We start from the raw sequence: 51,249 nt of genomic DNA, 5'->3' as shown, positions 1-51,249 counted from the left end.
TTGTTAAGCACTTTTCCAATCAGTCAGGTGTATCCGAAGATACTGCATCCGAAGATGCTTTTCTCTGCCTGAATCCGGTAAGTGCCCACACAGTTTGCTTGGCTTGATATATTGTTAAAGAACGTTCGCTTCTTTCTGAAGCGGGATGCGTATTTTACGTCATCCTTTGCCAGCGTCAAGATCCTTTTCGATCTTTTTTTTCAGGCGCTAAGCGCCGCTGGCCGTTATCTCTGGGGCTCTGCCCTCGGTGACAACGGCGGCGAATTATAAGGATCGTTGCAGCCGGCGCAAGATCTTTTTTCGAAAAAACATTTGATCGCGTTTTTTTTGAGCAATTTGAACGATCTTTAGCTACCTATTGTCTATAAAGACTGCTAATGTTCTGTAAATCGTTAATTAGAAAAAGAACAAGGTAACGAGCAAATGGGGGGTGCGCAACGAATGAAAGCGACAGTAGCACTAACAATCTTATTGGCATTTAGCGCCTCGCAGACTTCTCATGCGTTGGCGATAGGTGATGAAATAGCCCATTACGAGGCCGAAAGCTATCAGCTTACCGAAGAAAATAAACGTCTGGTAAATACCTATTTAAGAATGTTCCGCTATTATACCAAGCGGAATTTTTCCGCAACACGAACGGTACGGGTACTAATGAGCAATTACCCGCAGCATGTCGAACCCATCCTTCATGCTGCCTTCGAACGCTATCCTAAGAGTTACGAACATATTATAAAAGCAGCAATTAACGCCGAGCCCGCCTTTACCAAAGACATTATGGCTGTCGCGCTGCATACCGGTGTGGCCAAACCTGCGGAGTTGGTACGCATTGCGGTAGAAGCTGAGCCAGCCTACGCGGATGAAATTGTCACTGAGGTTGGTCGGGTGAATCCCGAAGAGGTTGAAGAACTCGTTCGCGTCGCTGTCCGGGTCGAACCCGAAATGGCTGACAGTATTATGCAGTCGGCAAGCGCGTCGCAACCAGAGAAGGTCGAAGGAATTGTTCATGCGACTTTAAGTGTACTCCCGGACTTTGGCGCCTATTTGAAGAGTTCCCTGTCAGACCTTATTAACCTGGTGACAGGAAATGATACAGATAGCAATGCTATCACCGGGCAACGCGAAGCTATATCGGTATTAAAAGGGGCTTATCGCGCAGGTATGAGTTATGAAGAAGTACAGGCCATCGCCGATGCTCACGGTATTGACAAGCAACAGCTCGCCGCAGCTATCGAAGTGCAACAATAATCTTCTTTTGCTTGCAGACAAAAAAAAGCCGCTCGTATGAGCGGCTTTTTTGTTCTCCCGAAGGAGTTTTACTCTTCTACTGCAACTTCTTCAGCTTCAGTAGCTTCAACTTCTGGACGGTCAACTAGCTCAACATAAGCCATTGGTGCATTGTCACCGGCGCGGAAGCCACACTTCATAATACGAGTGTAACCACCAGCGCGTTCTTGATAACGCGGGCCAAGTTCGTTGAACAACTTACCAACCACATCTTTATCGCGAGTGCGAGCGAATGCCAAACGACGGTTCGCTACGCTGTCTTGCTTAGATAAAGTGATAAGCGGCTCAATAACGCGGCGAAGTTCTTTTGCTTTAGGAAGTGTCGTTTTGATCACTTCGTGACGCACAAGTGAGCTTGCCATGTTGCTGAACATCGCTTTGCGATGGCTGCTGTTGCGGTTGAGTTGACGACCACTCTTACGATGGCGCATACCTATACCCTTCTCAGTAATTCTCTGTAAAAGATAACTTAGTCGCGATCAACAAGGCTTGCTGGCGGCCAGTTCTCCAGGCGCATGCCCAAAGACAAACCACGAGACGCAAGCACGTCTTTGATCTCGGTCAGCGATTTCTTACCAAGGTTTGGAGTCTTCAACAACTCAACCTCAGTGCGCTGAACTAAGTCACCAATGTACTGAATAGCTTCTGCTTTCAAACAGTTCGCAGAACGCACAGTTAATTCCAAATCGTCTACCGGACGTAACAGAATCGGATCGAATTCCGGCTTCTCTTCTTTCTCTTCCGGCTCGCTCATGTCACGCAGCTCAACAAAGGCTTCTAACTGCTCAGCCAGAATTGTTGCTGCACGGCGAATCGCTTCCTCTGGATCCAGAGTGCCATTCGTTTCCATGTCGATAACCAGTTTGTCCAGGTCGGTACGTTGTTCAACACGTGCTGAATCAACGTTATACGCAATGCGCTCAACCGGACTAAAAGAAGCGTCAACAAGCAGAAGACCGATCGGACGCTCTTCATCGTCAGCGGACTGACGTGCCGAAGCTGGAACGTAACCGCGACCACGCTCAACTTTGATTGACATTTCAATCTCAGTATCGCCTGTTAAAGTACAGATCAAGTGGTCTGGGTTAATGATTTCGATATCGCCGTCATGGGTGATATCGCCAGCCTTGACAGGGCCCGCTCCAGATTTTTTCAAGGTCAGCATAGCTTCATCTTTACCTTCCATGGTAACTGCCAAGCCTTTCAGGTTGAGCAGAATTTCGATGACATCTTCCTGAACACCCTCTTTGCTGCTGTACTCGTGCTGCACACCTTCGATTTTCACTTCAGTCACTGCCACACCTGGCATGGACGAAAGTAAAATACGGCGCAGTGCGTTGCCCAGCGTGTGACCAAAGCCACGCTCAAGAGGCTCCAACGTCACCTTTGCGTGAGTCGGGCTGATTTGTTCAATGTCCACTAGCCTTGGTTTAAGGAATTCGGTAACAGAACCCTGCATTGTGTCCTCTCTTTATGCTTAAGCTTTACTTAGAGTAAAGCTCTACGATCAACTGTTCGTTAATTTCAGCAGACAAGTCTGAACGCTCTGGAAGACGCTTAAATTGACCTTCCATTTTGTTCCCGTCTACTTCTAACCACACTGGTTTTTCACGCTGGTCAGCGAGTTCCAGTGCAGCGGCGATGCGTGCCTGCTTTTTCGCTTTTTCGCGAACGGACACAACATCTTCCGGACGAACTTTGAACGACGGAATGTTGACTACCTGGCCATTCACTACCACAGCTTTGTGGCTGACCAACTGACGAGCTTCAGCACGTGTTGACGCGAATCCCATGCGGTAAACCACGTTGTCCAAGCGTTGCTCAAGCAATTGCAGCAAGTTCTCACCAGTGTTGCCCTTAATACGGGCAGCTTCTTTGTAATAGTTACGGAATTGCTTTTCCAGTACGCCGTACATACGACGAACTTTTTGCTTTTCACGCAACTGTAAACCGTAATCAGACAAACGGCCACGACGTGCGCCGTGCTGACCCGGTGCGCTCTCGAGTTTACACTTCGAGTCGATAGCGCGTACGCCGCTTTTCAGGAACAGGTCAGTTCCTTCGCGACGACTCAGTTTGAGTTTTGGACCCAAATATCTAGCCATGTTCTTTCTCCAACTATCGTATGGCGCCTATTAAACGCGACGTTTCTTAGGCGGACGACAACCGTTGTGAGGAATAGGCGTCACATCAGTAATATTAGTGATGCGATAACCTACAGCGTTCAACGCGCGAATTGATGATTCGCGACCAGGACCTGGGCCCTTAACGAACACTTCAAGGTTTTTCAAACCATATTCCTTCGCCATTTCACCCGCGCGCTCAGCAGCAACCTGTGCAGCGAATGGTGTTGATTTACGTGAACCACGGAAACCAGAACCACCTGCAGTTGCCCATGCTAACGCGTTACCTTGACGGTCAGTGATGGTCACAATGGTGTTATTGAAAGATGCATGGATGTGAGCCATGCCATCAGCGACTTGCTTTTTAACGCGCTTACGAGTACGAGTTGGTTGTTTAGCCATTTCTCAACTCCTTACTTCTTAATTGGTTTACGCGGACCTTTACGGGTACGCGCATTTGTTTTGGTGCGCTGTCCACGTAGAGGCAAGCCACGACGATGACGAAGGCCACGGTAACATCCGAGGTCCATCAAGCGTTTGATGTTCATAGAAACTTCACGACGTAGGTCGCCTTCTACAGCGAATTTACCTACTGCTTCGCGAAGCAGATCTAGTTTTTCTTCTGACAAAGAGCCGATCGTAGTATCTTCTTCGATACCCACCGCAGCAAGGATATGCTTCGAGCGAGTACGACCGATACCATAGATCGCAGTCAGGGCAATGACTGCATGCTTATTGTCAGGAACGTTAATGCCAGCGATACGGGCCACTAACACGTCTCCTTTAGTTTATGGGTGACCAGTTGAAAAGCCCGTTAGGATACTCAACCAGTCGCCAGATTGCAAACATATCAAAGCCGCAGCCAGGAATTTTTTCGAGGCTGCGGGCTTCTTCTTCGAATTAACCTTGCCGTTGCTTGTGCTTAGGGTCACTGCAAATTACACGCACAACACCGTTGCGCTTGATAACTTTACAGTTACGGCAGATTTTCTTCACGGAAGCACGAACTTTCATTGCTACACTCCGTAATTATCCAATCTTAACGGCCGAAGCCTTTAAGATTAGCTTTTTTCAGGACCGAGTCATACTGATGTGACATCAGATGCGTTTGGACCTGCGCCATAAAATCCATGATAACCACAACGATAATCAATAACGATGTACCGCCAAAGTAGAACTGAACGTTCCACGCAATCATCATGAACTCTGGAACCAAACAGACAAAGGTAATGTACATCGCGCCTGCAAGTGTCAGACGGGTCATTACTTTATCGATGTAACGCGAGGTTTGCTCACCTGGACGAATACCAGGGATAAACGCTCCCGACTTCTTCAGGTTATCTGCTGTCTCGCGTGGATTAAACACCAGCGCGGTATAGAAGAAACAGAAGAAGATAATTGCCGCTGCATAAAGCATTACGTACAGAGGCTGACCTGGTGACAGAGTCAACGACAGCTCCTGCAGGAAGTTTGCTACCATGCCTTCGCCCTGGCCGAACCAGGTAGCGATAGTGCTTGGGAACAAAATAATGCTCGATGCAAAAATCGGCGGAATTACGCCTGCCATATTAACTTTCAATGGCAGATGCGTGCTTTGCGCGGCAAAGACTTTACGTCCTTGCTGACGTTTCGCGTAGTTTACCACAATTCGGCGCTGACCGCGCTCCACAAAAACTACGAAATACGTTACTGCGAAAACAATCACACCAATCAGCAATAACAACAATAAATGTAAATCACCCTGACGTGCTTGCTCAGCCGTTTGCCCGATGGCAGACGGTAGGCCCGCAACAATACCGGTGAAAATAAGAATAGAGATACCGTTACCAATCCCACGCTCAGTGATTTGTTCACCTAACCACATCAGGAACATTGTTCCGGTGACCAGGCTCACAACCGCTGTAAAGTAGAATCCAAAGCCCGGATCGATCACGAGTCCTGGCATCAGACTTGGTAGGCCAGTGGCAATACCAATTGATTGGAACGTTGCCAGCACCAGGGTGCCCCAACGCGTGTATTGACTAATCTTACGCCGACCAGCTTCACCTTCTTTCTTAAGCTCAGCCAACCGTGGGTGTACCACAGAGGCCAACTGCATAATAATCGATGCGGTGATATACGGCATAATACCCAAAGCGAGTACTGATGCGCGCTCAAGCGCACCACCGCTGAACATGTTAAACATGGCAACGATGGTGTCTTTTTGCTGTTCGAACAATTGAGCCAATACAGCGGCATCAATACCAGGAATAGGCACAAAGGAGCCCGCACGGAACACGATTAACGCGCCGAGTACAAACAGCAGGCGTCGTTTTAGTTCCGAGGTGCCGCCTTGAGCTCTGTTAGATTCCAATCCTGGTTTAGCCATTTGCTCTATCCTTCGATTTTGCCGCCAGCAGCTTCAATAGCTTCGCGGGCGCCTTTGGTGACCTTAATGCCTTGTACTGTAACGGCACGATTGATTTCGCCTGACTTGATTACTTTAACATGCAAGATGTCGTTACGAATCAAGCCAGCTTCTTTCAAACTCGCCATAGTTACAGTTTCGCCAGCAACTTTTGCAATCTCAGCAAGGTTTACTTCTGCAGTCACGAATGACTTGCGTGAAGTGAAACCAAACTTCGGCAAGCGACGCTGGATTGGCATTTGACCGCCTTCGAAACCTGGCTTCACAGTACCGCCTGAGCGAGACTTCTGACCTTTATGGCCACGACCACCAGTTTTTCCTAAGCCTGAGCCAATACCGCGTCCAACACGCTTCTTGCTGGTTTTAGCACCAGGTGCAGGGGAGAGTGAGTTCAAGAACATCGTATTAGTCCTCCACCTTTACCATGTAAGTGACTTGGTTCACCATGCCGCGGACGGCTGGAGTATCTTCCAGCTCGACCGTGTGACCAATGCGGCGCAGACCAAGACCACGTAGAGTAGCTTTATGCTTCGGCAAACGACCGATTGAGCTACGCGTCTGTGTTACTTTAATTGTCTTATTCGCCATTGTTCACTACCCCAGAATGTCTTCAACGCGCAATCCACGCTTAGCCGCCACTTGATCTGGCGACTTCATGTTGTGAAGTGCCTTAATCGTGGCACGTACAACGTTGATTGGGTTGGTTGAACCATATGCTTTTGACAGCACGTTGTGCACGCCTGCTACTTCCAGTACTGCACGCATCGCACCACCGGCGATGATACCTGTACCTTCAGAGGCTGGCTGCATGAATACCTGTGAACCTGAGTGACGGCCTTTTACAGGGTGTTGCAAAGTGTCGCCTTTCAGCTGCACGGTTACCATGTTGCGGCGCGCTTTTTCCATTGCTTTTTGAATAGCAGCTGGAACTTCGCGAGCTTTACCGTAACCGAAACCCACTTTACCCTGACCATCACCAACCACGGTCAGTGCAGTGAAGCTAAAGATACGACCACCTTTAACTACTTTTGCTACACGGTTGACTGTGATTAGCTTTTCTTGCAGGTCACTTTGTTGAGCTTCTACATTTGCATTTGCCATGTTCGTCTCCTAGAACTGAAGTCCAGCTTCACGCGCTGCGTCAGCCAAAGCGGCTACGCGACCGTGATAACGGAAACCACTGCGATCAAAAGCGACATCTTTGATGCCTTTTTCCATCGCCCGTTCAGCGATCAACTTTCCAACCGTTTTCGCTGCGTCGACGTTACCGGTTGATTTAACCGCGTCACGAACAGACTTTTCTACAGTTGAAGCTGAAGCTACTACTTCAGAACCGTTCGGTGCAATGAGCTGTGCGTAAATATGCCGTGGTGTACGGTGAACGACCAGGCGGTTTGCACCCAACTCAAGCATTTTCTTACGTGCGCGAGTGGCGCGGCGTAAGCGAGCTGTTTTCTTGTCCATCGTCTTACCTTACTTTTTCTTGGCTTCTTTACGGCGTACCTGCTCATCGGCATAACGTACACCTTTGCCTTTGTAAGGCTCTGGCTTACGGTATGCGCGAATGTTAGCGGCTACTTGACCCACTAACTGCTTGTCTACACCTTTAACGACTACTTCAGTTTGTGTTGGGACTTCGATAGTAATTCCCTGTGGGATATCGAACTCTACAGGATGAGAGAAGCCCAGGGTCAGGTTCAGTTTAGAACCGGCAGTATTTGCACGGTAACCAACACCTACCAGCTGTAGCTTGCGCTCATAACCTTGCGCAACACCAACCACCATGTTTTGCAGTAACGCGCGTGCGGTACCCGCTTGAGCAGTTGCATTTGCAACGCCGTCACGTGGAACGGTACGCAGAACGTTGTCTTCTTGAACTACTTCGACAGCGTCGTTAACTACACGGCTCAATGAGCCTTTGGCACCTTTAATTGTCACTTCCTGGCCATTTAGCGTAACTTCAACGCCAGCAGGAATGGCAATAGGTGCTTTAGCAACTCGTGACATTTCCTAACTCCTCGTTACGCTACGTAACCGATAACTTCACCGCCAAGACCCGCTTTGCGAGCGGCACGGTCGGTCATCAGGCCTTTAGAAGTTGAGACGACAGCCACACCTAAACCACCCATTACTTTAGGCAGTTCGTTGCGTTTCTTATAGATACGCAGACCAGGGCGACTTACGCGCTCAATTGATTCGATAACAGGTTTGCCTTCAAAGTATTTCAAAGTAACTTCCAGCTCAGCTTTCACTTCACCAGAAACACTGAAATCCGCGATATAACCTTCTTCTTTCAGAACTTGGGCAATAGCCACTTTCTGCTTAGAAGCAGGCATGCGCACGGCGACTTTGTTAGCACCCTGAGCGTTGCGGATGCGAGTGAACATATCCGCAATTGGATCTTGCATGCTCATATTTGCTTTCTCCCGTGACTCGTGGCTTACCAGCTAGCTTTTTTCAAGCCAGGAATTTCACCGCGCATCGCTTTCTCACGAACTTTGATTCGGCTCATACCGAATTTACGTAAGAAACCGTGAGGGCGGCCTGTAACGCGGCAGCGGTTACGCTGACGGGTTGGGCTTGAATCACGCGGGAGACTTTGCAATTTCAGCACGGCTTCCCAACGCTCTTCATCCGAAGAATTCGGATCGCTGATCACAGCTTTAAGTGCGATGCGTTTCTCTGCGTATTTAGCAGCAAGCTTTTGACGCTTGCGCTCACGCATTTTCATTGCTTCTTTAGCCATAACTCTACACCTTACTTCTTGAACGGGAAGTTAAAGGCAGCGAGCAAAGCGCGAGCTTCGACATCAGTGCCTGCAGTAGTTGTGATAGTGATATCCAAACCACGTACCCGGTCAACTTTATCAAAGTCGATTTCAGGGAAGATGATTTGCTCACGCACACCCATACTATAATTTCCACGTCCGTCGAATGATTTAGGGTTCAAACCACGGAAGTCACGAACACGAGGAATTGCAATAGAGATTAAACGCTCTAAGAAATCCCACATACGCTCGCCACGCAGAGTCACTTTACAGCCAATTGGGTAGCCTTCACGGATTTTGAAGCCAGCGACAGATTTACGAGCAACGGTACGAACCGGGCGTTGACCAGAAATCGCTTCCAGGTCTGCCACTGCGTTGTCGAGAATCTTTTTGTCAGCCAGAGCTTCACCAACACCCATGTTTAGGGTGATTTTCTCAATCCGAGGGACTTGCATGACGCTGTTGTAGCTGAACTGTTTAACCAGCTCAGGAACTACTGATTCTTTGTAAAAATCATGCAGTTTCGCCATCGTAAAACTCCAAATAAAAAATTAAATGATTGCGTTGTTCGACTTAAAGAAACGAACTTTTTTGCCGTCTTCAAGTTTGAAACCAACACGATCTGCTTTACCAGTCTCTGGGTTATAAATCGCTACGTTAGAAACGTCGATTGAAGCTTCTTGCTCCATCACACCGCCAGCAACGCCAAGAGCCGGGTTAGGCTTCTGGTGTTTCTTAACGATGTTTACGCCTTCAACGAAAACACGATTTTTAGCGGTGTCGACTTTCAGCACTTTACCGCGCTTACCTTTGTCTTTACCTGCCAGGACTACTACTTCGTCATCACGTTTGATTTTTGCCGCCATAACTGACTCCTTACAGTACTTCTGGTGCCAGAGAAACAATCTTCATAAATTGCTCAGAGCGCAATTCACGAGTCACTGGTCCAAAGATACGAGTGCCAATAGGCTGTTGGTTGTTATTCAACAATACAGCCGCGTTGCGGTCAAAACGGATGACTGACCCGTCTTGACGACGGACGCCTTTTCTGGTGCGAACGACCACCGCATTAACTACGTCACCTTTCTTCACTTTACCGCGAGGAATCGCTTCTTTAACAGAAACTTTGATGATGTCGCCAATGTTTGCGTAACGGCGGTGCGAGCCACCCAGAACCTTAATACATTGTACGCTGCGTGCGCCCGAGTTATCGGCCACTTCCAGTGTAGTTTGCATTTGGATCATTGCAGTGCTCCGCTTGATTAATAAAACAGACCCTCTCGGGTCGCTGTCCGTCCTTTTACTCAGCTAACGTCAGATACTTCTGAATTTTAGAGAATAAAAGACTTCCCCTTATAAAAAGGGCGGCGAATTGTAACAGATAAAATTTCAGGATGATAGTGCCAGAAGGGAAATTCTTTCAGGAAACCAGGACCTGCTGCCCGACACTCACAAAGCGGACAAATAATAGCAAAATATTAGCGCAAAGACTATTGGTTTACTGTACTTATTTATGAGTTTTGAAACCCTGCTAATTAGGCTTAACGTCATGCAGTATGCGACCGAAGCAGTTGGCAAGCGGCTGATCGAAGTGGTAAATTCAAGGCTATAGAGCTCGAGACTGGCCCCGAAAACGGGTCAATTCATATAGCATAGCGAGGACAAATGAAGTTAGCAGCAATCGTATTTTTGCCTTTCATTGGCGCTATCCTTCCACTGCTTCTGGCCAGTCGGCCGCGGTTACACAGTACCGTCTCCGCCGCGGCGATCACGGCACTCAGCCTCGTTATTCTCATGGTCGCAGCGACTGGCACCTTTGCCGGCGCCACGCCTACTTACTTTCTGGAATGGCTGCCTTCACTTGGGCTACATATTGCTTTTCGCCTTGACGGACTCGCCCTGCTGTTTGCCGGACTCATACTGATAATTGGTTTATTAGTGATTGTCTATGCGCACTATTACCTGAGCAGTAAAGACAGCGCTCCACGGTTTTTCTCCTGTCTGCTGCTGTTTATGGGCTCAATGCTGGGTATTGTCACCGCAGACAACCTGATTCTGATGTGGTTCTTCTGGGAGTTGACCAGCATTTCGTCTTTCCTCTTGATTGGCTACTGGTTTCATCAAAGCAATGCTCGTCGCGGCGCGCGAATGGCATTGGCGATAACCGGTGGCGGTGGTTTAGCACTGTTAGCGGGTATTCTGCTCATTGGTAGCATTGCTGGCAGCTACCAACTTGATGTAGTGCTCGCAAGCGGTGAACTGATTCGTAATCATGATCTATACGTACCTGCGCTGATTCTGGTTCTGCTGGGCGCATTTACGAAGTCAGCGCAGTTTCCATTCCAGTTCTGGTTGCCCCATGCGATGGCAGCACCGACACCGGTAAGCGCTTACTTACACTCTGCCACTATGGTTAAAGCCGGCATATTTCTGATGGCGCGCCTGCTGCCGGTGTTAGGTGGCACACCCGAGTGGACGACCATCGTCACCCTTACCGGTCTGGCGACACTGCTTTTCGGCGCATACTTTGCGTTGCTCAAAACCGATTTAAAAGGCTTACTGGCATTCTCGACCATCAGTCATCTGGGCCTGATTACCATGTTGCTTGGCCTCGGCAGCGTCGGCGCGGTGGTCGCGGCGATGTTCCACATCATTAACCATGCCGCATTTAAAGCCGGACTCTTTATGATTGCCGGTATTATCGACCATGAAACCGGCTCGCGTGATATGCGTAAACTAAGCGGATTGCGCAAAGCCCTGCCGTTTACCATGGTGCTGGCGGTCATTACCTCAGCAGCGATGGCTGGCATTCCCTTATTTAACGGCTTCTTGTCCAAAGAAATGTTCTTTGCCGAGGCTTACGACCAGCAACTCTTTGGTGGTTTATCATGGTTTATACCAGTGCTGGCCACTTTGGGCGCGATGCTCTCGGTCGCTTATTCGGTGCGCTTTGTCCACGATGTGTTTTTCCAGGAGGAAGCTACCGACTTACCCAAAAAGCCTCACGAGCCGCCACTGATGATGCGCGCGCCCGTTATCATCTTTGCTTTTATCTGTATTGCCGTGGGTTTGGCTCCCATGTTCTTTACCGCAGAGCTGCTGACCCTGGCGGTTAGCGCGGTCAGTCAGGTAACACCGCAGTTAGATATCGCCATCTGGCACGGTTTTAATATGCCGCTGCTGATGAGTGCCCTGGCACTGCTCGGTGGTATCGCCATTTATATCGGCCGTTCTGAGCTGCTGACGTTCAGCCGGCAGTTCGATGCGCGCGACGCAAAGGATATTTTTGCCCGGATTGTCAGCGCCACCACACGATTTTGCGATGAGTTTACCCAGTACGTAGAAAACGGCTCATTGCAGCGTTACGTGGCATTTTTGCTGGTATTTACGCTAATCCTGGTGGTTCCGGAACTGGTCTCAATCATGCAATTGGAAGGATCACGCCCGCAGCTACCGATTGATGCCATCAGTTTGATTGGAGCGATACTACTGATGCTGGCAGCGCTGTCTACAGCTATGTTGCATCGGCAACGCCTCACCTCGCTGATGATGCTTTCAGTAGTAGGCCTTATTGTATCACTTAGTTTTGTCCATTTTTCCGCGCCGGATCTGGCAATGACACAGCTGGTGGTAGAGGTCGTCAGTATTATTCTTATGATTCTGGCGCTGTTTTTCATGCCACAACGCATACCCAGAGCTTCAAGTGGTCGTCGCGTCGCGCGCGATGTGCTTCTCGCCGGTAGCATTGGTGGTATTGTTGGCACGCTGAATTACGCGATTCTGACCCGACCGTTTGACAGCATTTCTAATTTCTTCCTGGCGAACTCTGTCCCCGGAGGCGGTGGTACTAATGTGGTTAACGTTATTCTGGTTGATTTCCGGGGCTTCGACACCTTAGGTGAAATCGCTGTGCTGGCCATTGCCGCGGCAGGCATTCACAAGCTTCTCAATAACCTGCGTCCTTTTATGCCATCCAGCGATGTTGATGGCCGGCCCTGGCACAGGGTGAAGCACCCGTTGATGGTGCAAACGGTCGCTCAGGCACTGTTACCGCTAGCACTGATGGTGTCGGCTTATATCTTCTTGCGCGGCCATAATTTACCCGGCGGTGGCTTTATTGCCGGACTGGTAACCGCTGCTGCGATGATTCTGCAATACATCGCCAATGGCGTCGACTGGGTAAAACATCGGTTTGATTACAACTATCAGACACTTACCTCTGTTGGCGTCATGATCGCGCTCTTTACCGGCGTAGGTAGCTGGCTCTTCGACCATAACTTCCTTACCTCCAGCTTTACCTATGTTACCTGGCCGCTGGTCGGTAAATTTGAGTTGGCGACGGCTATTTTATTTGACCTTGGTGTCTACCTGACCGTTATCGGCGCGACACTGATGATTCTTGCAAACTTCGGACAGATGACGACACGTCATCGTCCGCGTCAGGAGGGCTATTAATGGAAACGCTCTATGCCATAACTGTTGGCACGTTGACTGCCTGTAGTGTGTTTTTGATACTGCGGGGGCGCTCATTCCCAATTGTCATTGGCATCACTATGTTGTCCTATGCAGTGAACCTGTTTTTATTTTCCACCGGACGTCTGGTCATTAATGAGATACCGATTGTCGGTGCCAGTGAAAACACCACTGACCCGCTGCCGCAGGCGCTGGTATTAACAGCTATCGTCATCGGTTTTGCCATGACGGCTTACTCGATCATTCTGGCTGTCCGTGTGCGTGGCGAGATTGGCTCTGATGAGGTCAACGACTATAACTATGCTGAGCAGGAAGGACAGCGTTAATGCTAGCTGATCATCTCGTTATTTTACCGATCTTAGTGCCAATGCTGGCGGCATTGTTACAGCTCTTGCCATGGGGTGAGCGGCCACAGTATTACCGTCGCATCATCGGATTAGTGTCATCGTCACTCACCTTACTGGTAGCGATTCTGCTGTTACTGGCCGTACATGACGAAATTCAGGTCTATGCGCTGGGCAGCTGGCAGGCCCCGTTTGGTATCGTGTTGGTGGCAGATAAGCTCTCGGCCTTGATGGTTTTGTTGACCGCAGTGCTGGCACTTCCGGTGCTCATTTATGCCTGCCATGGCGAGGACAATTTAGGTTCGCATTTCCAGGCCCTGTTTCAGTTTCAGGTGCTCGGAATTATGGGCGCCTTTCTGACTGGCGACCTATTCAACCTGTTCGTCTTTTTCGAGATTCTGCTCATTTCGAGCTATGCCCTGTTGATGCACGGCGGGGGAAAAGCAAAATTACGCGCGACCCTGCATTATGTCGTACTCAACCTGACCGGTTCGGCGTTGTTTTTGATCAGCCTGGGGGTGCTTTATGGCATTACCGGTACTCTCAACATGGCTGACATGGCAGAAAAAGTAGCGCAGTTACGTGGTGATGAAGCGGCCATTGTACGTGCCGGCGGTCTGTTGCTATTCATTGTATTCGCACTTAAAGCAGCGCTGTTGCCAATGTATTTCTGGCTACCACAGGCCTACTCCAATACCACAGGCACCGTTGCTGCATTATTTGCAATTATGACCAAGGTCGGTATTTACGCGATTGTTCGGGTCTTTACTATGATCTTTGGTGCCGATGCCGGAGAAGCCGCTTTATTGGGCTACTCCTGGTTATGGTGGCTGGGTCTTTTCACGATTTTGCTTGGCGCTCTTGGCGTATTGGGCAGTCGTGATATTCGCCTGGTGGTCGCCTATCTGGTGCTCATTTCAGTGGGTACCATGTTAACCACCCTGAGTCTCGGTCACAGTGACGCGATTAGTGCGCTACTGTTTTACCTGGTACACTCGACATTGATCACAGGCGCCTTATTCCTGCTGGTCGACATGATTGCCGTACAACGGGGGAAAACCGCTTCACGAATAGTGAAGGGCCGGAAAATGGCGCAACACAACCTGTTAGGCGCGCTCTTTTTTATCGCCGCCATTGCTGTTATTGGCATTCCACCGTTATCGGGATTCGTCAGTAAGCTGTTCATTCTCGAAGCGGCGCGTACCGGTGCGCAAGTCGCCTGGTTATGGCCTATTATTCTGGCTGCTACCTTTTTAATGATTATCGCCTTATCGCGCGCAGGGAGTCGTATGTTCTGGCATACGCTTGATGGTAAGCCCAATGACGTGACCCACCCCAAGTGGCAGCATGGTGCGGTGGCTCTGCTATTGCTCGGTGCTGTTGGTCTTACCGTTTTTGCGCAACCCATGGCCAGTCTGACAGACGGCGTCGCCAAGCAACTGACAGCACCGCAGCACTATATTTCAACCGTGCTCAGAAATGGAGGTGGCAATGACTAAATTAATACCTGCCCCCTGGTGGAGCATATTTTTACTGGTCTTCTGGCTGCTATTGCAAAACAAGGTGTCGGTGGGCGTCACCGTGCTGGGAGTGATTCTCGCCGTTATAATTCCGCTCTATACATTAAGAGCGCGCGAGTATCGCACCACTTTGCACCATCCGTTGCTTGCACTGCAGTACTTTTTTATTTTGCTGGGCGACATCATTGTTTCTAATTTTAATATTGCAGCCATTATCCTGCGACCGCGCAAAAGCATTCAGCCAGCGTTAATCGAGTATCCGCTCGATATTACTGGTACGGTGCCAATTACTGTGCTGGCCAGCACGATTAGTTTAACGCCGGGGACAATTTCTGCTGAGCTAGGGCGCGACGGTCGTAGTATTCTGATTCATGGTTTAAACGTGAGTGACCCAGACGCTACGGTACGTCAAATCAAGCAACGTTATGAGCGGCGTCTAAAGGAGATCTTCCAATGCTAGTCTACGCGCTACAAGTCGCTTTCGGACTGTTCGGGCTTTCATTGATGATGAATATTGTCCGTCTCATTCGCGGGCCGAGTTTACCTGATCGCATTCTGACGCTGGATACGATCTATATAAACTCTCTTGCCTTACTTATTTTGCTGGGTATCTGGCATAACACCGCGTTTTATTTTGAGGCGGCACTGTTAATTGCCATGCTCGGATTTATTGGCACCGTCGCTGCAGCAAAATTTCTTTTGCGCGGCGATATCATCGAATAAAGGTAGGAACTGACACCATGAGCGAATTACCAGTTTGGGCCGATTGGGTCATTTCTTTTTTTATCGTGCTGGGCGCAAGCTTTGCGTTTATCGGCTCGCTTGGACTGCTGCGACTGCCCGATTTTATGGCACGCCTTCATGCGCCGACCAAAAACACAACATTGGGTGTTGGCGGCATTATTATAGGTTCTATTCTTTACTTTTCAATTACCGACGCGCTGAGCTTGCACGAGCTGCTGATTGCAATTTTCCTGTTTCTTACCGCCCCTATTAGCGCTCATTTGCTGGCCAAAGCAGGCCTTCATTTAGAGCTAAAGTTAACTGAGCAAACTCAGGATTTACGAAAAAAACCTGAACAGTACAGCGATAGAGATGATTAATTGAAGCAAGCCCCCTTTGGTTGCAGGCAAAGCAGCATCTGCTGTTCAAGTAATAAAAACTGGTCCACCATGGCCTGAAGATCATGGCCGCCTACCTGCGCATACGTTAGTTGCAACTGTTCCACCTCAAGCATGATACCGTGAGCGCGAGTCATGATGCCGTTTTGCTGAATCGTCGCGCTTTCCGTCGTCAGATTGCCCTGTAGTCGCGCTAGATTTAGCAGACCGTTCCCGAGCATGTTAATGGGCGTATCAAGAACCACTTGCCGTGAGGCATTACGACGAATAAGCGCCTGATTCACCGCCCAACTGTCAACCGCCTTCACGGTCATTAGCAACTTATCAAAGAACCCCTCACGCATGCTGCCGGGAAAGCGTGTCAGATAGTCATCCTGAAGTGCAGCAGGAAGGTTCACAATTTCCAGCACCAACTGATTGGGATTGATCGAGATACCACTTAGGTTCAGTTGATTTCCGTCAGCCAGGCGCAAACGCGGTATCTCCAGTTCGTAATAATTGCCGATAAACGAAAAGTTCATCACCAGACTATCGTGCTGAAAAGCATAGGCCACCATAGCCTTATGCCAGAACAATAGTTCTTCTCTGATTCGATCTTGTTCCAGCTCTGTCACCTTTCCGGCAACTGGCATGGGAATACTTACCCAGATGAGTCCGGTGAAGGTTAATAACAGTACAATAATCGGCAATATGAAGCCGCTGGTTGTGCCGGGAAGCCGATGATACAAAAGCCATTGATCCATTAATTCGCTCCACTCACCTGGTTGTGCCGTTGCAGATCAAGCAAAACCTGCAAAAACTCCTGGTAATGCTGTCCCCTGGCTGAGCGTTGCAGCGCTTCATTTTGATAACTACGGCCAATCAGCAGCAATTCGGTGGCGAGGCGTAAATGCGTTGCGGCAGCATTGAACCAAACTTCGCTTTGCTCCGGATAATGCTGGCTACATTCGGTAAAGCGTTGTAGCGCGGCCTGATACTCATGTTGCCGGTAGTGAATAGCACCCAGATAACAAATGGCCTGAGTGTCAAAAACCGGGGCTGCAGCGAGGCGCTGTAAAATACCCTCGGCTGTATGGTAATCACCGCGACTGTACGCCTGCATAGCGACCTCTCGCTCCGATTGCTGTACCGGTTCAGAGATTACAACCGGGGTTGACTGGCAGGCACCCAAAAAGAGCGTACTAAGTGTCATCGCAATCACCCGCAACTTACTCATACGTCACCTCGCGCTCTTCAAAAACCACCTCTCTGCCACACCAGTGTTCCAGCGGAAAAGGATAACCAGCTTCACACTCAATGATTGAGCTGACGCCTTTTAGTCTGATCATTACACCCGGCTGAACATTGCGCCGGACGGCAATGATTCGCTGCTGGCGATCCAGGCCGATAATATCCATCGCAAAGCTCATTCCCCAACTATGTACTGCAGTACAGCTGGGAAACCAGTAGGCCTGACCGCGGGGTAATCCCTGTTGCAGCAACATCCCCACCAGTCGTTGCGGGAAACTTGTTAAGACTTTTACTTCCTGCCAAAGACAAAATTGTTCAGGCTGCAGCACTAATCGTCCGTATTTCATCGCGCATACTCCTTATGCTCTCAGTTTTGCAGATAACCAATAAAAATCGGCCCCAGAATCAGTAAGAAGGTGACCGGAAAAAAACATAAAACCAGCGGCAGCAAAAGCTTCAAGCCAACCTCCTGCGCAAATTTTTCGGCCGCCAATTGCTGTTGTTGACGCAGTAGCTGTGCCTGCTCACTCAAGGTGTCGGCAAGTGCTCCACCGCTGCTTCTTGCCTGAATCACCGCTGCCGCAAAACTCTCCAGTGCGGCGCTTGGCAGGCGCTGCTTCAGCTGCTCCAGCGACGCAGCGACACTGACCCCGGCGCTGATATGCTGGTGCAGCACCCGTAACTGTTTTAACGCCACCGACCGGCTCTCTAGTTGCGCCAGCGCATGTAATGCAGCAGCAAGCGAAAGTCCTGCGCGCATAAGCATCGCGAGCATATCAAGGCACCCCGGCCACTGGCGCTCAAACGTCCGCAGCATCAGCTTACGGCGCGCACGAGACTGTAAGAAGCGTAGACTTAAAAGGCCTAAAGCTGTGACCTTAAGGCCAGCGGGAATAGGTAGCAGCAGTAGCGTCGTCAGAACGGCCCCGAGTACGCATTTTTCCAGCACATAATCCGTCACTTCTTTATCTAAATAACTGCGCTGCACATGTCGGGTAAGACCGCTTTGCACCCTGACAGGCAAATATTCCATGGCCGAATCAATCCCCCTGCATAACGCCGGAGTTAAACGCCTGGCAATGGCAGCGATGAGTGCCAGGCTGGCCACAGCGGTCAGCACCAAAGCAACTATGAGCATAGCCTCAGGCATCACGACGGAACTGTCCCAGAATACGTCGTGTCAGAAAAAAGCCAACAGCCATCATGCACGCGCAGACCACAAGAACCAGTTTGCCGGCATCGGTCTGGGTCAACAGCTGCGAGGACTCGGTGCTCACCGCGCGGATTGCAACGTATAAAAACAGCGGCAAGACAAACATGATTTTCCCTTGCAGGCGCGCCTGCGCAGACAAACTTAAAATGCGCTCTTGCGCGTAATGTTGCTGTTGAATCGCGCGCGCCATGCGGTTAAGCATCTCTGCTTGCTGTCCGCCATAACGGGCGCTGGTAATCAGGGCGAAGGTAAAGAATTGCACCAGGGCGGTATCGGCTCTTTGGTAGAAGTCATTAAGCGCTGCGGTTAAACTGTCACCGGTTTGCTGGCGTTGTGCGACAAGCTTTAATTCGGTCGCCAATGGGGCACGTACTTGTTGTGCCGTGAGTATCAATGCTGGCATCAGACTCAAGCCAGCTTGCAGACTTGTCGCCAGCAGTCGCAGTGCCTCGGGAAGTTGTCGCTCGATCAGTGTCACACGTCGATTCCTCGCGACAACTCTCAGCCAGGGCAGTGCGGCAATACAAAGTACGAAGCAAGCCAACACCCACTGCCACTGTTGACTGATCACTAAAACCAGTGTGCAAACCAGCAAGGTAAAACCGCCGACCAGAGTCCAGAACTGCGTCACCGGGAGAAAGATCAGCAGCGTAGCCAGGGAGTTTTCAGTTTCACGAGCCAGACTGCTTCGTATTTGCTGAAAAAAGCGCAAAAATAAATAGATGCCAGCCAGCACTATCACCACCACACAGACCATCGCCAACAGCATGACTTGCCAGAGTTCAAATGTCATCGGCGCTGCTCCACTCTGAGCGAATTCCGGTCTCTTCAAGTTTTCCCTGTTGCCAGTCGAAAACAGGGCTGATCTGATAGGTAAGCGTCTCCAGCCCCACTACTTCACTGATCGCGCGCACGACCCGAACGCCACTGGATAAGCGGCTGACCTGCACGATGATATCGACGGCACTGGCGATTTGCTGACGCACAGCCGTCAGCGGTAAATCATAGCCAGCCAACATGACCATCACCTCCAGGCGTTGCAATGCCTCGCGCGGACTGTTGGCATGCAAGGTGGTGAAGGAACCTTCATGGCCGGTATTCATCGCTTGCAGCATATCCAGGGCTTCAGCTCCGCGACACTCGCCGACAATGATACGATCAGGCCGCATCCGCAAGGCGTTAATTAACAGCTCCCGAATGGTGATCTGGCCGCGCCCTTCCGCATTTGCGGGACGTGCCTCAAGACTGACAAGATTGGCATGCGGTAACTTCAACTCGGCAGCATCCTCAATGGTAATCACCCGCTGACTTGCCGGTATTTCACCGGCAAGCAAATTCAAAAAGGTGGTCTTGCCGGTGCCGGTGCCACCAATAATGACCATGTTTTTTCGCCGCTGTACCGCATGTTGCAGGTATTCCGTCGCGGCTGGCGAAATACCTCCTGCGTCTGTCAGTTGCGCAAAGGTAAGTGCCTTGCGGGCAAATTTACGAATGGTCAGACAGGCACCTTTTAGCGCCAGTGGAGCGATAACGGCGTTGACCCGTGAGCCATCTGGTAACCTGGCATCGACCATCGGTTGGGCGCTATCAATGCGCCGTCCCAGGGGCAAGACGATGCGTTCAATGACCTGCAATAGCTCCTCTTCACTATCAAAACTTATGTCCGTTGGCACAATTTGACCGCCACGTTCAACATAGACGGAGGCATAGTGATTGACCATGATTTCACTGATGCTGTCATCTTCAAGTAAGGGACTGATGGGACCAAAGCCAAGACAGGACTCAATTACTTCACGAATGAGTTGCTGTACTTCCTGCGGTTGCTCAGCGCCAGCATGCTCGCGACTGTAGTCGTCAAGAAAGTCTCGCGCATATGCCCGCAAATGTTCAGTAGTGGCAAATTCACGCTGCAAGGTAACGCGCTGAATCTGAGCCTTCAGGGTATGAACAAGTTGCTTACGTTCCATCAGCGCCGCTCCGGTTGCATCGTTGGAAAAGTAAAGGGCTCGATGAGGCCAACACAGCCGGAGCGCGCAAAGAATTCCCGTCGCTGTTCACTGCCGCGCGCCGCATTCATGCGTTTGCTGCTCTCCAGCTCAGCCAGTCGTGGCGTGACCATAATCAGCAGATCAGTCTCAGCCGAACGAAACTGCTCAGAACTAAACAAAGCACCCAGCACGGGTAAACTATGCAGTGCCGGGAAGCGATCCGCGTGCTGTGCTTGTTCATGATGTATCAGGCCTGATAACACCAGGGTTTCGCCAAGAGGAATGGTCAGGGTCGACATAACCTTGCGACTCAGTAAGCCAGGCACCCCATTGACCGCTGTCGCCGGATCTATCGAACTTAACTCTGCCAGTAGCTGCGCGCTGACGCGTCCATTTGCTAATAAAACCGGCGCGATTTCCAGTTGTATGCCATAGGGCCTGAAACTTACATCCTGCAGCCCCTGCGCCAGCACCTGAGGGACGGGGAACTCACCCCCGACCAGAAAGTTCGCTTTACTACCGCTCACTGCGGTTAGTGTTGGCGTCGCAAGCAAGCGCGCCTGCCCTTCCCGCTCCATTAAGTCCAGCGTTGTCTGCGCTGTGAGCGGCAAATGGATCCAACTACCAAGGTCTTCGATGCGAGGCCCGTTCACGTGACCCGGCCAGCGCACGCCCAGATGACGGGCAAAGGAGCGCTTTACCTCGGCAATTCTGACTTCAAGCACCAGCATGGGAGCTTCAGGTTCTGCCAGCCATTCGATTTGCGAAACAAGTTGTGGAAAGCGTTGCAGTAAAGCGTCAATATCGCGCTGCGCAACCGCCGGCAGTTGCCCGGACAAGCGTGTCAGCCCGGTTCCATAGGCTTCAATTTTGAGTTGTGGGTAGAGTCGTTGCAGAGCGGTTAGCTCAAGTTGCATGCGTTCATCGACCAGTGCCGTGACATTAAAGCGGTAACTCTTATAAAGTTGCGCCTGGTGAAATATCAGTACCTCGGTCTGACCGGCACTTTTTCCGGTCAAAACCAGCACGCCGCTGGGCAGTTGCTGATAGCCCATTACTTCTGGTGCGGTGATCACCACTTCGGCGTTATCTTCCAGACGTAAGATATGCGTCTGCCCGAGAGGTAACTCGAATTTGACCCTGTCCGTTGCACCTGCGCCTGACGCTAATGCACAGAGCAGTAAAAAGAAAAGACTCATTAGCAACTTCATAACTGGCTTCCTGCCTTGGTAATTACATAAACCTGTGCTTCCTGCCGTGGTGGCGGTGACATATGGACTGCCTCAGGATGTTGCAGCCACACCACAAATCCGCTATGCCGCAGACGTTCAAAAGTGACTGCCTGATCCGCATTCAGGCGTAAAGTTATCGTAGATGCCATGGCTTCTTGTCTTGCAGTTTCTTGCCAGGCATCAACGGCGAGTACTTCAATGTTAGTCAGTTGCGCGGGTTGCGCTTGCTCTGCCTGAGCAAACGTCTGCGCTGTCAACGTGATGCGGTTTCCCGGTACCAGCAATCCATGATGAAGCTGTTCCAGTGACACCAACGCGGTGACGGCAAACTCACCTGGTTGTAAGCGGTCACTGAAGGACTTTGGCCGTGGCTGATTTAAATAACTTAGCAACACCGGTTCGCCGGCACTGACAAAATGGCGCATCTCCTTGCCGACCACGGTGTAAGCGTCCTGCGGTCGCAACCAGTCATCACTCAGGTAAACCGGCGGATACTTTCGCTGTTGCAAGTCTTCCAGTGCAATGATCTCCCCCGGTTCAATATCGCGACTAAGCACCAACACCCATTCCATTGCCGCATTGCGCTCTTGTTCCAGCAACTGCGACTGGTGTTCGATATAGCCGTGAATCACCTGATAAGTCACGCCCGTTAAAGCGAAAACCAGCACTGCCAGCAATCCCAGTTTCCAGTCGAAACGTTGTTGCCACGCCATGACTTAATAGGCCCAGGGGTGCAACAGAAAATGGCTCCAGATGGCATTAAAAACTGTCATCCAGCCCTGCACCAAATCACCTAGCCATTGCATTAGTGTGTGACCGTCAGTGGTTACCGGCACCGTGACGATAAGCAGCAACGTCAGTGCTACCACCAATACCTCGACCGCTGCCTGTCCGCTATTACGGCATGGTTGCGCTAAGTAATAACAGTTCGTCGCCGTGCGGATAGATAAAAATGTCTTCAACGGGATTTTGCAGGGCAAGATAAAACCTTCCATGGTCTAACTCCAGAAATTGCGGCCGGCGATGGGTGAATCTGAGTTCAACAAAGCTTCTTAACTGCTTGATATGATGCTTATTTAAAAACACTTCTATACTTTTTCCCTGGCCATTAAACTGCTGTAGCAACCGCCCGCGCCAGTTGTTGCGCGGTGCTACAGTCGGTTTTGGCAAGCGTCGATAACGGGTGAGCCAAAACTGTCCTGCCGATTCTTGTAGTACCCAAAGCTGGTGATTGACTTCACACCAACTAAACCGCGCGAATTGGTGAACCGGCTGGCAGCCTAATTGCGTCAGCGAGGGGAGCGCGCCGCGACGCAGTTGCCAGATAGTTTGCGAGCGCTGCTCGCTCCATACTGTCGCCTGCCAATCGGGGGGAAGATCTATGGCGAACATCGGCGCTCCGTTTTGCAATGTAACTCTTGCGGCGTGACATCAGCATTTACATAACCAACACGCAACTGATCAGGAGCGAACTCCTCAGTGAAATGAAACCAACTGAGCCAGCCTTGCAATGTTGCAAATCCGTACTGGTTCAATCGTGACGCAGGGGTTAATAACGCTGGTTGGCTACTCAGCTCTGCCAGACTTGCTGCTGACCAATTATCTGTCAGCCGCGCCATTGGTAAGCTCGAATCCGAACCTGCCAGAACGCGCAGATTATCCTGCTCCAGCCGCAAGCCACTTAATGTCTGCATGGGCGCCAGAATGCCGTCGGCATGTTCCGCAAACGCATAATCGTCACTATATTGCAGCGCTTTATTGTCCGCCCATGCCCATAGTTGTTGTCTACTGCTATCAATTCGCTGCTGTTGTTTGCTCAGTAGTGGCGTCAGCGTTTGTTGTACCAGCGTCACCAGTAGCACCAACAATGTCAGCAGCATCATGCCCTCGACCAATGCCTGGCCTTGCGCTTGTCTATCCATCTTGCCTCCCGACAATCGCCAGAACCGCACGGTCACGTTGACTCAGCGAGAGCAACTGACTGAACCACAGCGCGTTAAATAAGTTCGCCTGTTCAACTTTGTTATCATTTCTGGCAAACCAGCGCCGTGGTCGTGAAAAAGCAACACCGGCTTTCGCCGTCGCGTCCGGCAGACGCACAATGACCTGCGGCCACTGTGAAGGACTTAGGTCTGTGCGATTAAAGTAGCGAAAGATATCTTTTTCGTGAGAGTAGAAATGTTGCTGTAGTTGTGCCCAGGCCGTTGCCTGCGGGTTGGTTTTGCCCGAATAGCCGAAGTCTTTTCTGTGAACTTTACGAATTTCGCTGCCGAAGTAGGTAGCGCCGTCACCCCAAGGGTACTCGTCAGAGTCCAGCAGTCCCTGCACGTGAACCGATACGGTATCCATCCCCTGCCAGCTCCACGCACCGCTCTCTTCCTGAATCAAACGCACACCACCGGCTTTCTCAACTTCAACCTGCACGGCGTCGAACCATTCATAGCTGCGCTGTTGACTGAAAGGATCAAGGCTTGCCACTACCAACTTGTAAGCAAGCTTATTATCGCTGCCGGAACGTTGCGGGGCCATAAAGGTCCACCATAACCAGGGTACAGGCACCAGACCGGGCGCGTGCAATAGTTCCCATTGCGGCACCTGTGCAGGCTTATGCCGGGGAGCATGCAAGTCATAGATCTGCTGTAAGGTAGGTGGAATCTGCAACGCAAAACTGACCCGGGCATACCACTGAGTGGTACGTAAAACAGTCGTAATCAGCCTTTGAAAAGCGAGCGTGGCAGCAATAATTTGCTGCACGGAAAAATCAACCTGCCGGACAGCATTGGCGATGTTACGGGTAATGGCATTCAGGTAAGGGATCCAACTGCTGATCAGCGCACTGCGATCGGCGACATCGCGCATCATCTGCAGCCAACTGCCAATGCCAACCAACTGCGCTGTCGTCAGCTGATTGGCAAGCAAAGCCCGATTCATGATCGCCAGTAGATTCATTTCGCGCGCAAGCAGTGTCGCTGCTGATATCGCCATATTGTCCGCGATCGTCTGCTGGTACCACACCTGCTGTACCTTATCGCTTTGCCGCATTACGCCAAGGGTAAGCAACATCAAAGCAGCAAGCACTGGCAGTAACCAAACCGTGGTGAAGCCACGCGGAAGCATTAGTTGTCACCGCTCTCGGTGGCTTCATCATAATTACCGAGATTAACGTCCTGCCGCGCGACCGTACCCGAGCGTCGCGCGCTCGAGCGGGCCTGATTCAACTGCTGCGAAGCACTCTGGCCACTCACTTCATGGGCAATCCCGGACACCTGATTGCGCACGGTTTTGCCCAGTAGGGAGTACACACCAATCGCCGCGACAGCAATCAGTGCAACGATAATAATGTACTCGGTCATGCCCTGGCCTAAAGCGTGGTGGACACGGTGATGTGAGAGAAAACGTCCCTGTTTCATATGGCCTCCTTGCTGAACTTAAAACCCGGCGGGTTGCCAGGTCACTTCACTATAGCTCAGTCGGAGGCGCGTGATCGCGGATCGCGAGAAAACTTACTCGATATTAAGATACTTATGCAGCTGCACCGATAGGCGCCAGTTGCGCGCAATGCAGGTTGCAATAGCAAGCTCAGTTGCACGCGGACGCTGTGAAATCGGCTGCAAGGCAATAATCGTGTCGTCACGTGGCGGACACCTTTGCAGGAGTTTATCCAATGCATCAATGTGCTTTTGCATCGCCACCGGATGTTTAATTTCATCCGCTCGTTTCATACTGTCAGGGCGCACCAGAAAACCGCCCGGCATATCCAATTTTGGCGAAACTGTCACCCAGGTGGCCGCGCTGACTTTTAATTCAAAGGTACCGCTGGTTTCAATCTGTAAACGATAGCCCGCGCCTTCAAGAACCTCACCAAGCTCACGCAAATCATACATGGCCGGCTCACCGCCAGTGATCACTACATGGCGGGCCTGAAAGCCCTGCTGTTGAAACAGCTCAAGCAACTGCGCCGCAGTCAGCTCAGCCCATTCCGGCGACGGCGACGATTTATTCAACATACGCGCAGCATCCACCTGGTCGGCGGCAGATTTTTCCCAGGTATGCTGGGTATCACACCAGGGACAGCCCACCGGGCACCCCTGTAAGCGCAGAAAAATTGCCGGTGTACCAGTAAAGCTCCCCTCGCCCTGGATCGTCTCGAATAATTCGTTGACTGGGTAGTGAGTAGTAATGGGATTCATCCTGTTTTGCGGTAAACTATACGACTATTGTACCGTAATTTTAGCGAAAGGAAGTAATAAGGAGCTTCACTATGGCCAAAGTCGTTGTCATTTACTCTGGTGGCATGGATTCATTTACTGTGCTGCACCGCGCCTTGCGCGACGGCCATGAAGTTTATGCTTTAAGCTTTAATTACGGTCAGCGCCATGTGAAAGAACTTGAAGTGGCCCACCAGGTAACCACGCAGCTGGGACTACCCCACAAGATTGTCGATATTACTGCCATTAATGAGTTGATCGCCAACAGCTCACTGACTTCAAGTGACGTTGATATTCCTGAAGGCCATTACGAAGAAGTATCGATGAAGTCGACCGTGGTGCCAAACCGCAATATGATTTTATTATCGTTAGCGATAGGTTACGCGGTCTCCATTGAAGCGCAGGCGGTCTACTATGGCGCGCACTCAGGCGACCACGCAATTTACCCTGACTGTCGCCCCGAGTTTGTCAAACGTATGAATGACGTGAGTCAGATTGCCAATTATCAGCCAATTGAAATAGCGGTCCCCTACCTCGACTGCGACAAGGGCGAAATATTAAAAGATGGCCTGGCAATGGGGCTGGATTACCGACAAACCTGGACCTGCTATAACGGTCGCGAAAAGGCCTGTGGCAAATGCGGCGCCTGCGTGGAGCGGCTGGAAGCCTTCGCCGCGAACCAAGTCACAGACCCACTGCCTTACGAGTGATTATTTAAAACGGGCTAATAGTTGCTGCGCCTGATGCCAGCGCGGATGGTTTTGTAATACCGGCAGCGCTAACGCGGCGCGCTTCGCCAGTCGCTCGTAGGTAGTGTTAGAGCACTGCCCCGCGGCCGTCACACGATTTTCAAGTGACTCCAGCACGGCTTCAGCGCCAGCGCGATCATTACATGCCAGCACCATATCACAACCCGCATTCAATGCTGCAGCCGCACGTTCAGGCATGGCGCCGGCAACTTTTGCTGCCGCCATCGCCAGATCGTCACTAAATATCACACCTTTAAAGCCAAGCTGGGAGCGCAAAATATGCTGCAACCAGCGCTCGGAAAATCCGGCGGGCTTATCGTCAACATCTCTGTAGACGACGTGCGCAGGCATAATGGCTTCGAGACAGTTGGCCAGTTCTATGAAAGGTGGCAGGTCGGTCTCTAAAATAGTAGCCCAGGGGCGGTCATCAACAGGCGCAGCGATATGCGAGTCTGCTTTTACCGAGCCATGACCAGGAAAGTGCTTTCCGGTTACCTTCATGCCAGCCTGATGCATACCCTTAATAAAGCTTCGGGCCAAAGTGGTCACTTGCGCAGCATTCGTCGCGAACGCGCGTTCACCGATGACGTCACTGATACCGTTAATATCCAGCACAGGAGCAAAGCTGATATCAATATCGACAGCTAAAATCTCACTGGCCATTAACCAGCCGAGCTCCTGCGCCATATGCTGAGCGTCGTCGGCAGACATCGACTGCGGCAGTATCTTGCCCATGGCAGGTATTTCTGAGAAGCCATTGCGAAAGCGCTGCACCCGTCCACCTTCGTGGTCGACTGCCAGCACAAGAGGGTTGCGGGCCGCCGCACGGGTCTGACGCACCAGTTCCTGCAACTGATCCGGGTCGGCAAAGTTGCGGGTAAAATAAATGACGCCACCCACCGCGGGATGCGCAAGCAGTTCGCGTTCAGCCGCATTCAGTTCAGTACCCTCAAGGTCGATCATTACTGCCGTCATAGAACTTCCACCTGACTCCATACGTACAAAGACTGGCAGTTTGCCAAAAATCATCTTGTCCGTCACCAATGAATTTTACTGACTGGACTTCATAGCAACAAAGCCTTATAAAAACTTATGCGGTGTACTGATCAGGAGCAGCATTATGTTGAAAAAGTCAACACGCCTAATTCGTCCCTTAGTTCTTTGCTGTGCGTTTCCTCTGCTCATCAGCTGCGGTGGCGGCTCTGGTGACAGTAGTGAATCACCCGCAGCAGATAGCTGTTCCGTGGTCGAACAAAACCGTTACTTTTTAGATTATATGCGCGAAAACTATTTCTGGTATGAAGATATACCGGCCAATGTCGAACCGGCCAGTTATGATTCCGTATATGCCTTGCTGGACGCCATCCGTAGCCCACAAGATCGCTTCAGCTATATCTTGACCGAGCAGGAGTATCAGGACCGGTTTGTCAGCGCTGAATACATTGGCTTTGGTTTTTCAACCCGAGTGGTCGGCTCACAGTTACTGCTGAACTATGTTTTTGCGGAGTCTCCCGCAGAGCTGGCGGGTATGTCACGCGGTGACGAAATTCTCGCAATTGACGGTGTCGCGGTGGCCACACTTATCGCCAACGGCACATTGAATCAGGCACTGGGCCCCGCTGAAACCGGTTACCCGGTCACCTTCACCTGGCAAAAGCCCGACGGCAGTGAATTTACAGATGTGGTTACCAAGGTTGAAGTTGACACCAATACTGTATTGGCGATTGAGCGCTTTGCGCAAAATGGCAAAGATGTTGGCTACTATGTGCTGAATAGCTTTATTCAACGTACTGGTAGCGATTTGAACCAGGCTTATGACAGTCTGGTCGGCGTCGACGAGCTAATCATTGACGTCCGTTACAACGGTGGTGGGCTGATCCGTTATGCCAATCAGGCAGCCACACAGGCAGCGGGTGATAATGTTATCGGCAACCCTTTCGTCAGTCTGATTTATAACGATAAAAACTCCGATCTGAATAACACTTCGGTGTTCCAGTTAGTCGATGGTATACAGCAACTGAATCTCAATCGTGTTTTTGTACTGACTACCGCCTCCAGTTGCTCATCTTCCGAGCTGATTATAAACGGTCTGAAGCCTTTTGTTGATGTCGTGGTCATCGGTGGCAGTACCTGTGGTAAACCCGTCGGCCAGTCACCACGGCCTTTCTGTGATAAACGCAGTTTTGTGATTAACTTTGAAACCGTCAACGCCGACGGCGAGGGTCGTTACTTTGATGGTATCGCGCCGCAGTGCAGCGCTGCAGATACGTTAGTAGGCGATTGGGGCGTGAATGGCGACCCATTGCTTGATGAAGCAAAATATTTCATCAGTTTCGGCAGTTGCAGTGCCAGCGCGATGACCTTACAAAGTAATGAAGCGTCAACGCGTCGTACTCAGCCGCGCCAGCACCCACTACTGGAGCAGTGGCAAAACGAATTTTAGCGACGATTATTTCAGCAGGGTGGGTAATAACGCCACGCCCTGCTCGGTACAAAGCCAACGGGCTTTAATTGCAAAAGCCCGGGCGAGGTTCGCCTCGCTGAGTACCTCCGCGGGCTCACCGCATGCCATTAACCTCCCCTCATGCAATAACACCAGTTTATCGCAAAAGCGGGCCGCCAGACTTAAATCATGTAAGGCTGCAGTAACCAGTTTACCGTTGTCAGCAAAGCTCCTGAGTAAAGCCATTACTTTTAGCTGGTGATGCAAATCGAGGCTGGCAGTTGGCTCGTCACACACCAGCCAGGGCTGATCTCCGAGCAACGCCCGGGCCAGATGAATCCGGCGCTGTTCACCACCCGAAAGGTGGGGTAGTGGGCGTGGTAAGAATCCCGTTATTGCCAATAGGTTTGCTACCCGAGTCAGTTCGTCACGACCAGCATTTGCTGCCGGTAGGTTCACTAAGCCGCTTTGCAAAAAATGGCTTACGGAGATGTCACCGTGTAAAGCCGGGCTTTGGGGTAAGTAGCCAAATAACGCGCGACGCTCGCTAGCGCTCATATGCAATACGGAACGCTCATTGTAATGCACGCTGCCTTGATGCAGCGGCATGAGCTGTCCGGTAATGGCTGTCAGTAATGAGCTTTTACCGGCACCGTTTGCCCCAATGATGCCGACAAACTGACCCGCTTTGGCAGTAAAGCTGACCTGCTGCAGGCGTGTACTGTGCGCAATCTGCGCTACATGTAAGCTCATGCCGGCCTCTGTTTATAAAGCAGGTAAATCAGCCATGGCGCCCCTAAAAAGGCTGCGACCACCCCTAGTTGCAGTTCAACGGTCGTCGGGACGATCTTAACCACTGTATCTATTAATACCAGTAGCAAGCCGCCGCAGATGCCGCTTAGCAGCATTAGCTGCGGCGGTCGCTCTTCACCCAACAAACGTGCCGCATGGGGTGCCAGTAAGCCGATAAAGCCGATGACCCCGGCAGTGACCACCGAGGCTGACACTAGCAAGGTCACAGCGAATAATACCCACCATAATGAGCGCTTCTGGGCAAAGCCCAGGGTTGCTAAGGTCTGATAATCGAAAATATGCGCATTGATGTAATGGCGCTGCCAGTATAGCAATGCCAAAGCGATCATCAGACTCGGGATCATCAGTACGACCTGCTCCCAGCCGCGATTAGCAACCGAACCTAACAGCCACATGCTCCACTCAAGATAAGCAAAGGGGTTGGGTGCCAGATTCAGTACCAACGCCAGCAATGCGCCGGCAAAAGAAGCGACTGCAACACCCGCCAGAATCAGGCGCAGGCCACTGGTGTTGCCACCTGCTATCAGCCATAGCAGAATTAAACTGACAATACCTCCTACCATACCTACCACTGGCAACGTCACCAGTGTTGGCAGCGCAAGACCACTGTACAGAACAATCACTACCGCTAATGCACTACCGCCGGCAACACCGGTAATTCCCGGCTCTGCCAGCGGATTACGAAAAATGACTTGCAAGGTGGCACCGGCTATCCCCAACGCAATACCGTTAAGCAACGCCAGCAGCGCGCGTGGCAGGCGAATATCATAAAAAATGACAGCGGCTGCATCGCCAAGTGCAGCGAAACCCCAGCCAGCGGAGCCAATGCTCAAATGAATCAGCAGTACCAGCACACAGCCAAAGCTTAACATCAGCACGGTACGGGGATTCATTGACGCACCTCCGGCACCGGGTCTAATGCCTGCAGATACTCTACCGCGCGCACATCAGAGCATCCGGCCACTGCACCATCGACGTTAAAATGCCGACGCTGTGCCAGCCAGTCCTGCACCGCATCGTGCCAAAGCCAGTCATGAGCTCTGGCATAGTCCGCCGAGAAGCCCTCCAGAATGACCGTGTCAGGTTGGCTGCTGATCAGCTCTTCAATACTTAAGCGCACCAATTCACCCGCGCCCATCAGTGACGAAAGTTCGCCGCCCTGGCGCGTTAACAAGTTGGCGATCCAGCTGTCCTGGCCCCAGGTGTAGGCATTCGGCATGACAACCAGAATCTCGCCAAGCGCGGTTAAGTCAAAGGCGCTAAGCTCGGCTGCCTGCGCGTTTAACCAGGCCTGACCCTGGCGGCTCTGGCCCAGCCGTGCCGCAAGTTGTTGCACTGCCTGCTGCCAGTCAGTGTAGGTTTGTGTGTAAGGTAATGTGTGCAAATCGGTATGCGCCTGAAGTGCCAGGCGTAGCTGACGATTGACAAAACTGCCACTGACCACCAGCTCCGGCTGCATTGCAACCATGGCCTCGAGCCGTTGCCCATGCTGCTCGGTGCCAATTACCTGCCACGGCGACACGACCCACTGCGGCAGCCAGTCATCCAGACAGGGATTAAGACTCAACAGTAAGCTATTGACCAGGGTCAGCTGTGTCAGCATCAGATGGCCTCGAGCGCCTGCTGAAGGTTTTTCACGGCAATGACTTCCATGCCATGGATGGCCTCTTTGGGACGATTTCCTGCCGCTACAATCGCGCGGGTAAAGCCATGTTTGGCCGCTTCGTTAAGCCGCGCCTGGCCGTTTTGCACCGGGCGGATCTCCCCGGCCAGCCCGACTTCGCCAAACACGATCAGATCACGTGGTAAAGGCTGCTCGCGAAAACTTGAAACAATCGCCAGCAGTAACGCCAGATCTGCTCCGGTTTCAGTTACGCGCACACCGCCCACGACATTTACAAACACGTCCTGATCGGACATATGCAGGCCACCATGGCGATGCAATACCGCCAGGAGCATCGCCAGTCGGGTGGCTTCGGTACCCACCGCAACACGGCGCGGATTCGCTAACTGACTGGCATCTACCAGCGCTTGCAGTTCGACCAGTAACGGCCGGGTGCCCTCCCAAATCACCATAACCACCGAGCCATTGCCGTGCTCCTCACCGCGTTGCAAGAAGATCGCCGATGGATTACTGACTTCGCGCAGTCCCTGTCCGGTCATGGCAAAAACGCCCAGTTCATTTGCCGGACCGAAACGGTTTTTATTACCCCGCAAGGTACGAAATCGTGAATCTGCAGTGCCCTCCAGCAAAATCGAAGCATCTATACAGTGCTCCAGTACTTTGGGGCCGGCGAGCGAGCCATCTTTTGTCACGTGCCCCACCATGATGATGGCCACGCCCTTTTGCTTGGCGTAACGGGTCAGATACGCTGCTGATTCGCGCACCTGAGAGACACTCCCGGGTGCCGACTGAATGTCCGCCAGATGCATCACCTGAATGGAGTCGATCACCATGACCCGCGGTTTTTCCTGATCAGCAAGATCGCAGATGGTTTCAACGGACGTCTCCGCGAGCATGCGCAATTTATCGGTAGGTAAGCCCAGTCGCTGTGCGCGCAATGCGACCTGTTGCAATGACTCTTCACCAGTCACATAGAGCGTATTCATCGTCGCCGCAAGCTTGCACATGGTTTGCAATAACAAGGTACTTTTACCTGCACCCGGCGAGCCGCCAATCAAAATTGCCGAGCCGGGAACGATGCCACCGCCGAGTACCCGATCAAATTCCTGATAGGTGCTGCTAAAGCGCGGCAAGTCCTCTAAATCAACTTCAGCCAGGGTCTGAACTTTGGCCTGTGTTGCGCCAGCAAACCCGCGGCGCTCAACGGCGGCCGATTTGTTGGTCCCCAGCCGCACTTCCGTTAAGGAGTTCCAGGACTTACACTCAGTACATTGTCCTAACCAGCGTACGTAATCTGCGCCGCAGTCGTTGCAAACATAAGCTGTTTTTGCTTTCGCCATATCCATTACTCAAAAGTTGCTAAATGCTCTGCCAGTATCATCAGATCTGGCGTATCAATACTGTAATCTGCGACTTCCCGCAAGGCGGGCTTGGCGCAATAAGCGACACCGTAGCCAGCGACTTCTAACATGTCACGATCATTGGCGCCATCTCCCACTGCTACCGTATTCGCCAGTGGAATCGACCAACGCTGCGCCAGTTCTTGCAAAAAACGCGCTTTACTGGCGGCATCCACTATTGGCTCTGCAACTTCGCCGGTTAACATTGCGTTGTGCCAAAGCAGCCGATTTGCCTGCTGTGCGTCTAAATTTATTTCGCGGGCAAGTTGCTCGGTAAACCAGGTAAAACCGCCGGAGACAACTGCCGCGTACCAGCCTTTATCGTGAAGCCATTGCACCAGTTGCCGCGCCCCTTGTGACAGTGGAATCGGCTGAAACAGTTGCGCCAGTTGCTGCTGTTTAACCCCGGCTAGCAGTTCCACCCGCGCGCGCAGGCTTTGCGCAAAGTCCAGTTCACCGCGCATGGCCGCTTCTGTTACGACACTGACCTGGTCTTTCTTGCCAACCAGTGCTGCAAGCTCATCAATACATTCGATAGTGATAAGCGTCGAGTCCATATCAAAAACAACCAGTCCAGGTCGTTGTAAATTAAGCATTGTTCTGTTCTTCTTAGTTGCTCTTAGGGGGCTGCTCAGCGTATAGTTTTGCTATGACCACCGCTCAACATGTTATCAATATCATCAAGCTTGTCTATCGGCGCGGCCGCCGGCTTCTTGCCGCGGTGCTCCTGCTCATTCTTATCGAGAATTTCTGGAGTACGATGCAAGAGACCAGTCTCGCCGATTTGCAGGCACATAGCCAACAGCTTGTCGAACTCATGGCCGTCCAGGCGGGGCATGAAGCGCGCTACTGGCTGATTGAAAATGACGTCGATAAGCTACAGGCATTGGTTGAACGTCTGACCCAACACCGGTTGGTCGAATACAGCGCCATTTACGACAGTTATGGGCAAAAGGTCGTCGCGGCCGATGCCGTCACCGACAAACCAGAGCAAGTGTTTGTGGTCATTGAAGAAATTCGGGAAGACGCGCTTATTCACGGTTATCTGCATGTGACGGTGAATCAGCCACTGCTATTGGCAGAGCCGCTGGCGACCCACGAATACCTGACCTATTATGGCCAGTACCTTATTATCTTCGCCGTTGTCGCCGGGATACTGATCACACTTACCTTCAACAAGTGGCGTTATCGTCGCTGGCGTCCGCCGCAGAGCAGCCAATAAGCTCACAGCTATTTGCCCACAATGCCTGCGCCAGCTCTTCTGCCGACTCCTGACGTAACTCGACGAGCTGACTGAACACTTCAGCCACACGACAAGGTTCGTTACGCTCACCCTGATAGCCTGCCAATGGCATATCCGGTGCATCAGTCTCTAACACCAGTCCCTTCAGCGGTGCTTTTGCGATCGCCTCACGGGTTTTCTTCGCACGCTCGTAAGTAATGGTACCTCCAACCCCTAGCTTGAAACCCTTGCTTATCCAGTCCTCCGCCTGCTCAGGGCTACCACTGAACGCGTGTAGCACACCTTTGGTTTCTGGCAGGTCATTTAATTGGGGGGTGATGAGCTCAAGCAGATCACTCTGGGTTTTGCGGTGGTGCAAAATCATGGGACGTTGATAATCAATCGCGAGCTCAAGTTGCGCGGCGAATATATTACATTGTTTTTGCCAGTCATCGCAGGTACGGTCCAGACCAATTTCACCCACTAAAAGCGAAGCATCGTTTTCCAGTTGTTCTGCAATCCAGTCAAGATGTTCTTGTTTATGATCGGCAATAAAGTAAGGGTGTAACCCGACACCAAAGTGCAGCTTGATATCGACGTCCGGCGCGCTGAAGTCAAGCGGTGTACCACATCGGGTTCCCGGTACCAGAATACGCCGCACACCCTTTCTAAAAGCATTTTCCAGCACCTGTTTGCGGTCATCATCAAAGTCGTCAAAGTCTAGATGGCAATGGCTGTCAAACAGGTGGTGGCTCATGATTTTAATGCTCCCGGGTATGATGGAACTCAATGTCGGGGTAACGCTCTATCGCCAGATTTAAATTGACCGAGGTCGGCGCAATGTAAGTCAGGTTATCACCGCCATCAAGAGCCAGATTGGCCTCGGCTTTACGGCGGAACTCATCCAGTTTACGTTCACTGTCACTGCTAACCCAGCGCGCGGTCGCAACATTGATTGACTCATAGACGGCATCAACGTTGTATTCTGATTTTAAACGATGCACCACCACGTCAAACTGCAATACGCCGACCGCGCCAACAATCAGGTCGTTGTTTGCCAGTGGCCGGAAGACCTGTACGGCGCCTTCCTCAGAAAGCTGAACCAAGCCTTTTAACAGTTGCTTTTGTTTCAGCGGGTCTTTAAGGCGTATTCGGCGGAATAATTCCGGCGCGAAGTTAGGAATACCGCTGAATTTAAATTTTTCACCACCGGTGAAGGTGTCACCGATCTGAATGGTACCGTGATTATGTAAGCCAATAATGTCGCCAGGGTATGCTTCCTCGACATGTTCGCGATCGCCGGCCAGGAAAGTAAGTGCATCAGCAATTCGCACGTCTTTGCCGATACGCACCTGATGCATCTTCATGCCTTTTTCGTACTTACCTGACACGATGCGCATAAAAGCGACGCGGTCGCGGTGCTTGGGATCCATATTGGCCTGAATCTTAAACACGAACCCGGAAAAGTCAGGCGAGGTTGCGGCAACCTTGCGTCCGTCATCAGTTTCACGTGGCAGCGGCGTCGGCGCCCAGTCAACCAGGCCGTCAAGCATATGATCAACGCCAAAATTACCAAGTGCCGTGCCGAAATACACCGGTGTCAGCTCACCTGCCAGAAACAGCTCTTTATCAAACTCGTTTGATGCGCCCTGCACCAGCTCAATCTGCTCGCGTAATTCTTCTGCATAGCCCGGAAGGCGTGTATCAAGCTCCGGATTATCGAGGCCTTTAATGACCTCACGCTCCTGAATTCGATGGCCCTGCCCCGTTTTATAGAGAATAACCTCGTCATCAAGCAAATGGTAAACACCCTTGAAGTTCTTACCTGATCCAATCGGCCAGGTGATGGGCGCGCACATGATATTAAGAACGCTTTCAACTTCATCGAGCAATTCCAGCGGATCACGAATATCGCGATCGAGCTTGTTCATAAACGTGATGATGGGTGTGTCGCGCAGCCGGGTAACTTCCATCAGCTTGATGGTACGGTCCTCGACACCCTTGGCGCCGTCAATCACCATCAAACATGAGTCTACCGCCGTCAGGGTACGATAGGTATCTTCAGAAAAGTCCTCGTGTCCCGGGGTATCAAGCAGATTCACCAGGGCATTACGATAGGGAAACTGCATCACCGAGGTGGTCACCGAGATGCCCCGTTCTTTTTCCATTTCCATCCAGTCAGACTTAGCATGCTGCCCAGACTTCTTGCCCTTTACCGTACCTGCTTTTTGCAAACGTTGGCCGTGCAAAAGAACCTTCTCAGTAATGGTAGTTTTACCCGCATCGGGGTGCGAAATAATAGCGAAGGTGCGGCGTTTCCCCACCTCTTTGCTTAATGCAGTTTGCGACATCACATTTTCCTTTTGAGCTTACCCGCGCATTGTCGCCGATTAGCACAAAAAACGCCACCTTGATGCATCTCAGCTTAGGGGATCACCCCTATTTTTTGCCCGCTCACACCATGTCAGTCTGAGAGCGCCAAAATCATCACGATAGGAATGAGACAATGAAAACTACAGTGAAATTATCTGCGGTGAGTCTGGGACTGCTACTTACCTTTGGTGCTTCCAGCTCGTTCGCGAAAACCTTTGATCCTGATTTGCAATCGATCATTAACCAAGCCAGCGCGGATACGCTGCACCAAGTGATCATCACCTTTGACCAGGATGAAGCCCCCTCGGACGGTCAATTGCAGGCATTGGAAGACCTTGGTGTCAGTGGTGTGGCGATGCAACGCTTACCCATGGTCGGCGCGCTTGCCACAGCACAGCAAATTGAACGCATTTACCAGCGGGTAGATGTTCGTTCCGTCTGGCATAACGACCCGCTGGTACTCGAAAATGGCGACGCGACAGCCATCACCGGTGTCAAAAGCCTACGCGACGATACCTCACTGCGCTCCAATGGTATCCCTTATTCAGGCCGCGGTATTGGCGTTGTCGTCAATGACTCGGGCGTTGACGGCACCCATGGCGACCTGATGTACCCGCAACACGTGGTGCAAAATGTTCTCGCCCAGGTCAATTTGAATAGCTTTTCAGGCATTGCGCCAATTACCTATCAGGAAAACGTGGCCAATACCGATATCGCTGGTGGGCATGGTACACATGTTGCGGGAACCATCGGCGGTACCGGCGCGATGAGCAATGGTGAACACAACGGCGTTGCGCCCGGAGCCTCAATTATTGGCTACGGTTCCGGAGCAGGACTGTTCATTCTCGACACCATTGGCGGGTTTGATTATGCCCTGCATAACCAGTTCACTTACAACATCCGGGTGATCTCAAACTCATTTGGAAATACCGGTGATGTCGGCACCGACTTTAATCCCGATGATCCCACCAACGTCGCAACCAAAGCTCTTGCTGATAATGGCATCATCACTGTTTTTTCCGCCGGTAATTCGGGTCCGGGTGAATCGACCATTACCGGTAACTTTAAAAAAGCGCCTTGGGTGATTACTGTTGCAGCGGGTGATAAACAGGGTAATTTAGCCGATTTCAGTTCACGCGGCGTGAACGGCAAAACGGGAACCGCTGTCGTTGATGGCGAGACTTATACCTGGGAGGACCGCCCAACCATTACGGCGCCAGGCGTGGACATTATTTCAGTACGAGCTTCACTGTCGAGCACCGGTACTCTCAGTGCGACGCAGGATTCGGAGAACCTCCCTCCCGAGCAACTTGCCTACTATACCTTTTCCAGTGGCACATCAATGGCAGCGCCTCACGTTTCAGGCATCGTAGCGCTGATGCTGGAGGCGAATCCGAACCTGCAATGGCAACAGGTCAAACAAATCATCCAAGAGACCGCCACCGTGATGCCAGGACGCGACGCATGGGAAGCTGGAGCGGGCTACGTGAATGCGCATGCCGCGGTCAGGGCCGCACTGGGTAACTCTGAGTTATTTGGTGATACGGTAAAACTAAATCGTGAGTTTAACGCCAACGCGCTGCTTACCGATGGTGAAAGCATTACCCGCACCGTGGAATACTTCCCGGTAGGCGAAACTGCAAGTGAGACTTTTACCGTACCTGCTTCAGCAACACTGGTTCTCGCTAGCGCGCAAATTGAAACCGGTACTGCATTTGTCCTTGAGGATCCAAACGGTAACCGCTACGGCTCAGGTATTGGCTTGCCTGTATTAGGTTCCTCGGTGGGCGTCAGCGCGCCAGCCGTGCCGGGTACCTGGAAAGTTTATGCGCGTGGAATTGGCTCCGTGAGTGGACTGTCATTAGACCCGCTAGGCGTGACCAACGGTATTGGCATTCCTGCGCCGACTGACGTCTCGATTCGGTTTGTTGAATCAGCGGGTATCGATGGCATCGACGATACTCAAGGCCACCCAGCACGTGTGTTTATCGAACTGGCGATCAACGAACGATTAATGGATGCCCGCGCAACAGGCTTTGCACCTGACGCGTCATTAGAGCGCATTGAGCTTGCCGATGCGCTAACCTTAAGTGGCCTGACCCGTCAGTCGCGAAGCGGAAACAGCATTAGGTTCTTTGACACGGATGCAAACACAGCTGCGTTCGCAAATGCCGTTACCAGTCGTAATGCCCCCTTACGAAGTGGCGCTGCAAATACCGCTGCGCTGATGCCTCCGCTCACTTCATCGCATTTTGGTAGCGACGCTTCGGTGTCCCGCACGGATGTTGCGTACGCGCTTGTGCAAGCGCTTGGGTTAGAAGAGCTTGCAAATAGTTTTGACCCCAATGAGCCTATCGTCGTGATCCGGTTAGACCAGGTGCTGGAGCTTGAAGATAGTTTCGAAATTCCTGCGAATAAACGTGGATACGTGCAATTAGCGCTGAATATGGGGCTTGCACAGGTGGAGCTCAGCGTCGAACAGGGCACGTTTGATCTTACGCCTACCCTGACAGCCCGGTTTAATGGTGATGCGAGTGTGACCAGGGCTGAACTGGCCCGTGACCTTGCTCAGTTACTGCCGCGCATTTCACAGTAATCCAGTTTTGCTGACGTGCGCCACCATTCATTTGGCGGCGCTTTTTATGAGCTTTTTCCGGTTAACGCAGACAAAGTAAATTCGACCATTTCGGTGAAGCCATTTTGCCGCGCTTCACTTGGGAGTTGCTCACCGGTTAACAAATGATCCGACACGGTAAGCATCGTGAGCGCCTGCACCTGATAACTCGCTGCAATACCGTACAGAGCAGCGGCCTCCATTTCAACGGCAAGAACCCCCATACGCTGCAGCCGCTCAACCTGATCGTGCGGACTATCGTAAAAACTGTCGGTTGAGAATACCTGACCCACGGCGAGAGCTTTTCGCCGTTGATCGGCAAAATTAAGCACGCTTTGCACCAGACGTGGACTTGCGCAGGCGGCAAAATCAAAACCACCGAAACGCACCTTGTTCATGTTGGAATCCGTGCTGGCACTATTGGCCACCAGCACGTCATTGAGCTTTAACTCTTTTTGCACAGCGCCACAACTGCCGACTCGTACCAAGCGTTGCACACCATAATAACGCACCAGTTCAGTCGCGTAGATAGCGCATGAGGGCATGCCCATTCCGCTTCCCATCACCGATATACGCTGGCCCTGAAAATACCCCGTGTAACCCAACATATTGCGCACTGCGGTGACACATTCGACGTCAGTCAAAAAGGTTTCTGCGATGTATTTTGCGCGCAACGGGTCACCTGGTAACAAACAGGTTGCCGCAAATTGCCCTTCGCTGGCACTGATGTGAGGCGTTGCCACTTCGTCGTTCCTTGCTCAGAATTTTTGGGGAAGCATAGAAGTACCATAATCCATGTCGTCGAGTTCGAGCAGCTCAGCAATACTTTGACCTATATCAGCAAAGGTTTCTCGTTTGCCTAAATTATGGGCAGGCAGGTTTTTACCGTACATCAGCACCGGTACGAACTCCCGGGTATGATCGGTACCCGGCCAGGTGGGGTCACAACCATGATCGGCGGTGAGAATCAGCACATCATCTTGCGCCAGCGACGCCATGACCTCGGGTAATAAGCGATCAAAGGTTTCCAGCGCGCGGGCGTAGCCGGCGACATCACGACGGTGGCCATACAAGGTGTCAAAATCGACCAGATTGGTAAAAATAAGACTACGCGGTGGCGCCTCACGCATGGCTTCAATCGTTTTTGCCGTAAGCGCTTCTAAACCATCGGCTTTGTAGCTATGGGTAATGCCCTGTTGGGCAAAGATATCAGCAATTTTGCCAATACTTATTACTGTACCGCCAGCCTCCTGCAGCTTATCGAGAACGGTCTTTGCTGGCGGTGGCGATGCGTAATCTTTGCGGTTCGCAGTGCGGGTAAAACCACGCTCAGCATCGCCAATAAAGGGCCGGGCGATGACCCGGCCAATGTTATAATCATCCACCAGCTGACGCGCGATCTCACAAACCTGATAAAGACGCTCAAGGCCAAAGGTTTCCTCATGACAAGCTATCTGGAAGACAGAGTCTGCCGAAGTGTAGAAAATCGGCTTACCGGTACGGCAATGCTCTTCGCCTAGTCGCTGAATAATCTCTGTACCTGAAGCATGACAGTTGCCAAGATAGCCGGGTAAATCAGCGCGGCGTACCAATTCTTCCAATAACTCCGAGGGGAATGACTGTTCCTTATCCAAGAAGTAGCCCCAGTCAAACAGCACTGGTACCCCAGCCATTTCCCAGTGACCTGAGGGCGTGTCCTTGCCAGACGAAAGCTCCTGGGCCCAGCCATAACGACCAATACATGGCTCGACCTGCTCGATTCCTTGTGGGTACCTGCCGGTCGCACCACGACTCGCTTCTGCGAGCCCTAAGGCAACCAGGTTCGGAATTTGCAAAGGTCCATTGCGCTGCTCGTTCGCCTGCCCGCTGGCACATAATTCAGCAATGTGACCGAAGGTGTCGGCACCTTCATCACCAAATCTGGCGGCGTCGTCGGCGGCGCCTATGCCAAATGAGTCCAGGACCAATACAATTGCCCGCGCCATTGCTTCTCCTTAGTTAGCTTTCTCGTGCTTTGCCAACACGGCGATATACAGCAGTCGGCACCTCAGGGTTACTTGTTGTCAACGTATAAGCCTGCTGCACCGTTGCCGCCGCAGCTTGCCAACTGCTTTCATCAGCAGCATAAACCATTGCCAGCGGGGTCTGTGCATCGACTTGCTGTCCGATACTCAAAATATGATCCAGCCCCACGCTATAATCAAGCGCGTCCTCACTACGACGGCGGCCACCGCCTAAGCTGACCACTGCCAGACCCAGCTCGCGGGTCGCAACTGACCCAACATACTGCCCTTGCTCCAATTGTTTCTCTGAGGCATAGACCGGGCGAGCCACGGCTGCCAGCGGCAGGTACGCGTCGACGTTGTCGAGTAAGTCGGCAGGGCCGTCGAGCGCGTGGACCATGGCCGAGAACTTCTCGGCTGCGGCGCCACTATCTAACGCTTGCTGCACTTGTTGCAGGGCTGCTTCATTTGATGTCGCCAAGCCTCCTAATTGCAACATTTCTGCCGCCAATGCAGAGGTGACCTGATGCAGTTGCGGGGTTCTCAGGTCACCACGTAAATAAGCAATGGCTTCACGCACTTCTACAGCGTTACCGGCCGACTGCGCCAGTACCTGATTCATATCAGTTATCAGCGCTGAAGTATTCAGCCCTGCTCCCTGCGCGACGCTAACCAAACTATCAGCCAGCTCCTGAGATCGCTCAAGGGTCGGCATAATAGCGCCATTACCGGTTTTGACATCCAATACCAGCCCGTCAAGGCCAGCGGCAAGTTTCTTGGAAAGAATTGAAGCGGTGATAAGCGGAACTGACTCGACCGTCGCTGTTACGTCACGCGTGGCGTAAAAGCGCTTATCTGCCGGCGCCAGGCTGCCGGTTTGGCCGATAATAGCAACGCCGACCTGCTTGACCACCTGACGAAACTGACTGTCGCTTGGAAACGTCTGGTAATTTGGTATAGCGTTCATTTTATCCAGCGTACCGCCGGTATGGCCAAGGCCACGCCCTGAGATCATTGGCACATAGCCGCCACAAGCGGCAATAATAGGCCCCAGCATCAGGCTCACGACATCGCCGACACCACCGGTCGAGTGCTTATCAAGCACCGGGCCATTAAGTTGCAGCGACTGCCAATCCAACACTTGTCCGGAATCGCGCATTGCCTCGGTCAGGTAGACGCGCTCCGCCATGCTCATGCCTTGAAAGAACACCGCCATAGCAAACGCAGAAATCTGACTTTCTGCAATGCCGCCGTCGGTCAAACCACGGATGAAAAAGTCAATTTCTGCGCGGGTTAATTCATTACCATCACGCTTACTGCGAATAATTTCCTGAGGTAAATACATTAATAGCTATTCCCTGCTGTTGTCGCGTCCTGTCCCGACAGGGTCGCGACCAGATTGCTTAACAAACCACTTGCGCCAAACCGAAAACGAGCCGGCGTTAAGAAGTCTGCTCCTAAAATATCTTCTGCCAGGTGCAGGTAGGTAGCGGCATCAGCAACATTTCGCACGCCACCAGCAGCTTTAAAACCACAATTCGTGCCACTCTCACGGATGGCTTCGAGCATCACTTGTGCGGCTTCCGGAGTCGCATTGGTTGCAACCTTGCCGGTTGAGGTTTTTATAAAGTCAGCTCCTGCAGTTATGGCCAACTCACTTGCCTGGCGAATGAGCTTGCGCTCTTGTAATACGCCGGTTTCCAGAATGACCTTTAACAACGCACCTTCACCGCACGCCTGTTTACAGGCGCTGATCAACTCTTGACCTAAGTCTGAGTCACCTTGCATAAAGGCCCGATAAGGAAACACCACGTCGACTTCGTCGGCGCCGGCAGCAACCGCGCGCTCGGTCTCAGCCACAGCGCGTTCGATATCAGGATAACCACCGGGGAAATTGGTCACAGTCGCAATTTTTAACTGTGGCAAGCCCAGACGCAGGCTCTCTTGCTTTGCCCATATCACGTACTCGGGAAAAACGCATAGCGCTGCCGGTGGGCCAAAGGCCGTAGCAGCACTTACACACAAGTTGCTGATGCTACGGGTTGAATCATCTTGGTTAAGCGAGGTTAAATCCATAAGTTGCAACGCCAAACGCGCTACAGCTTGATCATTTTGTCTCATAACGGCTTCCGATAGGCTTCTATGTCAAACTCAAAACCGTCCGGCAACAGTTCTTCTATTGACCATTGCCGTAGCTGTCGTTCACTGGTTGAAGAAATCATGGTTCCAGGCTGTAAAAATTCAGCCAGCACCTGGCGACAAGCCCCACAGGGGGCGCAGGCTTTCTCGGTGGCGGTGTAAATCGCTACAGCTGCAATGTCTGCGGGGTCATAACCCTGTGCCACGGCATTAAATACCGCAGTGCGCTCCGCGCAATTGGAAAGACCGTAGGATGCATTTTCAACATTACAGCCGGTCACCACCTCGCCACTACGCATCAATAAGGCTGCACCGACATGAAACTGACTATAAGGAGCATACGCCTTCTGACTTGCTTGCTTGGCATGCTCACGCAAAAATTCAATTTGACTGATTGATTTACTCATACTGTTACATTCTTGTTCACGGCCTGACAGCTTACTCTTTTTGGCAACGCGTTCCAAGCTTCCGCGGGAACCTTCCCTGCTATATCAAGTACACGGAAGCGTACAAAATTGCTGGACAATAAGACCCGCCTCGACTATATTTTAGCAAATTCTAAATTAGAAGCACGCAAAAGAGTTAGCTATGAGTCTTGAACGAGCATTAACAGCATTTGCTGGTATTATGATAATATTATCGGTCGCTTTAACCGTCTGGGTTCACCCCGGATTTATTTGGCTGACGGTTTTTATTGGAGTGAATCTGTTCCAGCAGTCGTTTACCGGTTTTTGCCCGGCAAGTATTGCCATGCGAAAGCTTTTTGGTCTAAAAACGGAACGGGAACTCGCTAAATCAGTATAGGAAACATCAATGAGTACGCCGACTATCGAAGAAATGCAACAAGAAGAGGCGCAAAATGCAGCCGTTTTTTTGCGTTCGATCGCGAACGAACACCGGTTGCAAATTCTCTGTCATCTTGCCGGCGGCGAGCAAAGCGTGGGCGCCCTGAACCAACATTTCCCACTAAGTCCGTCAGCGTTCTCTCAACACCTGGCGGTATTGCGCCAACAACGCCTGGTGAAGTTTCGTAAAGAAGCACAAACGATTTACTATTCGATTAATGATGAAGATACGCTGAAGTTCATGCAATTGCTAAAAACAAAATTTTGCCCTGACTTCTAAATTGGACTTCCGCTCGCAATCCGGCTCATTATTAAGGCATCCTCTCGTCCACTCTTTAACGGGTAATAGTCAGGACGCCGACCTACTTCATGGAAGCCCAAGCGCCGATAAAGATGAATTGCCGCAGTATTAGAAACCCGCACCTCAAGCCATACCGTCATATGTTCGGCTCGCGCTCCGGCAAGCAGATGCTCTAATAACTCGCGGCCGATGCCCTGTTGTTGCCAGTCAGGATGAACGGCAATGTTCATCAGGGTGAGTTCATCGCAAACCGCGTGTGTTATATAAAAACCAACCAGCCCGGCAGTGGAATCGAACCAGCCAAAGACCTGATAGCCCGGCTGAAAACATGACTGTAAATTGCTCTCCGTCCAGGGTTCAACCTGACTTGCGCGTTCAATCACATTTAATTCGGGGCAGAAGTCCTGCAGCAACTTAATCATGAGATGGAAAAATACGCTGCCACAGTGCTTTTTTTTCATCTGCGGCAGGAGGCGTTTGCGCCACTTCGATAATACGCTCAGCGGGCCATTCGCTTACCATCTTAGGTGACACTTCTGCCGGCCGCGTAGTCAGGCCAGTACATGCCCGTACCAGGTCGCTCAGCCAGCGTGGCAGTTCAACAGGTAAGGGATGCTCGCTGCAAAACAGCCACTGCTCGGCCTTATAACAAAATTGCCCGCTCAAATTTACCGAGGACAGCTTTGCAGGCGACGCTTGCGCCATTTCTACCGGGCGCCAAACAGATAAGTTCAATGCGGCCATGGCATCGCGTTGCGATTCATTCCAAAGGTTTTCGGGACTTGTATCAGTGGTCATGGAGGTTGCGGATAGTTGCAGCTGTTAAGGTAGCCACTAGCTTAGCTAATTTACCGTGCGCTGGGAAGTATGGCAGGGGTGGAGGGATTCGAACCCCCAACCGTCGGTTTTGGAGACCGCTGTTCTACCAATTGGAACTACACCCCTGCAAAGTAGAACCCGAATTATACTGGCCGCAAAGGGTCTGGCAAGTCTTTTATCTGCATTTACAGTTTACTTGCGGTTTTTTTCACCGATTTATCTCAGGCGCTTTGATATACTCATTGAGAATCATTGATTTGGCAACTAGGATAACTGTATGACACGCAGTTGCTGGCGAATATTCTTCTTTATTTTCTGTGTTTGCGGACTGAGCTTAGGAACGAGCTTCGCGCAAACGATAGAGCGCCGTGCGACCACTCTTCAAGTGGAGTACTCGGGCGTTGATGGCGAGCTGGCGAAAAATGTCGATAGCTACCTCGAGCTGCTTGATTACAATGGCAAGCCTACCCCTGCAAGTTTTCGTTTACGTTTTCTGGCACGACGCGGTGAAACGTCTATTAAAAATGCGCTTAAACCCTTCGGCTACTATCACAGTGAAGTCTCGCACGAGATTATTCATAGCGAAAATGTAACCCGGGTAAGTTATCAGATTAACCCGGGCCCACGCACTCAGATCGGTACCCTCAATATTACTATTCAGGGAAGTATGCAGGATGATCCTGTTTTTCAAAACCTGCGCAAGCAATTCCCGCTGGCTACGGGACAGCCCTTCATTCACGCGGATTATGAACGCACCAAAAACATGTTGCGTAATCTTGCTGCCGAGCGTGGTTATTATGACGCCCGATTTGAGCGCCAGAACGTCCGCGTCGAGTTAACTGAACAAGCGGCGCATATTGACCTTGTGTATGCCAGTGGCGAGCGTTATAAGTTTGGCGATGTCGAGATGTGCTGCAATCATTTGAGCGACGACTTTATTGCCCGTTACTTTCAGTTTTCACAGGGTCAGCCCTTTCACACCCGCGAGTTACTCGACTTACAGGTGGCGCTGGCAGGCAGTGATTATTTTGAAACCGTCGAGGTCGCGCCCATTTGGGATCAGGCAAGCAATGCGCAGGTCCCTGTTTCTGTGCGACTGACCCCGAATAAACGGGATTACTATCAGGTGGGTCCCGGCTACGGCACCGATACCGGCGCACGTCTTACTCTCGCCTTCGACCGCCGCTGGGTCAACGACCGCGGGCATCGTTTAAGCAGTGTGCTGCGCTTATCACAGGTGCAGAATACCGGCTTTGTCGACTACATTATTCCCGGCAAAGATCCGACTCGTGATCAGTACAGCATCACCGGCGAAATAATGGATAGAAGTTATGAGTCTATTGAGTCAACACTTTACCGGACCAGCGTACGCGACATCCGCCATTATGATGAGTGGCAGCGCACCTACGAACTCGCCTATCAGCGCGAAGACTTCCGCTTCGGTGCGGTGGATAAAACAACATCGAGTTTCCTAATCCCAAGCGCCGAATTCAGTCTGGTGCGCAGCGAAATGGATGCCGAGAACCGCAACCTGGTGGATAATGGTTTTCGCGTCAGCGCTAAGCTAAAGGGGGCCAGTGATACCGTACTCGCTGACACCAGCTTCATTGCTTTAACTTTAAGCGGCAAAGCTGTCTATACTCTGTCACCCCGTTGGCGGTTTCTTGCCCGTAGTGAGATTGGCGCGATGACCACCTCTGACTTTTCCCAAATTCCGCCGTCTTTACGCTTTTTTGCTGGCGGCGACCATAGTGTACGCGGCTATGCTTATCAACAGCTCGGGCCTGAGAATAGCGAAGGCGTCGTCACCGGTGGCCGCTATCTGGGCGTCCTGAGCGCCGAATTTGATTATCTGGTAGCACCGAAGTGGCGCGTGGCGTTATTCACTGATGTCGGTAACAGCGGTATGGAATGGTCCATGCCCTGGCGTCAAACCTTAGGTGCCGGCGTGCGTTGGCTCTCCCCCATAGGTCCCGTGCGGCTTGATGTGGCACAGGCCGTTGATGAACCGGGAAGACCATGGCGCATACACCTGACCATAGGGCCTGACTTATGAGATGGCTTAAATATCTGGCGGCAACAATTGTGACCTTATTTGTGGTGATACCGCTTGGTGCGTATTTGCTGCTTGCCACCACCAGTGGCTCAAAATGGTTGCTAACCACAGCGCTGAACTTTACTGCGATTAATGTTTCCTATGAAACGTTTGAGGGACGTCTACTCGACAATTTCACGTTACGCAATGTTCGTTACACCACTGATGAACAGTTAATTGATATCTCTCAGGTGAGTGTTCACTGGCACCCCATAGCCCTGCTTGACGGCGAGCTACAACTCGAGCGCCTCACCGTGCTGGAGACGCAACTGCAACAGCTTACCTCTGCGGCCAGCACGGACAGTGCGAATCCCGTTGAATTACCCGAACTGCGTCTGCCACTGAATCTTCGTATCAATCAGTTAACCCTGGCAGATGTCAGTTATCAGCCGGCAACAGGTGATATCAGCGAGTTACCATTCGAATTAGAGGCGCGCCTGGCGTGGCAGGAAAGTCAGCTTGATCTCCGCCGGCTCAGAGTCACATCACAGTTAAACGGAAGCCCACTTAGCTTTGACGGTAGTCTAAGCGTACAAACAGCTAACGCCTATCCGGTGGATCTTGACGGCGAGTATCAGGCTGAGTTGCCCCAGCCAGACATTGACTTGTCACCGATACAAGGCTCACTGACAGTTTCAGGCGCTATTGCTGAGCAGTTGCAAATACAGTCCGATTTTTCCGCCGCGAATACGCCGCAACAGTCGTTGACGCTACGCTTATCGCAACTGCTTATCACGCCTGTATGGTTGGCGAACGTGCAGCTAAACAAGCTGCCTTTACAGCCGTTTATCGGGCTTACTGATTCGGCTGCGCAGCTGCAACCTTTTTTTGGGGCAGATACCGCCGTATCCGGTCAGCTTGAAGTGAACGAAGTTCAAGTTGAACTGAACGAAGTACAAGTAAGCAAGCTTGGTGACAGCGAAGGCCGGTTGACACTAAATGGCAGTTGGCAGCATGAGGGCTTTACCCCGAATTATCAGCAAACCACATTTGATCTCACTATTGCCGTGCAGGCGTTTCCCTATTCGCTTAATGAGCAGCAATTTACCGTAGAGCAATTGGAGGCAAAAGTTGCGGGGTCGCTTAACGACTACAATTTCGATCTGACCAGCCAGGTCGCAGTGCCCCCGCTCGACAACAACCTGTTTCGACCCGATAGTCTTGAGCTTACTCTCGAAGGTGAAGGAACGTTGCAGTCGGCGCAACTGGAAACCTTACAGGTTGGTGGGGAAAGCCTGGATTTGAATGCCTCAGCAGACATCGTCTGGGCGCCGGAATTACAGATGCAAATTAATGTCAGCAACGCGAGAGCGAGGCTAAACGCCCCTGAGATCACTGATCCGATTCAACTTAGTGGCGCCTTTAAACTTACCGGTAACGCACTGAATTTTAATGAACTGCGTATCAGTTATGCCAGTACCGAGGTCGTTGTTGATGGCACCACAGCGGGAACCAGCTATATTGAGGGCGAGCTGGTATCGCAAGCACCAGCCGAGTTACCCTTCATGCCATCGGCAATGCAGGAAATTGAACAACTGAACCTCAACTTTGCCTTAAGTGCTAACGACCAGCTCTCAGCTTTTGCGCTTACGATTGCCGAGCTGAGCGTCGTGACGGAATCTTTTTCGACGATCACAGCCACCGAGCCCAGTGAGTTTAACTTTGAGCTTGGCAACGAAACGTGGCGACTATCCAATGAGGCGCTTTGTGTAGCTGACTCCGATCAACGTTTCGGCAGTATCTGCACTACAGTTGACGCCAACCCCCAAACACTTCAGTTGGGCCTGGACGGTGATGAGCTGTCATTATGGCTGTTGAATCGCCTGCGCGCCGAAGATGTTGCAGAACGGGTGGCAGGTGATGTCGATATTGACGCGGCACTCACCCTCGACACTGCCACCTTTAAGATCCGCTCGCTCGAGGCGACTATTGTCAGTGACAATACAGTATTTTTCGCACTTGATCAGGAAACCAGTACACGGCTGGAAAGATGGGAAATTACCGCTACCGGTGACGCCGAAGCCGTAACAGCGACACTTGATGCGCAATTAAGTGAAGACCAAGGCGCCGCCATGGGCGAACTGACCTTACGTGACCCCAATGACACGCAGGCGATTAACGGTGAGTTACTTTTCGCCCTCGATGATTTGGCAATGCTGGACTGGGTGCTACCAGGCATGCGTTACGAAGGAGGCAAAGCGACAGCGTCATTAAACTTGTCGGGGACATTGGCAGAGCCCTCGATTGGCGGTGATATGGAAGTCTTCGCAGAAACGGTCGGCTTTGCGCAAACGAATCTGGTGTCCAGCGATGTTCGGCTCGCATTGCTTGATAATCCCGAAACTGACGGCGAGCTGGAGATACAAGGCCAGGCGCGCTCCGGGGACACTGGCGCTATTTTCGTTGAAGGTGTCGCAATGCCCCTTGAACAAGAGGCCTATTTGTCGATTGAGGGGAGCAATTTCAGGGCATTGCAGATGCCCACAGCAACCGTCGATATCACGCCGGATCTGACAATCTATATTAATGAAAACCTGATTGATATTGCGGGGACTGTTGATGTTCCCTACGCACAAATCAGCGCGCCGGAATTTGATACGGCCGTATCGCGCTCACCTGATGTCATCGTAACCAGAAATGGGGAGCCGGTTGAGCCTAATGGCAATACGATGGGCAATCTCCAGGTACAAGCTGCCGTTCGCGTTAATCTGGGTGATCAAGTCAGCGTAAATGCCTATGGTTTCGAAGGACGCCTGACCGGCAGCTTAGAGCTGGTTGAGCAACCGCGGCGTCCGTTGACTGCGGTCGGTAGTATCAACGTGGCTGAGGGTAGCTATACATTATATGGGCAGGAGCTTGCGATCGATCGCGGTGCCTTTATTTATAACGGTGGTCAGGTGAGTAACCCGGGACTCAATTTACGGGTTCAGCGCTCGATCAACACAAGTGACGCGCTTTCGCAGGTGAGTGTCGGCGCGCAGGTTGGTGGTACGCTAACAGATCCCGATTTTCGCTTGTTCTCTACGCCAGCGATGCCTGATTCTGAAATTTTATCGTATCTGCTGCTTGGTCGTAGTATGCAATCGGCCGCGACCACAGGCACCGGCGATATCCAGCTAAAAGCCCTGCTTATGCTCGGTGCAAAAGGCACGGAGGCGTTAAGTGGATCAATACAGGATACTTTCGGGATTGACGAAGTTGGGGTCGACACCGACCCGACCACGAGAGAAACGTCATTTTATATCGGTAAGTATTTGTCGCCGAGGCTTTATATCAAGTATGGCATCGGCTTACTTGAGAGCACCAACACATTCATGATGCGGTATCAGCTCACCGAGCAAATCCTCATCAAAACAATGTCCAGCACCCGCTCTCAAAGCGGCGACATCTTCTACACCTTCGAAAGGTAGCCCGTAGTTTCTACTACGGGCCAAACCACTCACCACCGCAGCAGCCTATTACGAACAGCCAACAGCAAATAGCAATCAGCGCAGTCAGTCTTTTACAGGCATAAAAAAACCCCAGTCCATCTGGACTGGGGTTCTCTATTTGAAGCCTGGCGGTGTCCTACTCTCACATGGGGAGACCCCACACTACCATCGGCGCTGAAGCGTTTCACTACTGAGTTCGGAATGGGTCAGGTGGTTCCACTTCGCTATGGCCGCCAGGCAAAACTGGTCAACAATAAGGAATCTGATTGTATAGAGTACGTGCCACTCTGCTTGTTTCCCCGTAGTAGAACTACGGGCTACGTGTGTACGTAGCTAACATTTGGTAAAGGGTCGAACATGTGTTCGAGACAACCCTAAACACCTTCGGTGTTGTATGGTTAAGCCTCACGGGCAATTAGTACGGGTTAGCTCAACGCATTACTACGCTTCCACACCCCGCCTATCAAC

General features: G+C 51.6%; 61 protein-coding genes, 1 tRNA gene and 2 rRNA genes. 15 read left to right on the top strand and 49 right to left on the bottom strand.

Annotation, left to right across the window (positions count from 1 at the left end; translation table 11 throughout):
* Window positions 1-441 precede the first annotated feature (441 nt).
* Window positions 442-1,245: a hypothetical protein gene (locus tag CWI71_RS11980; RefSeq protein ID WP_126755507.1), complete on the top strand. Its 804-nt coding sequence runs from the start codon at window positions 442-444 to the stop codon at window positions 1,243-1,245.
* Between the two features lie 68 nt (window positions 1,246-1,313).
* Here CWI71_RS11980 and rplQ read toward each other — a convergent pair whose 3' ends face one another.
* From rplQ to rplN, 17 genes are all read right to left on the bottom strand, one after another.
* Window positions 1,314-1,715: a 50S ribosomal protein L17 gene (gene rplQ / locus CWI71_RS11975; protein WP_126755506.1), complete on the bottom strand. Its 402-nt coding sequence runs from the start codon at window positions 1,713-1,715 to the stop codon at window positions 1,314-1,316.
* 38 nt (window positions 1,716-1,753) lie between these two features.
* A complete protein-coding gene (locus CWI71_RS11970; RefSeq protein WP_126755505.1) occupies window positions 1,754-2,743 on the bottom strand; it encodes a DNA-directed RNA polymerase subunit alpha in 990 nt (329 codons plus the stop codon).
* A gap of 25 nt (window positions 2,744-2,768) precedes the next feature.
* The gene (gene rpsD / locus CWI71_RS11965) at window positions 2,769-3,389 is read right to left on the bottom strand and encodes a 30S ribosomal protein S4 (RefSeq protein WP_126755504.1); all 621 of its coding nucleotides are present in this window, start codon (window positions 3,387-3,389) and stop codon (window positions 2,769-2,771) included.
* A 30-nt stretch (window positions 3,390-3,419) separates the two neighbouring features.
* On the bottom strand, window positions 3,420-3,809 hold the full coding sequence (gene rpsK / locus CWI71_RS11960) for a 30S ribosomal protein S11 (protein ID WP_034734070.1): 390 nt from the start codon (window positions 3,807-3,809) through the stop codon (window positions 3,420-3,422).
* A gap of 11 nt (window positions 3,810-3,820) precedes the next feature.
* On the bottom strand, window positions 3,821-4,177 hold the full coding sequence (rpsM, locus tag CWI71_RS11955; RefSeq protein WP_126755503.1) for a 30S ribosomal protein S13: 357 nt from the start codon (window positions 4,175-4,177) through the stop codon (window positions 3,821-3,823).
* Between the two features lie 130 nt (window positions 4,178-4,307).
* Window positions 4,308-4,421 carry a 50S ribosomal protein L36 gene (gene rpmJ, locus CWI71_RS11950; RefSeq protein WP_055439830.1) on the bottom strand — a complete coding sequence of 38 codons (114 nt, stop codon included), beginning with the start codon at window positions 4,419-4,421 and terminating at the stop codon, window positions 4,308-4,310.
* A 25-nt stretch (window positions 4,422-4,446) separates the two neighbouring features.
* Window positions 4,447-5,775 carry a preprotein translocase subunit SecY gene (secY, locus tag CWI71_RS11945; RefSeq protein ID WP_126755502.1) on the bottom strand — a complete coding sequence of 443 codons (1,329 nt, stop codon included), beginning with the start codon at window positions 5,773-5,775 and terminating at the stop codon, window positions 4,447-4,449.
* A 5-nt stretch (window positions 5,776-5,780) separates the two neighbouring features.
* Window positions 5,781-6,215, bottom strand: a complete 435-nt coding sequence (rplO, locus tag CWI71_RS11940) for a 50S ribosomal protein L15 (protein WP_126755501.1) — start codon at window positions 6,213-6,215, stop codon at window positions 5,781-5,783.
* 4 nt (window positions 6,216-6,219) lie between these two features.
* On the bottom strand, window positions 6,220-6,402 hold the full coding sequence (gene rpmD, locus CWI71_RS11935) for a 50S ribosomal protein L30 (protein WP_126755500.1): 183 nt from the start codon (window positions 6,400-6,402) through the stop codon (window positions 6,220-6,222).
* 6 nt (window positions 6,403-6,408) lie between these two features.
* Window positions 6,409-6,915, bottom strand: a complete 507-nt coding sequence (gene rpsE, locus CWI71_RS11930; RefSeq protein ID WP_126755499.1) for a 30S ribosomal protein S5 — start codon at window positions 6,913-6,915, stop codon at window positions 6,409-6,411.
* A gap of 9 nt (window positions 6,916-6,924) precedes the next feature.
* A complete protein-coding gene (gene rplR, locus CWI71_RS11925) occupies window positions 6,925-7,278 on the bottom strand; it encodes a 50S ribosomal protein L18 (RefSeq protein ID WP_126755498.1) in 354 nt (117 codons plus the stop codon).
* 9 nt (window positions 7,279-7,287) lie between these two features.
* The gene (gene rplF, locus CWI71_RS11920; RefSeq protein WP_126755497.1) at window positions 7,288-7,821 is read right to left on the bottom strand and encodes a 50S ribosomal protein L6; all 534 of its coding nucleotides are present in this window, start codon (window positions 7,819-7,821) and stop codon (window positions 7,288-7,290) included.
* Window positions 7,822-7,835: 14 nt separating this feature from the next.
* Complete coding sequence (gene rpsH, locus CWI71_RS11915) at window positions 7,836-8,228, bottom strand: 30S ribosomal protein S8 (RefSeq protein WP_034734085.1); 393 nt, start codon at window positions 8,226-8,228, stop codon at window positions 7,836-7,838.
* 26 nt (window positions 8,229-8,254) lie between these two features.
* Window positions 8,255-8,560 (bottom strand): 30S ribosomal protein S14, encoded by a 306-nt coding sequence (gene rpsN / locus CWI71_RS11910; protein WP_126755496.1) that lies wholly within the window; start codon window positions 8,558-8,560, stop codon window positions 8,255-8,257.
* 11 nt (window positions 8,561-8,571) lie between these two features.
* Window positions 8,572-9,111 (bottom strand): 50S ribosomal protein L5, encoded by a 540-nt coding sequence (gene rplE / locus CWI71_RS11905; RefSeq protein ID WP_126755495.1) that lies wholly within the window; start codon window positions 9,109-9,111, stop codon window positions 8,572-8,574.
* A gap of 21 nt (window positions 9,112-9,132) precedes the next feature.
* The gene (rplX, locus tag CWI71_RS11900) at window positions 9,133-9,447 is read right to left on the bottom strand and encodes a 50S ribosomal protein L24 (protein ID WP_126755494.1); all 315 of its coding nucleotides are present in this window, start codon (window positions 9,445-9,447) and stop codon (window positions 9,133-9,135) included.
* A 10-nt stretch (window positions 9,448-9,457) separates the two neighbouring features.
* The gene (rplN, locus tag CWI71_RS11895) at window positions 9,458-9,826 is read right to left on the bottom strand and encodes a 50S ribosomal protein L14 (protein WP_026861019.1); all 369 of its coding nucleotides are present in this window, start codon (window positions 9,824-9,826) and stop codon (window positions 9,458-9,460) included.
* A 420-nt stretch (window positions 9,827-10,246) separates the two neighbouring features.
* Here rplN and CWI71_RS11890 point away from each other — a divergent pair, with 420 nt between their 5' ends.
* Genes CWI71_RS11890 through CWI71_RS11865 form a run of 6 tightly spaced genes read left to right on the top strand, consistent with a single transcriptional unit; the run spans window position 10,247 to window position 16,021 of the window.
* Window positions 10,247-13,036, top strand: a complete 2,790-nt coding sequence (locus tag CWI71_RS11890; protein WP_126755493.1) for a monovalent cation/H+ antiporter subunit A — start codon at window positions 10,247-10,249, stop codon at window positions 13,034-13,036.
* Window positions 13,036-13,380 carry a Na+/H+ antiporter subunit C gene (locus CWI71_RS11885; RefSeq protein WP_126755492.1) on the top strand — a complete coding sequence of 115 codons (345 nt, stop codon included), beginning with the start codon at window positions 13,036-13,038 and terminating at the stop codon, window positions 13,378-13,380. Before CWI71_RS11890 ends, CWI71_RS11885 begins: the two co-directional genes overlap by 1 nt.
* Complete coding sequence (locus tag CWI71_RS11880; RefSeq protein WP_126755491.1) at window positions 13,380-14,897, top strand: monovalent cation/H+ antiporter subunit D; 1,518 nt, start codon at window positions 13,380-13,382, stop codon at window positions 14,895-14,897. Before CWI71_RS11885 ends, CWI71_RS11880 begins: the two co-directional genes overlap by 1 nt.
* Window positions 14,890-15,378, top strand: a complete 489-nt coding sequence (locus tag CWI71_RS11875; protein WP_126755490.1) for a Na+/H+ antiporter subunit E — start codon at window positions 14,890-14,892, stop codon at window positions 15,376-15,378. Before CWI71_RS11880 ends, CWI71_RS11875 begins: the two co-directional genes overlap by 8 nt.
* The gene (locus CWI71_RS11870; protein WP_126755489.1) at window positions 15,372-15,641 is read left to right on the top strand and encodes a K+/H+ antiporter subunit F; all 270 of its coding nucleotides are present in this window, start codon (window positions 15,372-15,374) and stop codon (window positions 15,639-15,641) included. Before CWI71_RS11875 ends, CWI71_RS11870 begins: the two co-directional genes overlap by 7 nt.
* A 17-nt stretch (window positions 15,642-15,658) precedes the next feature.
* Window positions 15,659-16,021: a Na+/H+ antiporter subunit G gene (locus CWI71_RS11865; RefSeq protein WP_126755488.1), complete on the top strand. Its 363-nt coding sequence runs from the start codon at window positions 15,659-15,661 to the stop codon at window positions 16,019-16,021.
* Here the strand turns inward: CWI71_RS11865 and CWI71_RS11860 are convergent.
* The 14 genes from CWI71_RS11860 to queE all read right to left on the bottom strand — a co-directional run bounded on the left by CWI71_RS11860 (window position 16,018) and on the right by queE (window position 25,892).
* Window positions 16,018-16,782: a hypothetical protein gene (locus CWI71_RS11860; protein ID WP_126755487.1), complete on the bottom strand. Its 765-nt coding sequence runs from the start codon at window positions 16,780-16,782 to the stop codon at window positions 16,018-16,020. The two genes, CWI71_RS11865 and CWI71_RS11860, sit on opposite strands and share 4 nt — an antisense overlap.
* On the bottom strand, window positions 16,782-17,255 hold the full coding sequence (locus CWI71_RS11855) for a hypothetical protein (RefSeq protein WP_126755486.1): 474 nt from the start codon (window positions 17,253-17,255) through the stop codon (window positions 16,782-16,784). The genes CWI71_RS11860 and CWI71_RS11855 overlap by 1 nt, the downstream gene beginning before the upstream one ends.
* Window positions 17,248-17,616: a DUF192 domain-containing protein gene (locus CWI71_RS11850; protein ID WP_126755485.1), complete on the bottom strand. Its 369-nt coding sequence runs from the start codon at window positions 17,614-17,616 to the stop codon at window positions 17,248-17,250. Before CWI71_RS11850 ends, CWI71_RS11855 begins: the two co-directional genes overlap by 8 nt.
* 20 nt (window positions 17,617-17,636) lie before the next feature.
* Window positions 17,637-18,419, bottom strand: a complete 783-nt coding sequence (locus CWI71_RS11845; RefSeq protein ID WP_241967753.1) for a type II secretion system F family protein — start codon at window positions 18,417-18,419, stop codon at window positions 17,637-17,639.
* A complete protein-coding gene (locus CWI71_RS11840; protein WP_126755483.1) occupies window positions 18,412-19,275 on the bottom strand; it encodes a type II secretion system F family protein in 864 nt (287 codons plus the stop codon). Before CWI71_RS11840 ends, CWI71_RS11845 begins: the two co-directional genes overlap by 8 nt.
* Window positions 19,265-20,449 (bottom strand): TadA family conjugal transfer-associated ATPase, encoded by a 1,185-nt coding sequence (locus CWI71_RS11835; protein ID WP_126755482.1) that lies wholly within the window; start codon window positions 20,447-20,449, stop codon window positions 19,265-19,267. Before CWI71_RS11835 ends, CWI71_RS11840 begins: the two co-directional genes overlap by 11 nt.
* Window positions 20,449-21,681, bottom strand: coding sequence for a type II and III secretion system protein family protein (locus CWI71_RS11830; RefSeq protein WP_126755481.1), 1,233 nt, complete (start codon window positions 21,679-21,681; stop codon window positions 20,449-20,451). The genes CWI71_RS11835 and CWI71_RS11830 overlap by 1 nt, the downstream gene beginning before the upstream one ends.
* Entirely contained in the window at window positions 21,678-22,415 is a 738-nt protein-coding gene (gene cpaB, locus CWI71_RS11825) for a Flp pilus assembly protein CpaB (protein ID WP_126755480.1), read from the bottom strand. Before cpaB ends, CWI71_RS11830 begins: the two co-directional genes overlap by 4 nt.
* Before the next feature lie 3 nt (window positions 22,416-22,418).
* The gene (locus CWI71_RS12030) at window positions 22,419-22,571 is read right to left on the bottom strand and encodes a hypothetical protein (RefSeq protein ID WP_157981097.1); all 153 of its coding nucleotides are present in this window, start codon (window positions 22,569-22,571) and stop codon (window positions 22,419-22,421) included.
* A 28-nt stretch (window positions 22,572-22,599) separates the two neighbouring features.
* On the bottom strand, window positions 22,600-23,094 hold the full coding sequence (locus CWI71_RS11820) for a hypothetical protein (RefSeq protein ID WP_126755479.1): 495 nt from the start codon (window positions 23,092-23,094) through the stop codon (window positions 22,600-22,602).
* A complete protein-coding gene (locus tag CWI71_RS11815; protein ID WP_126755478.1) occupies window positions 23,082-23,624 on the bottom strand; it encodes a hypothetical protein in 543 nt (180 codons plus the stop codon). The genes CWI71_RS11820 and CWI71_RS11815 overlap by 13 nt, the downstream gene beginning before the upstream one ends.
* Window positions 23,617-24,819 (bottom strand): hypothetical protein, encoded by a 1,203-nt coding sequence (locus CWI71_RS11810; RefSeq protein WP_126755477.1) that lies wholly within the window; start codon window positions 24,817-24,819, stop codon window positions 23,617-23,619. The genes CWI71_RS11815 and CWI71_RS11810 overlap by 8 nt, the downstream gene beginning before the upstream one ends.
* Window positions 24,819-25,112, bottom strand: coding sequence for a Flp family type IVb pilin (locus CWI71_RS11805; RefSeq protein WP_126755476.1), 294 nt, complete (start codon window positions 25,110-25,112; stop codon window positions 24,819-24,821). Before CWI71_RS11805 ends, CWI71_RS11810 begins: the two co-directional genes overlap by 1 nt.
* A 93-nt stretch (window positions 25,113-25,205) precedes the next feature.
* The gene (queE, locus tag CWI71_RS11800) at window positions 25,206-25,892 is read right to left on the bottom strand and encodes a 7-carboxy-7-deazaguanine synthase QueE (RefSeq protein WP_126755475.1); all 687 of its coding nucleotides are present in this window, start codon (window positions 25,890-25,892) and stop codon (window positions 25,206-25,208) included.
* 71 nt (window positions 25,893-25,963) lie between these two features.
* Between queE and queC the strand changes: the two genes are divergently transcribed.
* Entirely contained in the window at window positions 25,964-26,620 is a 657-nt protein-coding gene (gene queC, locus CWI71_RS11795; protein ID WP_126755474.1) for a 7-cyano-7-deazaguanine synthase QueC, read from the top strand.
* Here queC and nagZ read toward each other — a convergent pair whose 3' ends face one another.
* Window positions 26,621-27,634: a beta-N-acetylhexosaminidase gene (gene nagZ, locus CWI71_RS11790; protein ID WP_126755473.1), complete on the bottom strand. Its 1,014-nt coding sequence runs from the start codon at window positions 27,632-27,634 to the stop codon at window positions 26,621-26,623. It lies immediately after the preceding gene.
* A 145-nt stretch (window positions 27,635-27,779) separates the two neighbouring features.
* On the opposite strand from nagZ, the gene CWI71_RS11785 reads away from it, so the two are divergent.
* Window positions 27,780-29,102 carry a S41 family peptidase gene (locus tag CWI71_RS11785; RefSeq protein WP_126755472.1) on the top strand — a complete coding sequence of 441 codons (1,323 nt, stop codon included), beginning with the start codon at window positions 27,780-27,782 and terminating at the stop codon, window positions 29,100-29,102.
* A gap of 6 nt (window positions 29,103-29,108) precedes the next feature.
* Here the strand turns inward: CWI71_RS11785 and CWI71_RS11780 are convergent, their stop codons facing one another.
* From CWI71_RS11780 to serB, 5 genes are read right to left on the bottom strand one after another with little or no spacing between them, the layout of a single operon-like run.
* A complete protein-coding gene (locus CWI71_RS11780) occupies window positions 29,109-29,855 on the bottom strand; it encodes an ABC transporter ATP-binding protein (RefSeq protein ID WP_126755471.1) in 747 nt (248 codons plus the stop codon).
* Window positions 29,852-30,808, bottom strand: a complete 957-nt coding sequence (locus tag CWI71_RS11775) for a FecCD family ABC transporter permease (protein WP_126755470.1) — start codon at window positions 30,806-30,808, stop codon at window positions 29,852-29,854. The genes CWI71_RS11780 and CWI71_RS11775 overlap by 4 nt, the downstream gene beginning before the upstream one ends.
* Window positions 30,805-31,518: an ABC transporter substrate-binding protein gene (locus CWI71_RS11770; RefSeq protein WP_126755469.1), complete on the bottom strand. Its 714-nt coding sequence runs from the start codon at window positions 31,516-31,518 to the stop codon at window positions 30,805-30,807. Before CWI71_RS11770 ends, CWI71_RS11775 begins: the two co-directional genes overlap by 4 nt.
* A complete protein-coding gene (gene radA, locus CWI71_RS11765; RefSeq protein ID WP_126755468.1) occupies window positions 31,518-32,879 on the bottom strand; it encodes a DNA repair protein RadA in 1,362 nt (453 codons plus the stop codon). Before radA ends, CWI71_RS11770 begins: the two co-directional genes overlap by 1 nt.
* 5 nt (window positions 32,880-32,884) lie before the next feature.
* A complete protein-coding gene (gene serB, locus CWI71_RS11760; protein ID WP_126755467.1) occupies window positions 32,885-33,535 on the bottom strand; it encodes a phosphoserine phosphatase SerB in 651 nt (216 codons plus the stop codon).
* A gap of 53 nt (window positions 33,536-33,588) precedes the next feature.
* Between serB and CWI71_RS11755 the strand changes: the two genes are divergently transcribed.
* Window positions 33,589-34,161, top strand: a complete 573-nt coding sequence (locus tag CWI71_RS11755) for a hypothetical protein (protein ID WP_126755466.1) — start codon at window positions 33,589-33,591, stop codon at window positions 34,159-34,161.
* On the opposite strand, the gene CWI71_RS11750 is transcribed toward CWI71_RS11755, so the two are convergent.
* Window positions 34,112-34,918, bottom strand: a complete 807-nt coding sequence (locus CWI71_RS11750) for a TatD family hydrolase (protein ID WP_126755465.1) — start codon at window positions 34,916-34,918, stop codon at window positions 34,112-34,114. The two genes, CWI71_RS11755 and CWI71_RS11750, sit on opposite strands and share 50 nt — an antisense overlap.
* Before the next feature lie 4 nt (window positions 34,919-34,922).
* Window positions 34,923-36,512, bottom strand: a complete 1,590-nt coding sequence (prfC, locus tag CWI71_RS11745; RefSeq protein ID WP_126755464.1) for a peptide chain release factor 3 — start codon at window positions 36,510-36,512, stop codon at window positions 34,923-34,925.
* Between the two features lie 155 nt (window positions 36,513-36,667).
* Here prfC and CWI71_RS11740 point away from each other — a divergent pair, with 155 nt between their 5' ends.
* Window positions 36,668-39,130: a S8 family serine peptidase gene (locus CWI71_RS11740; protein WP_126755463.1), complete on the top strand. Its 2,463-nt coding sequence runs from the start codon at window positions 36,668-36,670 to the stop codon at window positions 39,128-39,130.
* A 44-nt stretch (window positions 39,131-39,174) separates the two neighbouring features.
* Here CWI71_RS11740 and deoD read toward each other — a convergent pair whose 3' ends face one another.
* The 5 genes from deoD to CWI71_RS11715 are packed head-to-tail and all read right to left on the bottom strand — an operon-like array spanning window position 39,175 to window position 43,754.
* Entirely contained in the window at window positions 39,175-39,891 is a 717-nt protein-coding gene (gene deoD / locus CWI71_RS11735; protein ID WP_126755462.1) for a purine-nucleoside phosphorylase, read from the bottom strand.
* 15 nt (window positions 39,892-39,906) lie between these two features.
* The gene (locus CWI71_RS11730) at window positions 39,907-41,133 is read right to left on the bottom strand and encodes a phosphopentomutase (RefSeq protein ID WP_126755461.1); all 1,227 of its coding nucleotides are present in this window, start codon (window positions 41,131-41,133) and stop codon (window positions 39,907-39,909) included.
* Window positions 41,134-41,146: 13 nt separating this feature from the next.
* Window positions 41,147-42,496 (bottom strand): thymidine phosphorylase, encoded by a 1,350-nt coding sequence (deoA, locus tag CWI71_RS11725; RefSeq protein ID WP_126755460.1) that lies wholly within the window; start codon window positions 42,494-42,496, stop codon window positions 41,147-41,149.
* Window positions 42,496-43,272, bottom strand: coding sequence for a deoxyribose-phosphate aldolase (gene deoC, locus CWI71_RS11720; RefSeq protein WP_126755459.1), 777 nt, complete (start codon window positions 43,270-43,272; stop codon window positions 42,496-42,498). Before deoC ends, deoA begins: the two co-directional genes overlap by 1 nt.
* The gene (locus CWI71_RS11715; RefSeq protein WP_275069894.1) at window positions 43,269-43,754 is read right to left on the bottom strand and encodes a cytidine deaminase; all 486 of its coding nucleotides are present in this window, start codon (window positions 43,752-43,754) and stop codon (window positions 43,269-43,271) included. The genes deoC and CWI71_RS11715 overlap by 4 nt, the downstream gene beginning before the upstream one ends.
* Before the next feature lie 124 nt (window positions 43,755-43,878).
* Here CWI71_RS11715 and CWI71_RS11710 point away from each other — a divergent pair, with 124 nt between their 5' ends.
* Together CWI71_RS11710 and CWI71_RS11705 are read left to right on the top strand one after the other, a co-directional pair.
* Window positions 43,879-44,094: a YgaP family membrane protein gene (locus CWI71_RS11710; protein WP_126755457.1), complete on the top strand. Its 216-nt coding sequence runs from the start codon at window positions 43,879-43,881 to the stop codon at window positions 44,092-44,094.
* Window positions 44,095-44,103: 9 nt separating this feature from the next.
* Entirely contained in the window at window positions 44,104-44,415 is a 312-nt protein-coding gene (locus CWI71_RS11705) for an ArsR/SmtB family transcription factor (RefSeq protein WP_126755456.1), read from the top strand.
* On the opposite strand, the gene rimI is transcribed toward CWI71_RS11705, so the two are convergent.
* From rimI to CWI71_RS11690, 3 genes are all read right to left on the bottom strand, one after another.
* Window positions 44,412-44,858 carry a ribosomal protein S18-alanine N-acetyltransferase gene (gene rimI, locus CWI71_RS11700; RefSeq protein ID WP_126755455.1) on the bottom strand — a complete coding sequence of 149 codons (447 nt, stop codon included), beginning with the start codon at window positions 44,856-44,858 and terminating at the stop codon, window positions 44,412-44,414. The genes CWI71_RS11705 and rimI overlap by 4 nt on opposite strands.
* Window positions 44,851-45,234, bottom strand: coding sequence for a hypothetical protein (locus CWI71_RS11695; RefSeq protein ID WP_126755454.1), 384 nt, complete (start codon window positions 45,232-45,234; stop codon window positions 44,851-44,853). Before CWI71_RS11695 ends, rimI begins: the two co-directional genes overlap by 8 nt.
* 70 nt (window positions 45,235-45,304) lie before the next feature.
* Window positions 45,305-45,381, bottom strand: a tRNA-Trp gene (locus tag CWI71_RS11690).
* 151 nt (window positions 45,382-45,532) lie between these two features.
* On the opposite strand from CWI71_RS11690, the gene CWI71_RS11685 reads away from it, so the two are divergent.
* Complete coding sequence (locus CWI71_RS11685; protein ID WP_126755453.1) at window positions 45,533-47,311, top strand: autotransporter assembly complex protein TamA; 1,779 nt, start codon at window positions 45,533-45,535, stop codon at window positions 47,309-47,311.
* A complete protein-coding gene (locus CWI71_RS11680; protein WP_126755452.1) occupies window positions 47,308-50,760 on the top strand; it encodes a translocation/assembly module TamB domain-containing protein in 3,453 nt (1,150 codons plus the stop codon). The genes CWI71_RS11685 and CWI71_RS11680 overlap by 4 nt, the downstream gene beginning before the upstream one ends.
* A 144-nt stretch (window positions 50,761-50,904) precedes the next feature.
* Here the strand turns inward: CWI71_RS11680 and rrf are convergent.
* Both rrf and CWI71_RS11670 read right to left on the bottom strand, forming a co-directional pair.
* Window positions 50,905-51,019, bottom strand: a 5S ribosomal RNA gene (rrf, locus tag CWI71_RS11675).
* 156 nt (window positions 51,020-51,175) lie between these two features.
* Window positions 51,176-51,249: ribosomal RNA gene (locus CWI71_RS11670) — 23S ribosomal RNA — on the bottom strand; the annotation flags it as partial.

It is taken from the genome of Pseudidiomarina insulisalsae, from assembly GCF_003987065.1.
Classification (GTDB): Bacteria; Pseudomonadota; Gammaproteobacteria; order Enterobacterales; family Alteromonadaceae; genus Pseudidiomarina; species Pseudidiomarina insulisalsae.
The sequence above is the reverse complement of the archived record's forward strand: the minus strand, read 5'-3'. Positions and strand labels throughout refer to the sequence as shown.

What these genes read in the sequence shown, in the direction of transcription:
- CWI71_RS11890 (WP_126755493.1), top strand. Translation starts at nt 10,247, where the DNA reads ATGAAGTTAGCAGCAATCGTATTTTTGCCTTTCATTGGCGCTATCCTT.
- CWI71_RS11680 (WP_126755452.1), top strand. Translation starts at nt 47,308, where the DNA reads ATGAGATGGCTTAAATATCTGGCGGCAACAATTGTGACCTTATTTGTG.
- queE (WP_126755475.1), bottom strand. Translation starts at nt 25,892, where the DNA reads ATGAATCCCATTACTACTCACTACCCAGTCAACGAATTATTCGAGACG.
- nagZ (WP_126755473.1), bottom strand. Translation starts at nt 27,634, where the DNA reads ATGACGGCAGTAATGATCGACCTTGAGGGTACTGAACTGAATGCGGCT.
- secY (WP_126755502.1), bottom strand. Translation starts at nt 5,775, where the DNA reads ATGGCTAAACCAGGATTGGAATCTAACAGAGCTCAAGGCGGCACCTCG.
- queC (WP_126755474.1), top strand. Translation starts at nt 25,964, where the DNA reads ATGGCCAAAGTCGTTGTCATTTACTCTGGTGGCATGGATTCATTTACT.
- serB (WP_126755467.1), bottom strand. Translation starts at nt 33,535, where the DNA reads ATGCTTAATTTACAACGACCTGGACTGGTTGTTTTTGATATGGACTCG.
- rplX (WP_126755494.1), bottom strand. Translation starts at nt 9,447, where the DNA reads ATGGCGGCAAAAATCAAACGTGATGACGAAGTAGTAGTCCTGGCAGGT.
- rpsD (WP_126755504.1), bottom strand. Translation starts at nt 3,389, where the DNA reads ATGGCTAGATATTTGGGTCCAAAACTCAAACTGAGTCGTCGCGAAGGA.
- rplN (WP_026861019.1), bottom strand. Translation starts at nt 9,826, where the DNA reads ATGATCCAAATGCAAACTACACTGGAAGTGGCCGATAACTCGGGCGCA.
- CWI71_RS11860 (WP_126755487.1), bottom strand. Translation starts at nt 16,782, where the DNA reads ATGGATCAATGGCTTTTGTATCATCGGCTTCCCGGCACAACCAGCGGC.
- rpsK (WP_034734070.1), bottom strand. Translation starts at nt 3,809, where the DNA reads ATGGCTAAACAACCAACTCGTACTCGTAAGCGCGTTAAAAAGCAAGTC.
- prfC (WP_126755464.1), bottom strand. Translation starts at nt 36,512, where the DNA reads ATGTCGCAAACTGCATTAAGCAAAGAGGTGGGGAAACGCCGCACCTTC.
- CWI71_RS11970 (WP_126755505.1), bottom strand. Translation starts at nt 2,743, where the DNA reads ATGCAGGGTTCTGTTACCGAATTCCTTAAACCAAGGCTAGTGGACATT.
- CWI71_RS11810 (WP_126755477.1), bottom strand. Translation starts at nt 24,819, where the DNA reads ATGCTTCCGCGTGGCTTCACCACGGTTTGGTTACTGCCAGTGCTTGCT.
- CWI71_RS11685 (WP_126755453.1), top strand. Translation starts at nt 45,533, where the DNA reads ATGACACGCAGTTGCTGGCGAATATTCTTCTTTATTTTCTGTGTTTGC.
- CWI71_RS11850 (WP_126755485.1), bottom strand. Translation starts at nt 17,616, where the DNA reads ATGAAATACGGACGATTAGTGCTGCAGCCTGAACAATTTTGTCTTTGG.
- CWI71_RS11830 (WP_126755481.1), bottom strand. Translation starts at nt 21,681, where the DNA reads ATGAAGTTGCTAATGAGTCTTTTCTTTTTACTGCTCTGTGCATTAGCG.
- rpsH (WP_034734085.1), bottom strand. Translation starts at nt 8,228, where the DNA reads ATGAGCATGCAAGATCCAATTGCGGATATGTTCACTCGCATCCGCAAC.
- CWI71_RS11710 (WP_126755457.1), top strand. Translation starts at nt 43,879, where the DNA reads ATGAGTCTTGAACGAGCATTAACAGCATTTGCTGGTATTATGATAATA.
- CWI71_RS11805 (WP_126755476.1), bottom strand. Translation starts at nt 25,112, where the DNA reads ATGAAACAGGGACGTTTTCTCTCACATCACCGTGTCCACCACGCTTTA.
- rimI (WP_126755455.1), bottom strand. Translation starts at nt 44,858, where the DNA reads ATGATTAAGTTGCTGCAGGACTTCTGCCCCGAATTAAATGTGATTGAA.
- CWI71_RS11845 (WP_241967753.1), bottom strand. Translation starts at nt 18,419, where the DNA reads ATGCCTGAGGCTATGCTCATAGTTGCTTTGGTGCTGACCGCTGTGGCC.
- CWI71_RS11980 (WP_126755507.1), top strand. Translation starts at nt 442, where the DNA reads ATGAAAGCGACAGTAGCACTAACAATCTTATTGGCATTTAGCGCCTCG.
- CWI71_RS11855 (WP_126755486.1), bottom strand. Translation starts at nt 17,255, where the DNA reads ATGAGTAAGTTGCGGGTGATTGCGATGACACTTAGTACGCTCTTTTTG.
- CWI71_RS11780 (WP_126755471.1), bottom strand. Translation starts at nt 29,855, where the DNA reads ATGAGCTTACATGTAGCGCAGATTGCGCACAGTACACGCCTGCAGCAG.
- rplR (WP_126755498.1), bottom strand. Translation starts at nt 7,278, where the DNA reads ATGGACAAGAAAACAGCTCGCTTACGCCGCGCCACTCGCGCACGTAAG.
- rpmJ (WP_055439830.1), bottom strand. Translation starts at nt 4,421, where the DNA reads ATGAAAGTTCGTGCTTCCGTGAAGAAAATCTGCCGTAACTGTAAAGTT.
- rpsE (WP_126755499.1), bottom strand. Translation starts at nt 6,915, where the DNA reads ATGGCAAATGCAAATGTAGAAGCTCAACAAAGTGACCTGCAAGAAAAG.
- rpmD (WP_126755500.1), bottom strand. Translation starts at nt 6,402, where the DNA reads ATGGCGAATAAGACAATTAAAGTAACACAGACGCGTAGCTCAATCGGT.
- radA (WP_126755468.1), bottom strand. Translation starts at nt 32,879, where the DNA reads ATGGCGAAAGCAAAAACAGCTTATGTTTGCAACGACTGCGGCGCAGAT.
- CWI71_RS11740 (WP_126755463.1), top strand. Translation starts at nt 36,668, where the DNA reads ATGAAAACTACAGTGAAATTATCTGCGGTGAGTCTGGGACTGCTACTT.
- deoA (WP_126755460.1), bottom strand. Translation starts at nt 42,496, where the DNA reads ATGTATTTACCTCAGGAAATTATTCGCAGTAAGCGTGATGGTAATGAA.
- CWI71_RS11775 (WP_126755470.1), bottom strand. Translation starts at nt 30,808, where the DNA reads ATGAATCCCCGTACCGTGCTGATGTTAAGCTTTGGCTGTGTGCTGGTA.
- CWI71_RS11885 (WP_126755492.1), top strand. Translation starts at nt 13,036, where the DNA reads ATGGAAACGCTCTATGCCATAACTGTTGGCACGTTGACTGCCTGTAGT.
- CWI71_RS11815 (WP_126755478.1), bottom strand. Translation starts at nt 23,624, where the DNA reads ATGGATAGACAAGCGCAAGGCCAGGCATTGGTCGAGGGCATGATGCTG.
- CWI71_RS11880 (WP_126755491.1), top strand. Translation starts at nt 13,380, where the DNA reads ATGCTAGCTGATCATCTCGTTATTTTACCGATCTTAGTGCCAATGCTG.
- CWI71_RS11785 (WP_126755472.1), top strand. Translation starts at nt 27,780, where the DNA reads ATGTTGAAAAAGTCAACACGCCTAATTCGTCCCTTAGTTCTTTGCTGT.
- rplO (WP_126755501.1), bottom strand. Translation starts at nt 6,215, where the DNA reads ATGTTCTTGAACTCACTCTCCCCTGCACCTGGTGCTAAAACCAGCAAG.
- CWI71_RS11695 (WP_126755454.1), bottom strand. Translation starts at nt 45,234, where the DNA reads ATGACCACTGATACAAGTCCCGAAAACCTTTGGAATGAATCGCAACGC.
- CWI71_RS11755 (WP_126755466.1), top strand. Translation starts at nt 33,589, where the DNA reads ATGACCACCGCTCAACATGTTATCAATATCATCAAGCTTGTCTATCGG.
- CWI71_RS11730 (WP_126755461.1), bottom strand. Translation starts at nt 41,133, where the DNA reads ATGGCGCGGGCAATTGTATTGGTCCTGGACTCATTTGGCATAGGCGCC.
- CWI71_RS11875 (WP_126755490.1), top strand. Translation starts at nt 14,890, where the DNA reads ATGACTAAATTAATACCTGCCCCCTGGTGGAGCATATTTTTACTGGTC.
- CWI71_RS11865 (WP_126755488.1), top strand. Translation starts at nt 15,659, where the DNA reads ATGAGCGAATTACCAGTTTGGGCCGATTGGGTCATTTCTTTTTTTATC.
- CWI71_RS11770 (WP_126755469.1), bottom strand. Translation starts at nt 31,518, where the DNA reads ATGCTGACACAGCTGACCCTGGTCAATAGCTTACTGTTGAGTCTTAAT.
- deoC (WP_126755459.1), bottom strand. Translation starts at nt 43,272, where the DNA reads ATGAGACAAAATGATCAAGCTGTAGCGCGTTTGGCGTTGCAACTTATG.
- CWI71_RS11870 (WP_126755489.1), top strand. Translation starts at nt 15,372, where the DNA reads ATGCTAGTCTACGCGCTACAAGTCGCTTTCGGACTGTTCGGGCTTTCA.
- cpaB (WP_126755480.1), bottom strand. Translation starts at nt 22,415, where the DNA reads ATGGCGTGGCAACAACGTTTCGACTGGAAACTGGGATTGCTGGCAGTG.
- CWI71_RS11705 (WP_126755456.1), top strand. Translation starts at nt 44,104, where the DNA reads ATGAGTACGCCGACTATCGAAGAAATGCAACAAGAAGAGGCGCAAAAT.
- CWI71_RS11820 (WP_126755479.1), bottom strand. Translation starts at nt 23,094, where the DNA reads ATGTTCGCCATAGATCTTCCCCCCGATTGGCAGGCGACAGTATGGAGC.
- CWI71_RS11835 (WP_126755482.1), bottom strand. Translation starts at nt 20,449, where the DNA reads ATGGAACGTAAGCAACTTGTTCATACCCTGAAGGCTCAGATTCAGCGC.
- rpsN (WP_126755496.1), bottom strand. Translation starts at nt 8,560, where the DNA reads ATGGCTAAAGAAGCAATGAAAATGCGTGAGCGCAAGCGTCAAAAGCTT.
- rplE (WP_126755495.1), bottom strand. Translation starts at nt 9,111, where the DNA reads ATGGCGAAACTGCATGATTTTTACAAAGAATCAGTAGTTCCTGAGCTG.
- rplQ (WP_126755506.1), bottom strand. Translation starts at nt 1,715, where the DNA reads ATGCGCCATCGTAAGAGTGGTCGTCAACTCAACCGCAACAGCAGCCAT.
- CWI71_RS11840 (WP_126755483.1), bottom strand. Translation starts at nt 19,275, where the DNA reads ATGACATTTGAACTCTGGCAAGTCATGCTGTTGGCGATGGTCTGTGTG.
- CWI71_RS11750 (WP_126755465.1), bottom strand. Translation starts at nt 34,918, where the DNA reads ATGAGCCACCACCTGTTTGACAGCCATTGCCATCTAGACTTTGACGAC.
- rplF (WP_126755497.1), bottom strand. Translation starts at nt 7,821, where the DNA reads ATGTCACGAGTTGCTAAAGCACCTATTGCCATTCCTGCTGGCGTTGAA.